We start from the raw sequence: 56,822 nt of genomic DNA, 5'->3' as shown, positions 1-56,822 counted from the left end.
GGCGAGCGCACGGTAACGATCCTTTCCCTCACCCGTTCGGACGGTTGCTGCTGGAGCACGCCGCTGGTTAGGATGCCGCTCCACATCTACTTTTTGGAGCTTCCCCATGTCCGCAGCCGATCTGCTCAAGAAACTGCCCGCCGCGTTCAATGCCGACGCCGCCTCGGGCACGACCGCGACGATCCAGTTCAACTGCTCGACGCCGATGTACACGACGATCAAGGACGGCGCCTGCACGGTGACCGACGGCCAGTCCGACAGCGCCGACGTGACCATCACGATGGAAGACGACGATCTGGTCGCGCTGATGAAGGGCGAACTCAACGGCATGACGGCGTTCATGACCGGCAAGCTGCAGATCGACGGCGACCTCATGCTGGCGCAGCGCATGGCGAGCTTCTTCGACGCCAGCAAGCTGTAAGACGTGCCCCAGCAGTACCCCGAAACCCCGGGCGGAGACGACGCCCGGGGTTTTCTGTTTGCGCCGGACGGCAGCGGTTCCGTTTTCGAGCTGGAGCGCGCCGAGCACGGACTGCAGTTGCACGCCCGTCACCGGCCGAAGTACGCGCCGCTGCACCTGGAGTGGCGCTCGCGCGAGCAGCAGCGCCGCGTGGCCGGCGGCAAGCGCCAGCTGCTCGGCCGTGCGGTCGGCCTCCACAAGCACGCCGGCCTGCACGTGCTCGACGCCACCGGCGGCCTGGGCCGCGATGCATGGACGCTGGCGGCCCTGGGCGCGCGCGTCGATCTGGTCGAGCGCCAGCCCCTGCTCGCCGCGCTGCTGCGCGACGCGCACGCACGCTCACTGGCCGACCCTGCCTATGCAGTGATCGCACAGCGGCTGAACCTGATCGAGAACGACGCGGCGGCGGTGCTCGGCGGCGGGCACTGGGATGTCGTGCACCTCGATCCGATGTACCCCGATCACGGCCGGCATGCGCTGCCGCAGCGCGAGATGCAGTTCCTGCGTGAATTGTCGGGTGACGATGGCGACGCCGACGCCCTGCTGGCGCCAGCGCGTGCAGCGTGCCGCTTGCGCACCGTGGTCAAGCGCCCGCTGCACGCGCCACACCTCGACGGGCGGATGCCGGACTTCCAGCTGACCGGGACCCAGGCGCGATACGACGTCTATCTGCCGAGCTGAGCACAAGGCATCAGTCGGGGCCCCACGGCGCCGTCACGCCCAGACGGTTCGCCACGTGCAGCGCCGACTGAGCGGCGCTTTCGAGCAGCGGGATTCCCGGCATCAGGTATGAGCCGCAGAACCAGAGACGACGCCCGTCGTCACGCTGCGCCGCCACCAGCTCGGCCATGGCAGCCTGGCTGTCGAGGCTCACCAGCGGTCGCTGGAAACGCGCCCGACCGATCACCGTGGGTGCATGCGGCTCCAGCAGCGGATTCCAGGTCTGGTACACCGACGCGCGCCCCGAAAGCTCGGGCACGATGCGGTTCAGATGGATATTGGCCATCGGCCCGGATGCCGCCGGATCGACATGGAAGTGCACCGGCGCCGCACGCGCGGACGCCGGCACCAGTGCGGCGTCGCCGTGGACGACCACCTCGCTGGACTCGTGCGGCACCCGGGCCAAGAGCGCTGCAGCGGCCGGATCGGTGGCCTGCCCCAGCACCGCGGCCTGATGCGCCTGCACGGCCAGCACCACATGATCGAAACGCGCCTCGCGGCCGTCACGCTCGACCACGCACATGCCGTCTCCCGCAGCCGTCACACCGACCACGTCGGCGCCACAGCGCAGGCCCTGGCAGGGCTGCAGCAGCCGGCGAATCGCGTCATCGGCGCCGTATCGCGCCCGCCAGGTGCCGCTGAACAGCGAGCCGCTGCTGAAAAAGCCGACGATGACCTCGGCAGGATAGCGGCGCACGGCATCGTAGGAGCAGGTGCAGATCGCCGCGAAGCTCGGCAGCAGCATGCCGTTGACGAAGTCGGCGCCGTAACCGCGCTGGCGCAGATAGTCGTCGAGACTCAGTCCGCGCAGCCCGCCGCTCGCCAGGTCACGCGGTGCGCAGAACATCAGGCGCAGGGCCTCGCCGGCGATCCGCCGCCAGCGTCGCCCGGTCACCGCCGGCACAGGCACCGAACGGCGACCGAGCTGCAGGTTGCGGTAGCGGAAGTAGGTCTCGCCCTGCGGCGTGGTGAACGCAGCCGCGTGATCGGTGGGCTGCATCTGCACGCCCGATGCGCGGTACAGCGCCATCAGCGTGTCGTAGTACCCGGACTTGAACACGCGCAGCGGCAGGTCGATGCGCACCGCCTGACCGCCATCGGCGTCGTCGACATTGAACGCCCCCATCCCCGGCCGCGGGTGGCGTTCGTACAGCGTGACGGCATGGCGCCGACCAAGCAGCCAGGCCGCAGCAAGGCCGGCGATGCCGCTGCCGACGATCGCGATGTTCAGTTTCGTCATGCCGCGAGTTTGACCCGATCCGGAAAGCTGCGCGCATGACATCCGCGTGTCGCCGTCGCGGCGATAGAATCGCGACCATGCTGCTGCTCACGCTCGTCCGCCACGCCAAGTCTTCCTGGGACAACCCCGCGCTCGCCGACTTCGACCGGCCGCTCAATGCGCGCGGCGAGCGCGACGCACCGCGCATGGCGCAGCACGTTCGCCGCGCACTCGGCATTCCCGACCGCATCGTCAGCAGCCCGGCGCTGCGCGCGCTGACCACGGCACGGGTGTTCGCCGAGACCCTCGCCCTCCCCGCGTCGCGCTTCGAGCAGGCACCCCGCATCTACGAGGCCAGCGCCGAGCGGCTGCTGACGCTGGTCCAGGGTCTGGACGACGACGAGCGCCACGTCATGCTGTTCGGTCACAATCCCGGCTTCACCGACCTCGCGCATCGCCTCGCGCGCTGCAGTTTCGACGACATGCCCACCTGCGCCGTCGTCCAGATCGGCTTCGACACCAAGACCTGGGCGGACGTCGCCGAGCGCAGCGGCGCACAGCGCTTCTACGCCTACCCCAAGCAATTCCGCGACAAGACTTGAGCGCGCGCCCGGGCTCAGGCCGCGGGCCGCAGTTGCTCGCGGTAGCGCCGGGCATTGGCGACATAGTGCTGGGCCATCATCTCCAGCATCTTGATCTCCGGCGGCTGCAGTTCGCGCACCACCTTCGCCGGCGTGCCCATGATCAGCACGCCGTCGGGGAACTGCTTGTTCTCCGTCACCAGCGCGCCGGCGCCGACGATGGAATTGCTGCCGATGCGCGCACCGTTGAGCACGATACTGCCGATGCCGATCAGGCTGTTGTCGCCGATCGTGCAGCCATGAAGCATCACCTTGTGACCGACGGTGCAACCGCGGCCGACGGTCAGGCGGATGCCGGCATCGGTGTGCAGCACCGAGCTGTCCTGGATGTTGCTATCGTCGCCGACGATGATCTGGTCGGTGTCGCCGCGCAGCACGCAGCCGAACCACACGCTGGCACGCGCCCCCAGCGTGACCGTGCCGATCACGCTGGCATCGGGGGCGACCCAGGCATCGTCCGCGATCTGCGGCGCACGGCCATCGAGGGAATAGAGCATGCGGGGACATCCTGGAAGAAGTGAGCGCCGCAGTCTGCCGACCGCCTTGCTGCTGTTGCAAGCGATGCTGTGGCTGTGCGCCTGCAACGAGCGCGTCCCGGGCCTGCCGCCGCTGGCCACCGACGGCGTCGTTCTCGCCTTCGGTGACAGCCTCACCTACGGCACCGGCGCCAGCGCCGAGCAGGCCTATCCGGCACAGCTGCAGGCACTGATCGGTCGTGAAGTCGTCAACGCCGGCGTGCCGGGCGAAACCAGCCGCGAGGGCCGCGAACGTCTGCCGGGTGTACTCGACGAGACCGCGCCCGACCTGGTCATCCTGTGCCTGGGCGGCAACGACATGTTGCGCAAGCAGGACCGGAACGCGATGAAGAACCACCTCGCCGCCATGATCGACGAGATCCGCGGTCGCGGCATCGCCGTGGTACTGCTGGGGGTTCCGGAGCCGGCGCTGATGGGCCTGGAAGCCGAACCGCGTTACGCCGAGCTGGCACGCGAATACGGGATTCCGATCGAGCGCGACATCATTGCCGAGACCCTGTCCGAACGCGCACTGCGCTCCGACCAGATTCACCCCAATGCGAGTGGCTACCGGCAGATCGCCGAAGCGATTGCCGGGCTGCTGCGCAAGGCGGGTGCGATCTGATCCGGAATCCTGCAAACCTCGCAGGGCGGTCTAGGCCGTAGGGCCGTCACGCGCCGTTGCTTCCGGCGCAACGGCGGGTTACGCGGTGATACCGCCAACCGACCCTACGACCCGGTGCGATCCGGGTGAGCTAGCGCAGGTAGCTGAACAGGCTCAGCCCCTGGATCTGCGCATGCGAGGCCTGGGCGGCCTGCAGCGCCAGCAGCTCGCGTTGCAGGCGGCTGGCGGCCTCGGCGATGTCGACGTCGCGCAGGTTCGACAGGGCCGACTCCGCCTCGATCGTCTGCGCCGACAGCGTGGCTTCCGCATCCTGCGCGGCGCCCAGGCGCAGCCCCGCCCCGGTGCGCACGGCCGACAGTTGCGACTGCGCCGCCTCCAGCTCCGCCAGCGCCTGCTGCATGGCCGTCTGCGCACCGGCGCGCGCGCCGGTCGTGTCCTGCGGCCCGTCGACGATCGCGGCCAGCTTGTCGAGCAGCGCGAACATGTCCTGCTGCGTGCTCGGTTCGACCCGGTAGCGATCCCCGTCCGCCGGCTCGCCGGCGAACCGCAGTTCCACGCCGTTGAACTGGACCGTGCTCCCGGGCGCGTAGACGCGCGTCTCGAGCAGGTTGTCCGCGGCGTCGCGGATCTCGACGGTGCCGCCGGTGAAGCGTAGCGAAAAGCTGCTGCCGTCATAGGCTGCCGCGTCGCGCACGACCGCCTGCTGCAAATGCATCGCGCCGGTGTTCGCTGCATCCGCGCCAACCTGCACGCGACCGTCGCCGGTCCGCAGGCCCATGAACACCGCACTGCCGGCGTCGCCGACGGCAATGCTGCGGGCGTTGCCGATCGGCAGCATCCTCGGCGCATCGTCGCCGCCGTAGCTGGCCGCGCTGCCGGTCCACGCGAACGGCGCCGCGTCGTCGCGGGCACCGGCGAACAGATAGCGTCCCTGCCCGTCGTCGCGGTTGGCGATCGCCAGCAACTGTTCGCGCAGGCCTGCGAGCTCCTGGGCAATCACCGCACGGGTCTCGGGGGACTGCGTGCTGCTGTTGCCCTGGATCGCCAGCTCGCGCGCATGCGCCAGCACGTCCATGCCCTCGGCGAGCGCCGTTTCCTCGAGCGACAGCCGGTGTTGCGCCGCCTGCGCATTGGACTGGTAGCGGCTCGCCTGCGCCAGAAGCTGGTCCATGCCCATCGCGGCGGCCCAGTCGCCCGGATTGTCCGCCGCCGACAGCAGTTTCTGCTGCGTCGCGAGCTGGGTCTGGGTCCGCAGCAGGCTCTGCTGCTGCATCTGCATCAGATCGAGGCTGCGCTGATGCAACAGGGAAGTCGATACGCGCATGTCCGGCTCCGTCAGCGTCCCGCTGCCTGGAGCAGCGTCTGGAAGATCGTGTCCGCCACCTGCACGACGCGCGCCGCGGCCTGGTAGGCCTGCTGGTAGCGGATCAGGTCGGCGGCCTCCTCGTCCAGATTCACGCCGGACACGGACTCGCGCTCGGCCAGCGTCTGGTTGCCGACCGCCGCCTGTGCATCGAGCTGCATGCCGGCCTGCTGGGCGCGCATGCCGGCGCCGGACACCAGGGCCGTATGGGCGGACAGCAGCGACTGCGTGCCGCCACCGAACACACCGATGTTGCCGAGTCCGGCCAGTGCCAGCGCATTGCCGTTGTCGCCGCTCGCGGTGCTCGCCGCTGCCGCGACCTGCGACGGATTGCTCAGCGCGACGTTCATGCCGCCCGCGGCGGAGACCGTCGGCCGGATCAGGAAACGGTCGCCGGCACTGGCGGCGCCCGACACCTGCAGTTCGAGACCGGCACCGACCAGCGGATCGCCCGGCGTGCCGGAGCCGGTGAGCGGAACGGTTCCGCCGCTGCGCAAGTCGGTCAGCGTCCATGCCGCGCCGTCGTAACGCAGTTCGTAGTCGCTGTCGCCGAAGGCTCCGGGATCGCCGAAGCCGACGTCGACCTGGGCGCTGCCGCCGTTCGTCGTCGCGGCGAAGGCTGCGCCGCGCAGCGGTGCGAACAGATCGGCGCCCAGCTGGCCGTTGGCGTCGAAGCCCTGCGCGTGCTGTGCGTTCACGGTCTCGACGATGCCGGCGGCGATCCGTCCGAGACGCGCGCGGGCCGGGTCGATCACCTCGCGGCGCGTGTCCAGCAGACCGCCCAGCGCCCCGCCCTCGACCTGCGCGGTGATTCTCGATCCGCCGGCGTGCACGATGTCCAGGCGTCCGCTGTTGTAGCGGTCGGCGGCGACGCCCAGCGCCGTCGCCTCGCTGCCGAGCACCAGTGCCTGCCCACCGCCGACGTAGACGTTGACGCTGCCGTCGGCCTGCGCCGAGGTGCTGATGCCCACGCGCGAATACAGCTCCTGCAGCAGCTGGTCGCGCCGGTCGAGCAGGTCGTTCGGCGGCTGTCCGCCGAAGTTGCCATAGCCCTGCACGATCTCGCGGTTGACGTCGGCCAGCGCCTGCGACAGCGTGTTGATCTCGTCGACGGTCGCGCGCATGCGCGTGTCGATCTCGCTGTCCATCGCGTCGAGCTGCGCCTGCGTATCGCGCATGCGCGCGGCCAGCGTGTCGGCGGCGCCGATCAGGGTCTGCCGCGCCGCCGTCGACGACGGGTCCTGCGACAGTGCGTTGGCGGCATCGAAGAAGCCCTGCAGCGGCCGCGACAGCCCGGCGTCGGCATCCGACAGCAGGCTGTCCACGCGCGAGGCATAGCCGTGATAGGTCTGCAACCGGCCGTAGGCGGACGCATCCGTCTGCATGCGGGCGCTGATCAGGTCGTCGCCGAGCCGGCGCACGGTCGCCACGTCGACGCCGGTACCCAGGTAGCCGTAGCCGGTCCCGGCGCCGGGACGCGACGCCAGCTCGACCCGCTGGCGGCTGTAGCCCGCCGTGTTGGCGTTGGCGATGTTGTGGCTGACGGTGTCCAGTGCGCGCCGGTAAGCGAGCAGGCCGGACATGCCGATGGAAAGAAGATCGGACATGACGCTACACCTCGATCAGACGCGCCGGGCGCGCGGCGTGGAGCGCGGCCTTCATCGTCTGGCCGTCGGCGATGCGGTGGATCTTCTGCGCGTACGCCGGATCGGTCGCGTAGCCGGCCTTCTGCAGTCCCGATGTGAACCGCTCCGCGTCGCCACCGTGGCGCAGCGCCTCGGCATAGCGCGGATTGGACTGCAGGAAGCGCACGTAGTCGTCGAAGGCGGCCGCCGGCGATGCGTAGGCGCGGAACTCGGCGCTCTGTCGCTGCATCGTGCCGTTCTCGAATTCGCTGGTCATGGTCTGCACTTTCTCGCCCTGCCAGCGTGTATCGGCCTTGATGCCGAAGAAGTTGAATGCCGGGCTGCCGTCGTCCCGCTGCATCGCGTGCCGACCCCAGCCGGTTTCCAGCGCGGCCTGCGCGACGAGCACGCGCGCGGGCACGCCGATCCGCGCCGCGGCCTTCTCGGCGTGCGGCAGGATGCTGCGGACGAAGTCTTCCGGCGAACGCTCGTGCGAAGCGTCCTGGACCCGCGATGCGCGCACCGCGTCGATCGCGGGCTCCGGTCCGGCACCGGCCTGCGCAGCCAGTGGCACCGGGCCACGCGTCGGCAGCGGCGCCACCGCGGACGTGCCGGACTGCGTTGCGCCCGCACCGCCCTGCATCTGCCGGATCATCAGGTCGGCCACGCCCAGGCCGCGTCCCGCGGCCAGGTGCTGCGCGATCTGCTGATCGAACATCTCCTGGTAGAACTGCGTCTGCTCGCCCCCGAGCACGTCGTCACCGAGACTGGCGGCGCGCATGCTCTTGAGCATCTGCTGCATCAGCAGCGCCTCGAACTGCTTGGCCGTCTCCCGCAAGGCCGCCGGATCGTCGCTGCGCGCCTGCGCGCGCAGCTGGGCGTACTGCGAGAAGTCGGTGACGGCCGCGGACTGCATCAGATCACGACCAGCTCGGCGCGCAGCGCGCCAGCCTGGCGCAGCGCCTCGAGAATCGCGACCAGGTCGCCCGGTGCGGCGCCGACCTGGTTGACCGCCCGCACGATGTCGTCGAGCGACACGCCTGCCTCGAACAGGAACATGCGTCCCTGCCCCTGCTGCGTGACCTCGATGGAGGTGTCCGGCACGACCACGGTCTGCCCGTCCGAGAAGGCCCCCGGCTGGCTCACCGCCGGGTTCTCAGAGATCGTCACGGCGAGCGAGCCGTGCGCGACGGCCGCCGGCAGCACGCGCACGTGGCTGCCGATCACGACCGTGCCGGTGCGCGAATTGATCACCACCTTCGCCGCGGCTTCACCGGGCGAGACCTCGATGGTTTCGAGCGCCGCGAGAAAGGCGACGCGCTGGCGCGTGTCGGCCGGTGCGACGACAGCGACCGTGACCGCGTCCACCGCCTGCGCGAACTCTCCGCCGAGCCGTGCGTTGACCGCCTGTGCCATGCGCGCGGCCGTCGTGAAGTCCGGCGTGTGCAGGTTCAGCCGCATCTCGCTGCTGGTCGCGAAGCTGTTCGGCACCGTGCGCTCGACGAGCGCGCCGTTGGGAATGCGCCCCGAGCTGGGCACGTTGATCGAGATGCGCGAGCCATCGTTGCCGGAGACACCGAGGCCACCGACGACGACATTGCCCTGGGCAATGGCATAGACCTGCCCGTCGGCGCCCTTGAGCGGCGTCATCAGCAGCGCGCCGCCGCGCAGCGAGCCGGCGTTGCCGATCGACGACACCGTGATGTCGATGCTCTGCCCCGGCTTGGCGAAAGCCGGCAGTTCGGCGTGGATCGCGACGGCGGCGACGTTCTTGAGCTGCGGATTGACGTTCGGCGGCACGACGACGCCGAGCTGGCTGAGCATCGCCTTGAGGCTCTGCGTCGTGAACGGCGCCTGCGTGGTCTGGTCGCCGGTGCCGTCGAGACCGACCACCAGGCCGTAGCCGACCAGCGGATTGCCGCGGACGCCCTCGATGCTGGCGAGATCCTTGATGCGCTCGGCCTGCACCGGCAGGGCGAGCGTCACGAGCATTGCGATGAGCAGATTGCGCATGGCGGGCCTCAGAACGGAAACCACGGCGAGTTGAAGAAGCGCGACAGCCAGCCCTGCGAGTTCGCATCGGCAAGCTCGCCGCGGCCGCCGTAGTGGATGCGCGCATTGGCGACGCGATCGGAGCGCACGCTGTTGTCGGCGGCGATGTCGGCCGGGCGCACGATGCCCTCGATCGCCACCGTCTCCGAGCCGCGGTTGATCGCGATCTGTTTCTCGCCGCGCACGACGAAGTTGCCGTTGGGCAGGACCTGCGCAATGAGCACGCTGACCGAGCCGGTCAGCGCATTGGACTGGGTGCTGCCGCCTGCGCCGTTGAAGGCGCGCTCGCCGCTGATGTCGAAGTCGAGGATCTCGGTGCCGCCGGCGGTCACCGGACGACCGAACATCGTCGGCCCGGGCATCGAGAAGCTGCCGTCCTTGCTGGTGTTGGTCGCCGCCGATTTCTTGGCGTCGGTCTTCTCGACCAGCAGCACGGTGAGCACATCGCCGACCTGGCGTGCCTTGCGATCCTCGAACAGCGCGATGTTCTGCGTGCTCGCATAGATACTGCCGTTGGCCACCGGCACCGGCGTCGCCACCGCTTCCGGCGGCAGGCTGTAGGTCTCGTGCGGGGGGGACGACGCGCAGGCGCCCAGTGCGAGCGCGGCGATGCCGATGACGATGCGCATGAGCCGGCTCACAGGTTGTTCGACACGTAGGCCAGCATCTGATCGGTGGTCGAGATCGCCTTGGAGTTCATCTCGTAGGCGCGCTGCGTCTCGATCATGTTGACCAGCTCCTCTACGACGTTGACGTTCGAGGATTCCAGCGAACCCTGCATCAGCAGGCCGAGGCCGGACTGCCCCGGCGCGCCGCTCTGCGGCGCGCCGCTGGAGGCGGTCTCGGCGAACAGGTTCTCGCCTTTGGGCTGCAGGCCGGCGGGGTTGATGAAGTCGGCGACGGTGACGCTGCCGACCTGCTGCGGCGCCGCCTCGCCAGCGAGCTGCACGCTGACCGTGCCGTCGCTGCCGATGGTCACGCTCTGCGCATTCGGCGGGATGTTGATGCCCGGCTGCAGCGGATAGCCGCTCGCCGTCACCATCTGGCCCTGGCTGTCGACCTGGAACGAACCGTCGCGCGTATACGCGGCCGAGCCGTCCGGCAACTGCACCTCGAAGAAGCCGCGGCCGTTGATCGCCAGGTCGAAGGGGTTGTTGGTCTGCAGCAGGTTGCCCTGCGTGAACAGCTTTTCCGTCGACACGACCTGGGTGCCGGTGCCGACCATCAGACCCGACGGCGACTGCGTCTGCTGCGAGGTCTGCGCGCCCGGCTGGCGCACGGTCTGGTACATCAGGTCCTGGAACGAGGCGCGACCGCGCTTGAATCCGGTCGTGTTGACGTTCGCGAGGTTGTTCGAGATCAGGCTCATGCGCGTCTGCTGCGCATCGAGTCCGGTCTTGGCCACCCACAGGGACTGGTTCATGACTGCCTCCGGCGACGGAAATCCGCCTTTGGCAGGGGGTCTACAAGTTCCGGACCAGCCCCCGGAACCCTGTTGCGGCGCCGGAAACCCGGCGCCTGCTCAGAACCGGTAGCGGACGCCGAGCTGCGCCGACAGCGGCTTGCCGGGCCGGGCGCCGAAGGGCCGCCGCGCCACGACGTACTCGCGGTCGAGCAGATTGTCGATACGCCCGACGAGGCGCAGCGTATCGCTCAGCGCCCAGCCGGCGGCCAGGTCGACAACGGTGAAGCCGTCGCTGCCCTCGCCTGCAGGAATCGGGCCGCTGCCGGCGGTGTCGCGCATCGCCGACACATAGGTCACCGACAGCTGCGTGTCCCAACGCGGATGCTCGAGACCGACGACGGCGTTGGCGCGGTGCTCCGGCACGTAGGGCAGCTCGTCGCCCCGCTCCACGACCTCGAACTGCGGGTTCGGCGATTCGAAGGATTCGCGGAACTCGCCGTCCGTCCACGTGTAGGTCACCGACAGCGGCAACGACAGCTGGCCGACGGCGAACGCATCGCGCCAGCCGGCCTCCACACCCTGCACGCGCACCTCGCCGGCATTCGTCTGCTGGTCGAGCTCGGCGTCGTCGCAGCCCGCGGAGAAGGTGCACTGCGCGGTGAGATTGCTGTAGTCACTGTAGAAGCCCGTCAGCTCGATGCGACCGGCGACGCCGTTCCAGACCAGCCCGGCCTCGTAGTTCACGGCCTCTTCGGGCTCGACTTCGCCGCTGCCCGGCGAGCCGGGCGAGAAGCCCTTGTGTACCCCGCCGAACCAGCTCAGGGTCGCGGTCTGGGCGAAGTTCACGCCGATGCCCGGCAGCACGACGCTGTAACGATCGTCGTTTCCGAGCCCGGCCAGGCGGTCGTCGAAGGAGGTGTCGATCGACTCGATGCGCAGTCCGGGCGCGATCGTCCAGCGACCGCGGACGATCTCGTCGCGCAGCCAGGCCGCCAGGGCGGTGGCACGCGCCGTGTTGTCGGCCGTGATCGCGCCGGCCGTGGCATTGCGGACCGGGCGGCCACCGAGCATGTCGTAGGCGAACTCGTCGTGCAGGCGCCGGATGCGGTCGTCGTGCAGGCGCGCACCGGCCTCGATGCCGTGGCTCCACGCGCCGGCGCCGAGATTCCAGCGCAGGCGTCCCTGCACACCGGACGAGCGGAAATCGCGATCGTTGGTGCCGATCAGCAGATCGTCGCTGCTCTCGTTCGGATTGCCGTCGCGCTGGCCGGTCAGCGTCTGGTAGTAGACCTGGTTACGCGGTGTCTCCGGCGCAGCCAGCACTTCGCGGATGTCCTCGCCACGCAGATTGTTGAACTTCATCCACGCGCGGCTGAAGTCGTGAGTGTAGGCCGTCGCCAGCAGCCGGCCGCCGAGCAACGGTTGCTCGAGGTCGAGGCGCACGCCATACCACTCCCAGTCCATACGGTCGAGCGCGCTGGCGGCGTAGCGACGCAGCGGCTCGGCGCGGAAGTCGGCCTCGGTCAGGCCCAGGTAGGTCTCGTCGGAGACCTCGTCGGCGTAGCCCAGGCGCAATTCGATGCGGCCTTCGCCGAGGTCGTGGCCGAGCTTGACCATGGCCTCGTTCTTCTCGAAACCGGTGTCGCCGCCGCCGTCGAGTGCCTTGAAGCCATCGCTGCGCACGTGCACGAACTCGCCCAGCGCGCCGAAGCTGCCGAGCGGACCGCTGCCACGCAGGTGCGCGCGACCGTAACCGTCGGTACCGCCGTCGACGGCCACCAGGCCGGACAGGACGCCGGGAACCGGTGCCGAGATCAGGTTCACCGCGCCGCCGATGGTCTGAGGCCCGTGCTGGATCGCCGCCGGCCCCTTGAACACTTCGACGCCGACCATGCGCGCCGTCAGCGGCGAGTAGTAGGCCGCCGGCGCCGAATACGGCGCCGGGCCGAACAGCACACCGTCCTCGAGCAGCGTGACCTTCTGGCTGCGGTCGGAGTTGGCGCCGCGCAAGCCGATGTTGGGCCGCAGACCGAAGCCGTCTTCCTCGCGCAGATAGACCCCGGGCACGAAGGCGAGCACGCGGTTGAGATCGTCGTAGGCAAAGGCCTCGAGCGTCTGCTGGTCGACCAGATGCGCCGAACCGACGATGCGCGCATCGGCCTCGGCCTGGCCGATGACGGTGATCGTCTCGAGCGCCGTGGCCGGCGCCTCGTCGGCCGCCGCGGCAGACGCCATGCACAGGACCGCCAGTCCGGCGAAAGCAACACGCATGTAAGGTTCCTTTTTTTCTGGTCTAGTCGCGCCGCACGATGCGCAGCGGTGGATGCGTTCGCGGGGGCTCGTCGGGTGGCGGCGTGATCCACGCCGCGCGCGCAATGCCGTCGGGCAGCCGCGCGAGATCGGCCTCGGGATCGATCATCCGTCGGGCCGCACGGCCGTTGAGCGAGACCCGCGAGTCGGCATAGACCTGCACCGGCCCGAGGCCACGCGCTTCGAAATCGTCGCGGATGTGATGGGCGAGCTGCAGGATCAGGTCCGGCTGCCCCGCCATCTCGCGGTACTGCAGTTCGGACAGGTAGTCGCGCGGCGTGACGATACGGGTCTGTCCGTGCGCATCGACGACACGGTAGGCCAGCGCCCCGGACTTCTCGCGCAGCATCACCCGCCACGAGAAACGCATGCCCTGCTCGTGCCAGAGCACCGTGCCCGGATACAGCCAGTGACGCAGCGGCAGCAGGAACTGGAACAGGCAGAAGCCGGCGACGAGTGTCGCAAACGCCGCGGATGCAGGGCGCCATCCCGCCGTCGCCGGGGCTTGGGGTGCTGCCGCATCGCGGCGCACGCCCAGGCGGCGCAGCCAGGCACGCGGCCAGTCCGGCTCGAAGAAGATCAGCACCGACAGGACCATGATGAACGGGAATAGGCCGATGTTGAAGAAGAGATGCGTGAGCACGTGGAAGACGACGATCACGCCGAAGGCCGCCAGCCGCGTCCGCTTCCACAGCATGAAGCCGATGATGGTCACGTCGAACACGAAGGCGAACCACGAGAACGCGTAGTGCACCCAGATCTCGTCGAGCAGCGGCCCGATCAGCGGCAGGCCGGCATGCGGCGGCAGCCAGATGTTCAGCGGCTGCGCATGCAGCAGCCAGTCGGGCTCGAACTTGGCCCAGCCGGCGTAGAAGTACAGCAGGCCGACCTGGAAGCGCAGCCAGCCGGTCTGCCACGCCGGCAGCGTGTCGGCCCGCAACGCCGGCCGGCGCCAGGCGTCGATCGACCATGCCCGGTGCGGTGACAGGAAGCACAGGATCAGCGCGAGCAGGCTGACGAAGTAGTAGTGGTTGAGATAGGTGGTGACATCCATCAGCTCCGCGTAGGTGAACAGGCACCAGAACGCGACGATGGCCACGCGGTAGAACGCGCCGAGCGCCACGAGCAGCGCCGACAGCGCGATGCCGCCATAGAGCAGATAGAGGCCGGTTTCGCCCGGCACCTGCACCCACGAGAAGCCCCAGTACTTGAAGTGGAAACGCGGCTCGACGTAGAACAGCTCGATCCAGTTGCACGACATGAAGCGCAGCGTGCCGACGAACATCAGGCCGCCGAACAGCATGCGGAACACCGCCAGAGCGGCGATGTCGAGCGGCCGGTTCAGCCGGCGATGCAGCGCATTGGCATCGAACCCCACCTCCTGGAACTCCGTCCCGCGATCAGTCGTTGTCGCCGGCAGCCCGGTCCGGCGTCGCCAGCGACAACGCTCCGACGACCTCGGTGCGGAAGATGTCCATCGCCCGCTTGATCTGGCCGTGCAACGCACAGGCCGCCGGCTCGCCCTCGGCCGCGCTGGACGCGTTGATGCACGCGGTGTTGTCGTCGATCGCCGCGACCGCCGTCTCGAAGTCCGGATCGAGCGCGTCGATCGCCTCGAGCGTCCCGTCGAGTTCAGCCTGCAGGCGCTGCGCGATATCCTCGCGCTCGATGCCCTCGAGCAGATCGTTGATGCCCATGCCGTCGTCGAGTCCGGTGAAGACGTCGCGGAAGACCTGCACGTTGGCCTGCAGCGCCGGTGTCGAGGCGCGCGCATAGGAGAACTCGACGCGATCCACGTCGTTGCCCTCGCAGCTCAGGCCGTTGGCGCCGATGCCGGTCGGACAGGCGATCTTGCGGTCCTTGGTTTCCTTCTCGGTGTAGAACAGCGCGACCGACAGGGCATCGAGCGCATCCTGCGGCCGTGCGTAGACGGTGCTGCCATCGCCGGCCGTGTTCCACTGTGCGATGAAGTTGCCGCCGGCCGTTTCCCAGCGGTTGCGCAAGTCGGCGGCGACCGTGGCGATGCGATTGGCGGCGCTCGCCGCATAGTTCGCGCGCTGCTGTGCCGTCGGCGGCGTCGCGAGTCCGCAGGGGTTCGCCTCGTCGACGAACAGCAGGAACTCCAGCGCCCCCAGCCCGGTGACCTCAATCGACGAGCCTGCGGTGACGACGGCATCCTGCGCCGCGAGCTGCTCGATCGTGCAGACGTTGCGGAACGGATACGAGTAGATCGCATCGCGCAGGTTGGCGCCGCCCGGCGTCGCGTCGAGGCCCGACGACAGCCCGGCCGGCCCCACCTGCAGGACCTCGCTGCGCTGCCAGCTGGCGGTCGCCGCGCGCCAGGCCTCCTGCGCCTCGGTGCGGTCGGCGACATCGCCCGGAACCTCCGACAAGGCCGACACGGCGGCCGCCAGCGTCTGCGCCTTGGCGTCGAAGTCGCGCAGCGCCGGCAGGATGACGCGCTCGCCGATGTCCTTGAGCACCGCGCGGCGTGCCGCGTCGCCGACCACCGGTCCCGGCGTCGGGCTTGCCGTGGGACTGGCAGTCGGGCTGGCGGTCGGCGTCGGTTGCGCATCGCCGCCGCCCCCACCGCCGCCGCAGGCTGAAACGGCCAGCGCCAGCAGGGCCGCGCCGAGGCGTACGCCGGCCCGCAGGCCGGGGCGGCGCGAGGAAGTCGGGACGTTCATCGACAAGTCTCCGTAGAAATGCGCAACCCGCCGGCCCGGGAATCGGAGCGGCGGGTGGCGTTGTGCGGCGGGATGTTACTGCGGCAGCGTATAGACCTGCAGATCCCAGGCGGTGTCGCTCGGCGGCGCCAGCGCGTCGTTGTTGGCGTTGGCGGTGCCGAAGACCACCTCGAGCTTCCCATCCGCGTCGCCCCAGCCGTCGGCCGACGTCTGCTGCGTGCCGTCGGCACCGAAGCGCACCAGGTAGACCGACTGGCCGCCATCGGCATCCGTGGCATTGACCGCGGCGACGACATCGCCGTTGTCCAGCGTCACGACCGCGAGCGACTGCTCATCGAGGCCGGGGGCAAGATCGACGGTGACGAAGCCGTCGTCGCCGAAGCTGTCATCGACCTCGCCGTCGGCGGTGAAGCGACCCACGGCGGTACGGCGCAGCGCCGCCTCGGTCCCCGCGTAGCCGGACACGACGATGTTGCCGTCATTGTCGAACGTCAGGCCGCGCAGATCGTTGGCACGCTGCGTGACCACGTCGGCGAGCACCGAGAAGTCGGCCACCGACAGCACGACGAGACGCGCGCCGGCGGTGTTGTCGTTGGTCGTCGCCGCGATGCGCGTGCCGTCCGGCGACAGCGCGACGTTGAAGAACTGCGAGTTCGACTGCTGGTTCGTCAGCAGGATGATGCCGTCGTCGCTGACGCTGGTATCGAGCTCGCCGTCGGCCTTGATCACGTACAGCGCCGGTTCGCCGGCGAAGCGACCCGCGTGCACGGTGCGATCGTCGCTCAGCGCGATGATCGCGCGGCCGCGTTCCTCTTCGCTGGACCCGGCGCCCTGGCCTTCGCTCTGGACCGCCTGCGCACCGTCATTGCCCCAGCTCGTGTCGAGTCCGTCGGCAGCGACGCGGAACGGCACCAGGTCGTTCTCGACGCTGGTGGCAAAGCCCAGCGTCGACGGCGTGTCCGCCGCGGTCGCACGGCCGTAGCCGGTGGTCACGTAGTCGCCGTTGCTCAGCCGTGCGGCGCCATAGGCTTCGGCGAAGCCGCCGTCGACCTTGAACGGGTTGTAGATCGCCACGCCGGGCCTGGCGCCGCCGGCGGCCTCGGTCGAGTCCTCCGGAAACACGAAGCCGCCGAAGCCGGTATCCAGCGAACCGTCGGCATTCAGGCGGATCAGGAACACGTGGTTGCCCAGTCCGTCGCCGAGGTTGGTATAGCCGGCGCTGACGATGCTGCCGTCGTCCTCGACGAGGCCGCGGCGGGCGTTGTCGCTGAGCGTGCCGCTGCTGTGGAAGCTCACCGGCGCGCCGCCGTTGAACTGCGTATCCGGCGTACCGTCCTGCGCGTTCAGGCGCACGACGTAGCGATCGTTGTCGGTACGGCCGCTGGCGGCCGGCGCGGTGCCGAGACCGAAGACCACCAGCCTTTCGCCGCCACCGATATCGATGACGCCGTCGTTGTCATCGTCGGAGCAGGCGCCGAGCGCCAGAACCGTGCCGATCAGCACGGCCGACAGCGGAATCCTTTTGTTCATCGTTCCCTTCCTCGTTGAGTCACGGGCCGGCGCGAGCGCGTCCACGGCCTAAACCGCCACGCGGCGGCGTTCGAGGATGCTAAGCGTAATGCGAATTAATCGCAAACAAATTTGAGGACTGATTGTTCATGCAGCGCCCTCAGGCGCCGTTCATGCGCAGCAGCGAACTCGCTGACTGTGCGTTGTCCTCGGCAGTACGCATCAGCTTGACCTGCAGCTCGAACTGCCGCGACAGGCTGATCATGTTGACCATCGCCTCCGGCAGCGAGACGTTGCTCGACTCCAGCGCCCCGGTGACCAGCACCGTTCCCGGCGCCGGTGCCGGTGGTTCGCCGGGCCGCGCCCGCATCAGGCCATCGCCGCCGCGTTCGAGCTGCTGTGGCACGGCGGAGACGGTGCGCAGGCGGCCGATCGCGGCCAGCGTTTCCGCGCCACTGCCCTGCGGCACGACCGATACCGTGCCGTCGCCGCCGATCCGCAGCTGCGCATGCGGCGGAATCGCCATCGGCCCGCCGTCGCCGAGCACGGCATGTCCGGCTCCGGTGCGGAGCTGTCCGGCGCTGTCGATCTGCAGGTCGCCGGCCTTGGTGTAGGCCTCGGTGCCATCGGGGGCGAGCACCGCCAGCCAGACATCCTCGGCGAAGGCGACGTCGAGATCGCGACCGGTCTGCTGCATGGCGCCGGTGCGTGCGTCCCAGCCGACGCCGACGCCGAGCGCATTGACGCGCGTCGGCAGCCCGGCGCCTTCGACCGCGCGCGACTGGTTGGCGATGAGTTCGGCGCGAAACCCGGTCGTCGAGGCGTTGGCCAGGTTGTGGCTGTTCGCCGCCTGCGCCTTCAGCGTCTGGATGGCGCCGGTCATCGCGACGTAGAGGGATCGGTCCATGCTCGCTCCGCGGCCGGCTGTCGCCGTTACCGGATGTTGATGACCGTCTGCGTGATCTGGTCGGTGGTCGAGATCATCTGCGCGTTGGCCTGGAAGTTCCGCTGCGCCGTGATCATGTTGACGAGCTGCTCGGTGAGATCGACGTTGGACCCTTCCAGCGCGCCGGCCTGGATCAGGCCGAAGTCGGTCTCACCCGGCGCGCCGCGCAGCACCTGGCCGGCGGCGAAGCTCTCGCCCCAGGCGTTGTTGCCGAGCTGCTGCAGCCCCTGCGGGTTCGGGAAGTTGGCCATCGCCAGCTGCCCCAGCGGCGTTGCCTGGCCGTTGGTGTAGCGCGCCTGCACCACGCCCTCCTGGGTGATCTCGATGCCGGTCAGGCGACCGGTCGCGTAACCGTCCTGGCTGAGTTCGGCGAGGCTGAAGTTATCGCCGAACTGCGTGGCGCTAGACAAGTCGAGCGTCAGCGCCAGGTCGGCGGCACCGGTGCCGGGCGTGAAGCCGGGCAGCGCGATCGTGCCGCCCGCCGGCGCCAGCAAGGTGCCGGTGTCGGAGAACGTCAGCGCGTTGGCGCCGCCAACGTCGGTGCCGTCGACCTGCGCGTGCACGTTCCACTCGTTGGCATTCGCGCCCTTGACGAAGAACAGGTTCGCCGTGTGCGCGGCGCCGAGCGAGTCGTAGACGGTCACCGAGCGCGTGAAGTTGTAGCTGGTCGGATCGGTCGCGTCGAAGGTGCCGGTAGCCGGCGCTTCGGCACTGGCCGGCAGGTTGACGCCCGCCGTGATGCGCGAGCTGGCGAGCGGCGGATTGTCGCCGGTCGAGAGCTGCAGGTCGGCCAGCCGCGCGGTGTCGAAACCGGTGGCGCCGTCGATCGGCGGGAAGACCTGCAGCCGCTGACCCGAGGCATTGACGACGTAGCCGTTGCGGTCGGTGCCGAAGGCCCCGGCACGCGAGTACACCGTCGCGCCGTTATCGGACAGCGTGAAGAAGCCTTCGCCGGAGATCGCCAGGTCCAGCGCATTGTTGGTGAAGCTCACCGAACCCTGCTCGAACTGCTGGGCCACGCGCGCTAGGCGCGTTCCGGCGCCGGTGGCGTTGGCGGCCACCCCGTACGAGGAAACCGGGAACAGCTCCGCGAACTCGGCGCGCGATTCCTTGAAGCCGGTGGTGTTGACGTTGGCGATGTTGTTGGCCGTGACGCCGAGTTCCGCAGAAGCGGCATTCAGACCCGACAGAGCGACGCGAAAGGACATGGGAGACTCCTGTTTGAGAGGGCCTAGAGGATTTGCAGAATGTCGGCGAGGGGCGCCGGATCGAGCCCGAGCAGTTCCAGCGTCAGTCCGTCGCGGCTCAGGCCGACGGACTGCACCTGGCCCACGGCCAGGGTTTCGACAGCGGTTTCGCTGCTGCCCTGGACCAGGCGCGCGCGCATCGTGTATCGGCCTTCGCCGGCCTGCGCGCCGGCGTTGTCCAGGCCGTCCCAGGCGAACGAGGCAATGCCGGCTGCCTGCGTGCCCAGATCGAGATTGCGGACGACGGTGCCATCGGCGGCGACGATGTCAACGACGAGCTGGCCGCTGGCCGGCATCGCCGCGGCCGCGCGCAGCTCGCCGCCTTCGGGCAGCCAGCCGGTCTCGCTGGGCACCAGCACGCCACGGCCGACGAGGCTCGCGGCCTGCAGCGTCTGGTTCGCCGACAGCGAGGAAGCCAGCGTCGCGATCGACGCCTGCATCTCCTGGATGCCGGACACCGTGCTGAACTGGGCGATCTGGCCGAGGAACTCGCCGTTCTCCATCGGCTTGAACGGGTCCTGGTTCTGCAGCTGCGTGGTCATCAGGCGCAGGAAGTCCTCCTGTCCCAGCGACTGCTGCGCGACTGGCTGCTGCAGGCTCAGGCCGAGGTCGTTGTACGTGGTGTCGATCGTGCTCATGGAAGATCCTCTCAGCGGCCGAGACGCAGCGTCGACAGCGCCAGCTCCTTGGCGGTGTTCATCATCTCGACGCTGGACTGATAGGAGCGTGCCGACGAGATCATGTTGACCATCTCCTCGACGACGTTGACGTTGGGGGCGTAGACGAACCCTTCGGCATCGGCGAGCGGATGCCCCGGTTCGTAGCGCTTCTCGGCAGCGGCCTGGGACTCGACGACGCCGAGCACCTGCACGCCGGCGCTGTCGTCGCGGCTGCCGCCGGACGGATCGACCAGCGCCGCCGCGAACACCGGCATGCGCGCCTTGTAGACACTGTCCGGATCGCTGCCGACGGCGTCGGCGTTGGCCAAGTTGCTGGCGACCGTGGACAGGCGCACCGACTGCGCGGAAAGCGCCGAGCCGGCGATGTCGAAGATGCGGAACGAGGACATGGAGCGTCTCCTGGCTGTCGGCCTACTGACCGGTGAATGCGGTCAGCAGTCCCTTGATGCGCGCATCGAGGAACTGCAGGCTGGCCTGGTAGCGCAGCGCCGCGTCCGCGAACTGCGCCTGCTCGATCTGCACGTCGACGGTGTTGCCGTCGGCCGCGGGCTGTACGGCGACGCGGTACGCCGGGTCGACCGCGGCCGTACCCGCGGCCTGCGTGGATGCCAGCACCTGACGGAAGTCGAGATCGCGCGCCTGGAAGCCGGGCGTGTCCGCATTCGCGATGTTCGCGGCGATCAGCTCCATGCGCCGCCGCTGCAGCTGCATCGCTGCCGGATGAACGCCGAACACCGGATCGTTGATGGTCATGGCCAAACCCGCCACGTGGATGTGGAGGGTCAGGGGCAAGTCCTGTGCCAGGGAGGCACGACGTCCTGTTCGGGAACGCGGCCGTCCATGGCCGCGGACCTCGATCGGGGCGGTGCTACGCCGCAACCGCCATGCGCAGGCGTTCGAGTACACCCTGCGCCAACTCGTCGGAGCTGAACTTGGCGCAGAAGCGATCGGCCCCGACGCGCTGCACCATCGCGTTGTTGAAGATGCCGGACAGCGAGGTGTGCAGCATGACGTGGAGATCCTTGAGCCGCGGGTCGCGTCGGATTTCCGTCGTCAGCGTGTAGCCGTCCATGTTCGGCATCTCCACGTCGGAGATCACCATCAGCAACTGCTCGGTCACCGGACCGCGCTCGGCCATGCGCTGCAACTGGCGCAGCGCCTCGCGGCCGTCGGCGACCTGAATGCTGTCGACGCCGAGCTGACCGAGCACGCGCTCGATCTGCCCGCGCGCGACGCGCGAGTCGTCGGCCACCAGCACCTTGAGCAGCGTGCCGCCGATCGCCTGTGCATCCTCGCGCAGACGGCCCGACAGCTCGGGACTGCCGCCGACCACCTCCGCCAGTACCTTCTCCACGTCGATGATCTCGACGAGCTGGTCGTTCAGGCGCGTGATCGCCGTCAGCCAGCCCTCGGTGCCGCCGCTCGGCGGCGTCTCCAGCGCAGTGACGTCGACGTGCACGATGCGGTCGACGCCGCCGACGAGAAACCCCTGCACCGAGCGGTTGAACTCGGCGATGACCACGTGTGCGCGGCGGCTCTCGCCCAGTGCCTCGGCGCCGATCGCGCGCTGCAGGTCGATCACCGGAACGATGCGGCCGCGGATGTCGGCGACACCGGCCACGTAGGGGTGCGATCCCGGCAGCGCCGACAGCGGCGGCGTGCGGATGACTTCCTGCACCTTGAACACGTTGATGCCAAAAATCTGACGCGGCCCGAGATGGAACAGCAGCAGCGCAAGGCGGTTGTGTCCCGCGAGCTGGGTGCTGCGGTCGATGCTTTCGAGCAGTCCGTAGGCCATGGCAGTCGGTTCGATGGGTCTGCGGCTGTATCGGCCGCGCATCGCCGAAGTTGACCCCGAGCTGCCGGCCACCTGCTGGCACGCGACTTGTAGCGGCTGCGGCATGAACCGTTCCGTCCCGATCCTGCTCGCCGCCGCGGTCCTGAGTCCGGCGGTATTCGCCGCCCCGGTGGAATCGCCGGCGCGGATCGACGCCGTCGCCGTTGCGGCGGTAGCCGCGCAGCTCCCGGCGAGCGCGCAGGTCAGCGGCGGCGCACTCGACCCGCGCCTGCGCCTGCCGGCCTGCGGCCAGGCGCCGACGGCCGACCCACCGGCGCTGCGCGGATCTCAGACCAGCGTGACCGTGCGCTGCGCGCAACCGGCCTGGACCGTCTACGTGCCGGTACGCATCAGCGACATGCGGCCGGTGGTGGTGGTGTCGCAGGCGGTGGCCCGCGGAGAGAGACTCGGCGCCGATCGCGTCGTCCTGCAGACCCGGGACGTGGCCACGCTGCCGTTCGGATACTTCGCCGGCCTCGACGAGGTGGCCGGCCTGGAAGCGCGCCGCAGCCTGCAGGCCGGCGCCGTGCTCACGCCCAACGACGCCCAACTCCCGCAGCTCGTGCGGCGCGGCCAGTCCGTGACCGTGGTCGGCCGCAGCGGCGGCATCGAAGTCCGTGCCGAGGGCACGGCGATGGGCAACGCCGCACAGGGCGAGCGCGTGCGCGTGCGCAACGCGGGTTCCAGGCGCGTCGTCGAGGGCGTGGTCACCGCCGACGGGGTCGTGGAGGTTTCGCTGTGAAGGGGTGCGGGCACCCGTGCAAGTTCCGGGCTCAAGTTCGGCGCCGGACGGCCGATAAGGCGTCTGAGACCAAGCCGACATGGAGTCGCGCGCATGAGCAACAAGATCGAATCCTATGGCCCGCAGGCGCCTGCCGCGCTGCGGCCGCGCGCACCCGCCCCGGCGGCCGGCTCGGCCACCAGCGGCCCGGTCGGTGCCGTCGTGCCGCCCGATTCGGTCAAGCTGACCGACGACGCGGTGATGCTGGCCGAACTGCGCGAACAGCTGGCGTCTGCGCCGGCGATGGACGGCAGGCGTGTGGCCGAGACGCGGCTGGCGCTGGCCGAAGGCCGCTACGACGCCGATGCACAGCGCATCGCCGACAAGCTGCTGCGATTTGAATGGGAGCTGAGCCGACCATGACCACCCGGGCCGAGATCGACGCCAACCTGGACGCGCAGCTCGCCTGCGCCGGAACCCTCAAGGCGCTGCTCGGCCGGGAACGCGACGCGCTGGTGGCCAGCGACGTCGCCTCGCTCGAAACCCTGACCCGGGAAAAGGATCACCACGCCGACCGGCTCCGGCAGCTCGGCGGCACGCTCGAGGCACTGCGCTCGGCCGCCGGCGATGCCAGCGTCGGCGCGCTGCTGGAACGCCTGGGCCTCGCGGCGGATCGCTGGCAGCGGCTGGGCGAGCTCGCCGCGCGCTGCCTGCAGGCCAATCGCGACAATGCCGCGCTGCTGACCGCCCGTCAGCGGCAGATCCGCAGTGCCTTGCAACTGCTGCAACCGGCCGGTGCCCGCCAGCAGGTCTACGGCCGCGCCGGCACATCGGCCTTCGATTTCGGCACCCGCTCCTTCGGCGCCGCGTGAACGAAGCTTCGACGCCCGCTGCCGACGCCGGACCGACACCGACGCTGCTGTCGCAGCGCGAGCGCATTCTCGACCTGCTGCATCGCCTGCGCCTGCATCACGAGCTGCTGAGCCTGCGCCCGCACGGCAGCCTCGGTGCGCATGCGAGCATCGTGCTGGCCGTCGACCCGGCCACCGGCATCGACTTCGACGATCCGCACCCGGCGCTGCACGCCGCCGTCGGCGACGTGCTGTCGGTACGCGGCCGCATCGACGGCAGCGACCTGCGTTTCGTCTGCCCGGTGGTCGGCCCGTCGCGCATCGGCGGACGCCCCGCGCTGCGAACCGAACTGCCCACGGAAATGGCGATGCTCGAACGACGCGCCGCCTACCGCGTGCGCCTGCCGGTGGACGCCGGCATCACCGCCGCAACGCTCGACGGCCGCCAGGGGCTGGAACTCACGGACCTGTCGCATCTGGGTGCGGGCGCACAGGCCGGACGCAGCAGTGCGATCGAGCCGGGCGACCTGCTGCAACTGCGCATCAACCTGCCGGAAACCCGGGTCGACACCGCTGCCGAAGTGCGCAGCAGCCGCCCCGCCGGCGGGGGCCTGCGCCTGGGGCTGCGCTTCGCCGGCCTCGGACGCGAAGCGCGACAGCGCCTCACGCAGGCGATTCACCGCATCGAACGGCAACTGATCCGTCACGCCCGCGGCCTGCGCTGAACGACAGGCCGTCAGCGCCGCGGTGGCGGCGCGCGTTCCCGCACGCTTGCATCGCCACCGTCGTCCGGTCTTAGGATCCGGCATGTCCGCCGCACTGCAGATCGACGCCCGCCACGCCGACATCACCCGGCTCGATGTCGACGCCATCGTCAACGCGGCCAACGAATCGCTGCTCGGCGGCGGCGGTGTCGACGGCGCGATCCATCGCGCCGCCGGCCCGCGACTGCTGGAGGCCTGCCGTGCGATCGGCGGTTGCCCCACCGGTGAGGCGCGCATCACGCCGGGCTTCGCGCTGCCGGCGCGCTGGGTGATCCACACCGTCGGCCCCGTCTGGCGCGGCGGCCACGATGGCGAGCCGGCACTGCTGGCCGGCTGCTACCGCAACAGTCTCGATCTCGCCGAGGCGCACGCCGTGCAGACCCTGGCCTTCCCGGCGATCTCCTGCGGCGTCTACGGCTACCCGCTCGACGCCGCCTGTGTCATCGCCGTTCGTGAGCTGCGCGCCCACCGGCCAACCTCGCTGCGGCAGGTCACCCTGGCCTGCTTCAACGACGAGGTCCTCGCCGCCTGCCGACGCGCGCTCGCCCAGGAGCCCGGGCGGTAGGAACCGCGCAGGCGAGGCAAAGCCATTTCGAAACTGGTTTCGCGTTGATTCGAGGCCAATAGCGGGACTATTGGCCGAGAGGCAGCGCGGAAGATGGCCGAAATGGCGAAGTCGCAGCCGCGCGTGTTTCTGCCGCCCAGGCTCCTGGCCTCGTCGCGGGCGGCGTGCGCGGTCGCCTGCGATAATGCCGCATGTCCGTCTTCCCCCTGTTCGTCAGCTGCCCGCGCGGCGTCGAACCCTTGCTCGCCGCCGAACTCGCGCCGCTGGGTCTCGACGCCCTCGAAACCCGCCGCGGCGGCGTCGCCGCCCGTGCCACGCTCGAGGCGGCTTACCGCGCCTGCCTGTGGTCGCGGCTGGCGAGTCGCGTGCTGCTGCCGCTGCAGCGCTTCGAGGCCGCGGATGCGGATGCCCTGTACACCGCCGCGCGGTCGATCGACTGGCCCGGGCTGTTCGCGGCCACGTCGAGTTTCGCGATCGAGGTCGCCGGCCGCTCGGCCGGGCTCACCCATACGCACTTCGCCGGACTCAAGGTCAAGGACGCGATCGCCGACCACTTCCGCGACAGTGGCCAGCCGCGACCGGACGTCGACACCGAGCACCCCGACATCCGCATCCATCTGCATCTCGAACGCGAGCACGCGACGCTGAGCCTGGACCTGGCGGGCGACAGCCTGCACCGGCGCGGATACCGGCGCGACGGCGTCGAGGCGCCGCTCAAGGAGAACCTCGCCGCGGCAATCCTGTTGCAGGCCGGCTGGCCCGAGGCCGCCGCGCGCGCGGCACCGCTGTTCGACCCCATGTGCGGGTCCGGCACCTTGCTGATCGAGGGCGCGTGGATGGCTGCCGACGTCGCGCCCGGCCTGCTGCGTCGTCGCTGGGGCTTCGAGCACTGGCTCGACCACAAGCCGGTGCTGTGGAAGCGCATCCGCGACGAGGCCGTTGCGCGACGCAGCGCCGGGGGGCTGCAGGCGCCGATCGCCGGGTGCGATCTCGATCCGCGCGCCGTCGCCGCGGCCCGCGACAACCTCGCGCGTGCGGGCCTTGCGGACCGTGTGCGGATCGAGAGCGGCGACGCCCTCGAGGCGACGCCCGCCGGCACCGTGCCCGGCCTGCTCGTCTGCAACCCGCCCTATGGTGAGCGCCTGGGCGCCGAGGCCGAGCTCGTCAAGCTCTACTCGCTGCTGGGCGTGCACCTGAAACGCCGCTTCGGCGGCTGGCGTGCCGCCGTGTTCACCTCGCGACCCGACCTGGGCCAGCGGCTCGGTCTTTCGGCCGACCGCATCGACGCCTTCTGGAACGGCGCGATCGCCTGCAAGCTGCTGCAGTTCGACATCCGCGCACCGGCCGCCGCCGCGGCACAGACGCCGGCATCCGGCGGCGCCGATTTCGCCAATCGCCTGCGCAAGAATCTCAAGCACCTGTCCAAGTGGGCGCGGCGCGGCGAAATCACCAACTACCGCGTCTACGATGCCGACCTGCCGGACTACGCACTGGCCATCGACCTGTACGCCACACCGGCGCTGCACGCTCACGTGCAGGAGTACGCCGCGCCCAAGACCATCGATCCCGCCCGCGCCGAGGCGCGGTTGCGCGAGGGGCTGGCGCAACTGCAGCAGGTGCTGGAGCTGCCGGCCGCGCACATCCACTACAAGCTGCGGCAGTCGCAGAAGGGCGACGCGCAGTACACGCGCCAGAGCCAGACCGGTCAGTTCCATACCATCGTCGAGCACGGCTGCCGGCTGCAGGTGAACTTCGACGACTACCTCGATACTGGCCTGTTCCTCGATCACCGGCCGATGCGCCTGCGCCTGCAGCGCGAGGCGCGCGAGAAGCGCGTGCTCAACCTGTTCTGCTACACCGGCGCCGCCAGCGTGCACGCCGCCGTCGGCGGCGCGCGGCAGACGCTGTCGATCGACCTGTCGAACACCTATCTCGAGTGGGCGCAGCGCAACCTGCTGCTCAACGACATCCACTCGCGGCTGTACGCACATCCGCCGGCCGCTGGCGAGCGCCTGGCGCCGCATGCCTTCGTGCGCAGCGACGTGCGCCAATGGCTGGCCGACGAGAACCGCCTGAGCCGGCGCGCGCAGTTCGACCTGATCTTCTGCGATCCGCCGACGTTCTCCAACTCCAAGAAGATGGACGGCACGCTCGACATCCAGCGCGACCATGGCGAGCTGCTGCGGCACTGTCTCGGCCTGCTCGCGCCCGGCGGCACGCTGTACTTCTCGACCAATCGCCGCGGCTTCAAGCTGGATCCGGATCTCGCCGCGGTCGCGCAGGTCGAAGACATCACCGCACAGACGCTCGACGAGGACTTCAAGCGCCCGCCGCCCGCCCATCGCTGCTGGGCACTGCGCCACGCCCCGGACGCGCCGTCACAGGACACGCCATGACCACTGAATCCACCACGTTCGCCACGCTCGGCCTGCCGGCCGCGCTGCTCGAAGCCCTGTCCGCGGTCGGTTACGAGACGCCCTCCCCGATCCAGGCGCAGACCATCCCGCCGCTGCTCGAAGGTCGCGACGTGCTCGGCCAAGCCCAGACCGGCACCGGCAAGACCGCGGCCTTCGCCCTGCCGCTGCTGGCGCGCATCGACCTGTCGACGCGTTTCCCGCAGGCGCTGGTGCTGACACCGACGCGCGAACTCGCCATCCAGGTCGCCGAGGCGCTGCAGAAGTACGCCGCGCGCCTGCCCGGTTTTCACGTGCTGCCGATCTACGGCGGCCAGAGCTACGGCCCGCAACTTTCGGCGCTGCGCCGCGGCGTGCACGCGATCGTCGGCACGCCGGGCCGCGTGATCGATCATCTCGAACGCGGCAGCCTCAAGCTCGACACGGTCAGAACGATGGTGCTCGACGAGGCCGACGAGATGCTGCGCATGGGCTTCATCGAGGACGTCGAGAAGATCCTGCAGAAGACGCCGGCGGAGAAGCAGGTGGCGCTGTTCAGCGCGACGATGCCGTCGCAGGTCCGGCGCATCGCCCAGACCTACCTGCGCGAACCGGCGGAAGTGACGATCGCCGCCAAGACGCGCACCGCCACCACCGTGCGCCAGCGCTGCCTGGTCGTGCCGCCGCCGGCCAAGCTCGACGCGCTGACGCGCATCCTCGAGATCGAGCCTTTCGACGCGATGATCGTGTTCGCACGCACCAAGGTCGCCACCGAGGAGTTGGCCGACAAGCTCGCCGCGCGCGGCTATGCCGTCGCCGCGCTCAACGGCGACGTGCCGCAGCAGCAGCGCGAACGCACCGTCAACAAGCTCAAGGACGGCGGCCTGGATATCGTCGTCGCCACCGATGTCGCCGCGCGCGGACTCGACGTCGAGCGCATCAGCCACGTGCTCAACTACGACGCACCGACCGACCCGGAGAGCTACGTCCATCGCATCGGCCGCACCGGCCGCGCCGGCCGCAGCGGCGAGGCAATCCTGTTCATCGCCCCGCGCGAGCGCAATCTGCTGGCGATGATCGAGCGCACCACGCGCAAGCACATCGAGGTGATGCGTCTGCCGACGGACGCCGATGTCGACGCGCAGCGCAGCGCGCGCTTCCGCCAGCAGGTGCTCGACATCCTGCAGCACGACGGCAAGCTCGCCGCGGTGCGCGCCCTGATCGCCGACCTGGAAGCGCAGGCCCCGTTGGCCGATGTCGCCGCCGCCCTCGCCGTGCTCGCCCAGTCCTCGAGCGCCGCCGCGCCCCCGGCGCGCGGCCGCTCGGCCAGCGCGGACACCACGTCGACGCAGGCACCCGCCGAAGGTGGCGGCCGTCCGCCGCGGCCGGCGTCGCTCAAGCCGGTGTTCCTGCGCGAGCAGGACACCTCGCCACCGCCGCAGACGCCGTTCGCCGACGCCGCACCACCACCGCGCGAAAAGCCGAAACGGCGCGAGCGCGAGAACAGCGAGCCGATGGAGCTGTTCCGCATCGAGGTCGGCCACGACCACGGCGCGCAGCCCAAGCACATCGTCGGCGCCATCGCCAACGAGGCCGGCCTCGACAGCCATCACATCGGTCGCGTCGACATCCGCGGCGATCACAGCCTGATCGAGCTGCCGGAAGGCATGCCGAAGAACATCTTCCAGCACCTGCGCAAGGTCTGGGTGGCCGGGCGCCGGCTGGAAATCAGCCGCGCGGACGGACGTGGCGCTGCCGCACCGTCGCGCCCGGCACCGCGCAAGCCTCAGAAGAAGCCGCGCAAGCCTCCGCGCCGATGAAGCGGCTCCTTGGCGGGTGCTACGCGGTCGTCGCGCCACTCATCCTCGTGCCGGTGACCTTCCTGGTCTGCCTCATCGTCATCGCCGGCCCCACGCTGGCCATCCGTCGCGAACTCGGCCGGTTCGGCGTGCGGCTGATGCTGACGGCCATCGGCGTGCCGCTGATCGTGCGCGGACGCGAGCACCTGCCGGCCGGCGCCAGCATCGTCGTCGCCAACCATGCCAGCTACCTCGACGGGCTGGTGCTCACCGCCGCGCTGCCGCGCCGTTTCAGCTTCGTCGTGCAGGACGGCGCGGCGAACTGGCCGCTCGTCGGCTTCACGCTCAAGCGCATGGGCGTGATCTTCGTCAACCGCGCTTCGGCACATCAGAGCGCACAGCTCACGCGCCAGCTCATGCGCCGCCTGCAGCACGGCGAGCCCATCGCGATCTTCCCGGAAGGCACGTTCAGGCCGGAACCGGGCGTCATGCGCTTCAAGGACGGTGCCTTCCTGATCGCCGCGCGCACCGGCGTGCCGGTCGTGCCGGCCGGGATCCGCGGCACGCGACGCCTGTACGGCGGCGGCCGGCGCCTGCCGCGCTGGAGCGTGGTGCACGTCGATATCGATGCCCACGCCACGGCCGCCAGCGGCGGTCGCGACGCTGCGCTGGCCCTGCGTGACCGCATGCGCGAACGCGTGATCGCGCTGTGCACCGAACCCGACCGCGCCGCTGTCGGCACGGACGTGCCCGCCTGATTCCGGTATTCTGCGCCGCCATCGCTCCCGCCGAATGCCTGCGCAATCCATGGCGCTCAGCTCTCCGCGTTCCCAACACTGGACCAACTGGTCGCGCACCGTGCGCTGCGAACCGGCGTACTGCGCACATCCGGTCACGATCGAACAGGTCCAGGCCGAGGTCGTGCGCGCGTCCGAGGATGGCGAACGCCTGCGCGTGATCGGCAGTGGTCACTCGTTCTCGCCGCTGTGCTGGACCGACGACAACCACATGGCGCTGGACCGCTTCACCGGCATCGAGTCAGTGGACTTCGAGCGTCGCCGCGTCTGGGTGCGTGCAGGCACGCGCTTGCGCCGGCTCACCGAGGCACTCGCGCGTCGCGGCCTCGCGCTCGAGAACGCACCGGACTATGACCGCCAGACGCTCGGCGGCGCCATCGCCACCGCGACCCACGGCACCGGCGCAGCTTTCGGCAACCTGTCGTCGCTGGTCACGGGCCTGCGCATGGTCTGCGCCGACGGCACCGTGCGCAGTGTCTCGCAGCAGGACGACCCCGACCTGCTCTGCGCCGGCGCGGTCTCGCTCGGCGCGCTGGGCGTGATCACCCACGTCGAACTCCAGTGCGTCGACGACTACCGTCTCGTGGTCAGCAGCACCGCCGCAACGCTGGGCGAGACCATCGAACGGCTCACCGAGCTGCGCCGCGATCACCGCAACAGCGAGTTCTTCTGGTTCCCGCACACCGATTCCGTCGTCGTGCGCCGTGCCGACGTCACCCGCGAGACGCCGACACGGCTCTCGCCGGTCCAGCGCACGCTGCGTCGCGGCGTGGACAAGGCCGTATTCACCGGCATGTCGCAGGCGGCGCGACGTGCACCGCGCGTCGCCGAGCAGTTCGGGCGCGTGGCATCGCGCCTGGTTTCCGGCCGGCGCGACGTGCTCGATGCGCGCAGCGCCTACGCCCTGCGACGCCGCAGCCGCTTCCAGCAGCTCGAGTTCGCGCTGCCGGTGGACTGGCTCGGCACGGTGCTGCGCTCGCTGGATCATCTGATCAAGGCGCTGGACTCGCGCATCCACTTTCCCATCGAGGTGCGCTTCGTCGCGCCGGACGGCAACTGGCTGTCGCCGCACTACGAGCGCGACAGCGCCTGCATCACCGTGCCGGCCTACGCGGACATCGGCTTTCGCGACTACTTCGCGCCGGTGTCGGAACTGATGGAGCGCTACGACGGCCGTCCGCACTGGGGCATGGTCCACGACCTGGGCGCGCCACAGTTGCGCAGCCTGTATCCGCGCTTCGACGACTTCCGCGCCCTGCGTCGGCAGCTCGACCCGCGCGGCCTGTTCCTCAATCCGCATCTCGCCGCCGTGCTCGGCGAGTCGCTGCGCTGAAGTCCGCATGAGCGGCTCGCCGCGAGAACGCTACGCCCAGGAGCTGCTGCGCGAGGGCTTCGTCAGCGACCCGGCGCAGGCGCAGGCCATCGAGGCACTGCAGCGCATCCACGACGACCTTGCGGCGCATCCGCCGCGTCGCCTGCTCGGCATCGGTCCGCGCCGCTGGAGTGCGGTGCGCGGCCTGTACATGTGGGGCGGCGTCGGTCGCGGCAAGACCTGGCTGATGGATACCTTCAGCGAAACGCTGGGCGACACGCCGCGCCTGCGCACGCATTTCCACCGCTTCATGCTCGACGTGCACGAGCGCCGCCGCCGCTATCCGGACGAGCAGGACCCGCTGCGTCTGGTCGCCGCCGAGTACGCCGCCGAGCTGCGCGTTCTGTGCTTCGACGAGTTCTTCGTCTCCGACATCGCCGACGCCATGATCCTCGGACGCCTGTTCGAGAACCTGTTCGCGCGCGGCGTGACACTGGTGGCGACCAGCAACATTCCGCCCGACCGACTCTACGAGAACGGTCTGCAGCGCGCGAACTTCCTGCCGTTCATCGACGTGCTGCAGCAGCACGTCGCCGTGCTCAACGTCGACGGCGGCACCGACTACCGGCTGCGCGCGCTGACGCGGGCCGAGATCTTCCACCACCCCAGCGACGCCGGCGCCGAACGCAATCTCGCCGGGTGGTTCGCCGACATCGCACCCGAGGCCGGCCGCGCCAACGAAGCGCTGAGCATCCATGGACGCAGCATCCGCAGCCGCCGGCTGGCCGATGGCGTCGCCTGGTTCGACTTCACCAACCTGTGCGACGGCCCGCGCAGCGCCGCCGACTACATCGAGATCGCCCGTACGCACCACACCGTGCTGCTGTCGCGCGTACCGCAGCTCACCGCCTTCCACGAAGATGCCGCGCGGCGCTTCATCAACCTGGTCGACGAGTTCTACGACCGTGGCGTCAAGCTGATCATCGCCGCCGACGTCCCGCAGGCCGACCTCTACACCGGCGAGCGCTCGCGCTTCGAGTTCCAGCGGACACAGTCGCGCCTGACGGAGATGCAGTCGGAGGAATACCTGGCGCGGCCGCATCTGCCGTAGAGCATCCGACGACTGCAACCGGTCGCATCCGTACGCTCGGGATTACCAGCGTTGGGCCCACCCTGGACGTGCTCGCGGCATCTGCAGGGGGGGGGTGCACCCATCACGAACGGTGCGGACTACCTCACAGCTCCGGTCCGGCGGCTTGCTCCCGAACACGATGTCGAGGCCGGCTCTGTGACAAGGTCGGCTGCGATTCTGCCGACTGATTGGCAAAGTGCGCGCATCGAAAGTCGAGCAGACTTTGCTCAGGCGGCGCGCTGCTTGCTGACGATAAGGTCACATAGGGCGGGCTTGGCAGGATCGACAAGTCGTTCGGACGCTCCAGGGATGGCGTGCCATGAAGGGAAACCAGCAAAGTGCCTCTCGGCCCCCGGGTTGGGGTGACACGACCGATCTGGCGTTGCAGCGCTGGGGCTTCCGGTTCGCCAACGGCGCGGTGGAACGCCGCTACCACGAGTGGATGCTCGACCGCCGGGTTCCCCTCATCCGCGTCGGCATGCTCGCGTCCGCGTCGGGGTATGTGGTCTACCTGCTCACGGTGGGCTTGCTGGAGCCGGCAAGCTTCGGCGCCATTCTTCCCGCCGTCGTGGCATTCCTGGGTCTGCTAACGATGATCTTCGCGGTGACCTATATCGTCAGTCTCCACCGGGTGCTGGTTCCGGTCACGGTTTTGGCGAACTGTCTGTCGGGGTCGCTGCTGCTCTGGCAGATCCACAACCTCATCCAGAGCCCGGACCGCTTTGCGCTGGCGCCGACCGCGATGCTGATCCCGGTGATGTTCGGCTTTTGCGTCTACCAGCTTTCACCGGCGCCGGCGTCGGTCGCCTCGCTGCCGTTCATCGGCCTGTCAATGGTGATCCTGTACCGGGACTTTCAGGCTGGCGACATCTCCGTCGCGATGGCTGGCAGTCTTGCGGCGATGCAGGCCATCGCCTGCAACACCGGCGTATTCGTTTCCTGGGTGATCGAACTCAACAACAGGCGCACCTTCCGTAAGGACCAGATCATCGAGCTGCAGCGCAACCAGCTGCGCATGAGCCGCGACGCGATCCGTCGCTACGTACCGCCGTCCGTGGCCGATCTCATCATCCGCGGGCAAGCCGAAAGCATCGACACACCGGTGCGCCGCCGCATCACCATCCTGTTCGCGGACATTGCCGGATTCACCGAGGTATCGGATCGCATCGAGCCCGAAGACCTGACCGCGCTGCTGGTCGAGTTCTTCTCGGGCATGGCCGAGAAGGTGGAAGAGTCGGGCGGAACCCTGAACGAGTTCACCGGAGACGGCTTGATGGCCCTTTTCGGTGCGCCGGAAACCATGGAGCCGGAACAGCAGGCGGTACAGGCCATCCGCGCCGCACGGGACATGCAGGCCTTGATGGAGACGCTCAACGCGCGTTGGCTGCGGCGCGGCATCGGCCTGCCGCTGCAGATGCGCATCGGCATCAACACCGGCACCGTCAGCGTGGGCAGCTACGGTTCGCAGGGACGCATGACCTATACCGCGCTCGGCCTGCAGACCAACATCGCATCACGGCTGGAAAAGGCCGCGGAACCGGGCAGCATCATCGTCAGCGATGCAACTTTCCGGCTGGCGTCCCATGCCTTCCGGCTGGAGCCTCGCGGCGAGGTACTTTGCAAGGGCGTGCACTATCCCGTGCCGACGTACTGCGTTGTTGCGGAAGCGGAGCCGGGCGCGTCCGAAGAAACTTCGACGGAGCCCGGGCTCGCGGCGTAACTCCGGCTGCACCCGGATCGCAGTACACCGATGGGCGCCGCCCACGTGCCGGCGATTGCCCTCAGGCCTGCGCGTGCTCCTGGGGTCGCCGCAGCGTCGCCAGCCCCTGCTCGCGCGAGACACGGCCAACGTAGCCCAGCTCCTGGCGCGCCTTGTCGTCGCGCACGGTAACGGGTTCGCCGATCAGACGGATGGCCATGCGCGTGGCCGGCGGCGGCTGCCGGAGCCCCAGCAGATCCCAGAGCTTTTCTCCCGCCGTCGCGGCGGCGAGCGCGAGGGCGTGCGGCAGGCAGCGCTCGCCGGCGTCGACGCCGCGTGTCCTGAGCATGGCGGTGACGAAGGCGCGCAGTTCCACCGGCTCGCCGTCGGTGACGAAGTAGGCTTCCCCGCCGCGACCGCGCTCGGCGGCCAGCAGCAGTGCCTCGCAGAGGTTGTCGACGTGGCAGGTGGACGTGAGATAGCGGCCGCCGTCGATCCACATGAAACGCCCGGCATTGACCGCGTGCTCGAGCTGGCTGAGCACCGAACTGTCGTCGTTGCCCCAGATCAGCCGCGGGCGCACGATCACGGTTCGCAGGCCGGTCCCGTTGGCGGCGCGGACGATGCGTTCGGCCTCGGCCTTGGTGGCCGGATAGCGCGGCAACGGACGATCGGGCACCGGGCGTGTCTCGTCCGCATCGAGGATCGGCGTGCCGTCCGCGAGCACGGCCTCGGTACTGACGTGCACGAGTACCGGCACGCCGGCCGCTCGGGCGGCATCGACGACGTGTTGCGTGCCGGCGACATTGACCCGCTCGAACTCGGCCTTCGGCGCCCACTCCACGACCAGCGCGCCGCAGTGGAACACCGCGTCACCTTCCTGCATGCCGCGCAGCAGGGCGTCGCGATCGTCAAGGTCGCCACGCACCGCCTCGGCGCCCAGGCCTTCGACGAGTTGCGCGGCGGACGCGCTACGCGCCAGCGCGCGCACGCGGTCGCCGCGCGCGAGCAGATGACGGATCAGGTTGCGGCCGACATAACCGGAACCCCCGGTGACGAAGACCGTCGCCATCACAGCGCCCGCAGCTTGCGGATCTCGCGGACGCCGACGGCGAGCGTCATGAAATCGTGGGTGCCGGCCGTCTGCAGTTCCTGCAGGCGCTGCATACCGAAGCGCACGGCATCGCCGTGCGTGCGGATCCAGTTGTCGATGCGCGCCTCCGGTGTCTCGCCCGGCTGACCGAGCACGCGGGCGGCGAGCTGACGGTGCAGGCGGTAGGTATCCTCGCGCAGGTTGGAACGCGCCAGGGCCTGCCACTTGCCGCCGACGGAGAAGCCGATGATCGACGACAGCAGCCAGAGGATGCGCAGCCGGTCGCCGATCTGGAAGTAGACGCCAGCCGCCTCGGCCAGCGTCACACCGGCCTGCTCGGCCAGCTCGATGATGTCCGGCGCACTGCCGAGCACCATCGTCGTCGCCAGTTGCTCGGCCAGCGCCTGTGGCACGCCGTCGGCGCTCATGGCGGCCGCGGCCTTGTCCCAATCGGCGCGGTAGCTGCCGGGCAGGATCTGCGGCATTGCCGCCGACAGCTCGTCGATGCCGCTGCGGAACTTGTCCACCGCCTCGCCGATGGGGCGCACGCTCCAGCGATAGTTCATCAGCCAGGTGGTGACATGCTTCATCAGGCCGATCGCACGCCCGAACAGGCGCAGCTGCGTCTCGGCGGGGATCTTCAGGTCCAGTGCCTGGATCGGCAGCCAGTAGCGGTCGCCGTCGTAGATCTCGTGCGCCATCGCGTAGGCCTTGACCACCTGCGCACGACCCAACCCGTGGTCCTCGGCGAAGCGGTGCACGAAGGCGAAGCCCATGCGGTTGACCACGGCGTTCGACAGGATCGTCGCGATGATCTCGCGCCGCAGACGATGCCTGAGGAGCACATCCCGGTAGGTCTCGACCATCTGCGGCGGGAAGTACGACAGCAGGTCGCGGTCGAAGAACGGATCGTCCGGAACATCGGACTGGACCGCGGCCTCGAACAGCGAGATCTTGGAATACGACAGCAGCACCGAGAGCTCGGGTCGCGTCAGGCCGCGGCCCGCTGCGCGCCGCTCCTTGAGGCCCTCGTCGTCCGGCAGGTACTCCACTGCCCGGGCCAGCAGGCCGTCGCGCTCGAGCAGGCGCATGAAGTTGGCATGCTCGTCGAGGCGTGCCGCGGCGTCGCGCTCGAGCAACGAGACGGCGAGACTCTGCACGTAGTTGTCGCGCAGGACCGCCTGCGCCAGGTCCTCGGTCATGCCGGCGAGGAAGGGATCGCGCACCTCGCGCGTCAGCCCGCCTTCGCGCAGCAGCTGGTTGAGCGGGATCTTGATGTTGACTTCGCGGTCCGAGCTGTGCACGCCGCCGGCGTTGTCGATGAAATCGCTGCTGAGCTTGACGCCGGACAGCGCGGCCTCGATACGCCCGAGCTGGGTCAGGCCGAGATTGCCGCCCTCGCCGACCACCCGGCAGCGCAGCTCGCGGCCGTTCACGCGGATCGCGTCGTTCGCGCGGTCGCCGCAGTCCTGGTGCGACTCGGTGTGGCTCTTGACGTAAGTACCGATCCCGCCGTTCCACAACAGGTCCACCGGCGCCTTGAGGATGGCCTTCATCAACTCCTGCGGCGTCAGTCCGGCCTTCTGCGCGCCCAGGGCACGCTGGGCCTCGGGCGACAGCTTGATCAGCTTGGCGCTGCGCGGCCATACCCCGCCACCGGCGGAGATCAGCGACTTGTCGTAGTCGTCCCAGCTCGAGCGCGGCAGCTTGAACAGGCGCTCGCGTTCGGCGTAGGAAACCGCCGGATCCGGATCGGGGTCGACGAAGATGTGGCGGTGGTCGAAGGCGGCAATCAGCCGGATCTGCCGCGACAGCAGCATGCCGTTGCCGAAGACGTCGCCGGACATGTCGCCCACGCCGACCACCGAGAACGGCTGGTTCCCGATGTCGATGCCCACCGCGTCGCCGTCACCGCGCGGAATCTCGCGGAAGTGGCGCTTGACGCTCTCCCACGCGCCGCGGGCGGTGATGCCCATCTTCTTGTGGTCGTAGCCGGCGGAGCCGCCGGACGCGAAGGCATCGCCGAGCCAGAAGCCGTATTCCTCCGACAGGCCGTTGGCGATGTCCGAGAACGTGGCGGTGCCCTTGTCGGCGGCGACGACGAGATAGGGATCATCCTCGTCGTAGCGCACGACGGATGCGGGGGCGACGATGTCGTCGCCGACGCGGTTGTCGGTGATATCGAGCAGGCCGCGCAGGAAGGTCTTGTAGCACTCGACGCCCTGCTTGAGCCAGGCCTCGCGGTTCGACGGGTCGCCCTGCTTGACGACGAAGCCGCCCTTGGCACCGACCGGCACGATGATCGCGTTCTTGACCATCTGCGCCTTCATCAGGCCGAGCACCTCGGTACGGAAATCCTGCCGCCGGTCCGACCAGCGCAGACCGCCGCGCGCCACCTTGCCGCCGCGCAGATGGATGCCCTCGACCCACGGCGCGTAGACGAAGATCTCGAACATCGGCAGCGGCGCCGGCAGCTCTGGGACCTTGCGCGGATCGAGCTTGATGCTGACGTAGGGTTTGGCGTCGCCGTCGTCCGCACGCTGGAAATAGTTGGTTCGCAGCGCCGCGTGTACCACCGCACTGAACGCGCGCAGCACGCGATCGCCGTCCAGCGTGGCCACCTCGTCGAGACGCTGGTCGAGTTCCTGCGCGACGCGCAACTCCGCGGCAGTGCGCGCATCGCCCGACGGGCCCTGCGGATCGAAGCGGGTCTCGAACAACCGCACGAGCAGGCGCGCGATCGACGCATGCTCGGCAAGCAGGCGCTCCATGTAATCCTGGCTGTACGGCAGCCCAGTCTGGATCAGGTACTTCGTCAGCGTGCGCAGACCGACGATCTGCCGTGCGTCGAGCCCGGCGAGCAGCACCAGGCGGTTGAGGCCGTCGTTCTCGGTCACGCCGGTCCAGGTGCTGAGGAACGCGGTCTCGAAGTAGCTGCGCTGCTCGGTCGGCGCGAGCTGGCAGTCGCCGGCGACCTGCACCTTGAATTCCTGGATCCAGCAGGTGTTACCGTCCTGGGCCCGTACCTCGGTCGGGTCCTGCCAGATCACGCGCAGACCGAAGTTCTCCAGCGCCGGCAGCACATCCGACAGCGGCAGCGGACGCTTCCAGCAGTACAGCTTGAGTGCCGTCGGGCAGACCTTGCCGGTGGCGGCGGCGTCGACCAGCAGGCGCGGCAGCATCGGCTGGCCCGCGCCCAGCTGCACGAGGTGCTGCAGATCGGCGGCGGCCTCGATCGGCGCCACCGTCTCCTGGTAGGACAGCGGGAATCCGTCGAGCAGGCTCAGCGCGCGTGCGCTCGCCTGTCCGTGGCGCTGCAGCACTTCGCGAAGCTGGTCGCGCCAGGAGCGCGTCGCCGTCAGCAGGCGTGCCTCCACCTCGGCCACCGACAGCGGAATCGTCGTACCCGGCGGCGTCCGCACGATGTAGTGGATGCGCGCGAGTCCGTGACGCAGGAACTCGGTGTTGCGGTCGATGCCGGTGGCGTTGCAGATCGCGCTCAGCTCGGCGGCGATGCGGTCGCGCAGCTCGCGTGAATAACGGTCGCGCGGCAGGTAGACCATGCACGAGTAGAAGCGCCCGTAGCGGTCCCGGCGCATGAACAGGCGCAGTTGGTGACGATCGCGCAGGGCGCGGATGCCGGTGCACACCTCGTACAGCTCGTCCTCGCCGGACTGGAACAGCTCGTCGCGGGGCAGCTGGTGCAGGATCTCGCGCAGGTTCTTGCCCGAGTGCGAACCTTCGCGCAGCCGCGAGCGCTGCATCACGTATTCCACCTTGCGCCGGATCAGCGGAATGCTGCGCGGCCGCTCGGTGTACGCCACCGACGAGAACAGCCCGATCAGCCGGCAGATGCCGCGCACGCTGCCGTCGGCGTTGAAGCGCCGCACCGAGATCACGTCGATGTATTCCGGGTGATGCACGGTCGACCGGTGATTGGCCTTGGTCACGACGATCAGCCGCGTCGACTCGCTGTACTTGTCGAGTTCCTCCGGCGGCGCGATGAGCTGGTCCGGATCGGCAAAGCGCGCACCGCTGCGTGCGAGGCCGAGCGACGCATCCTGCCGGAGCGCGAAACGGCTGCGCCCCTGCTCGGTGACGATCTCGGTTTCGGCGATCCCCAGGTAGGTGAAGTGCTGGTCGTCCAGCCACTGCAGGAATGCGCGCGCCTCGGCGAACTCCTGGGCATCCGCGTCGGGTGGGGGCGCGTCCAACGCCTGCACGAGTTCGGCCACGCGGGCGCGCATCGCCGGAAAGTCGGAGACCACCGCACGCAGGTCGCTGACGACCCGCCGCAGATCGGATTCCAGCGCGGCGTAGCCGGCCGGATCGCGCAGCGCCTCGAACTCCATGTGGATCAGCGACTCGACGTCGGACGCACCCTCACCTGCCGGTCGCGGCTGCAGCAGCAGGCCGTCGGCGTCGCGGCGCATGCCGAGCACGGGATGCACGGTCCAGTCGATCGAGCTGCCCGCAGCGCGTACCGCCATGTACAGCGAGTCGACCAGGAACGGCATGTCCTCGACGACCGAATCCAGGCGCGCGAGCGTGCCACCGTCGGCTGCAGGGGGCGCGATCTGCAGGATCAGTTCGCCACTGCGCCGCTGCCGGGCCAGCCGCCAGTGCGCATGGCAGATCGCGAACAGCTCTTCCGGCGTGCGCAGGCGCAGGGCATCGAGCGATGCCGACTCGTAGTACTGTCGCAGGAAGCTGCGAAAACCGGCCCGTTCCGTCGCCTCGACACCGGCATCGGCCAGTGCATCGAGCTGCGCCAGCAACAGTTCCTGCTCCTGCATCGAATGAGACCGCATCGCTTTCTCCTCTCGCCGACGAGGCGACCCGAAGCGCATTTTTTGGCCAGTATACGCGTGCCCTGTGACGTGCCATCACGGGGAAGTCCATCAGGCGGCTAAGATTCGCGGACCGATGAACGCAGCCCCCCTCGCCCTGCTGATGCTGTTCCTCGTCGCCTGCGCGCTGTGGTGGCGCGAGCGCAGCCTTGCACGCCGCCTGCAACGCGAGCACCGCGCGGCGGCGGCGGAGCTCGAAGCCAGCTTCGCCGAACGCGAGGCGCTGATGCGCGAGCGTGTCGCGGCCGAGGAACGCGAGCGCATCTACGCCGATCTTCACGACGACATCGGCGCCCGCCTGCTGGGCCTCATCTACGCCAGCCATTCCACCGCACAGGCGGACATTGCGCGCACCCTGCTGCAGGACCTGCGCGACGTCGTGTCGCGCTCGCGCGGTGCGCCGGGCACGCTGCTCGACGCGCTGCAGGAGATTCGCAACGAAGCCCGGCAGCGCCTCGAGCTGGCCGGCGGAACCCTCGACTGGCAGCAGCCGGACGAACTGCCGGACCCGCAGCTCGACCAGGGGCAGGCCCTGCACCTGTTCCGCATCGTGCGCGAGGCGCTGAGCAACGCCCTGCAGCATGGCGCGGCGCGGCGCATCCGCATCCGCATCGCGCGCAGCGCCGATCACCTGGTGCTCGATGTCACCGACGACGGTCCGGGCGTGAGCACCTCGCCGCCCGAGGGCCGCGGCAGCGACAACATGCGTCAGCGTGCCGCCGAGCTCCAGGGCACGATCGCCTGGGACGCCGGCACGCTCGGCGGCACCAAGGTGCTGCTGCGTTTTCCCCTGCCCGGCGGCAGCGACACGACCTGAGCACCATGCCGTCGATCACTGTCTGGATCGTGGACGATCTGCCGCAGACCCGCGCGTGGCTGCGCGGCGCGGTGACCGCGGCTTTCGACGATCCGCTGATCCTCGATGCCGGCAGTCTCGCCGCCGCCCGCCGGCTCCGGCAGGCGCATGGCTGGCCGGATCTCGCGTTGATCGACCTGCATCTGCCGGACGGCCGCGGCACCGAGCTCATCGCCGAGCTGCATCGCACCCGGCCGGACGTGGCGATTCTCGTGCCGACGATCTTCGACGACGACGCCCACCTGTACGACGCGATGCGCACGGGCGCCGGCGGACACCTGCTCAAGGATCAGCCCGTTGAGACGCTTGCGACGGCCCTGCGCGCGAACGCCGCCGGCGCACCGCCGCCGCTGTCGCCGTCGCTGGCCCGCCGCCTCCTTCGCGAGCTCGAGGCCATCGACGCACCGCCGCCCGACACCGTGCGTCGCTATCTGCAGCAACGTGCGCGCGGCCTCACTGCCGCGGAGGCGACCGAGCTGTCCGGCATCGACGGCGCCGCCCTGCACCGGGCACTCGCGCCGCTGCGCCAGAACTGAGCGACTAGGGCCTGTTAACACTACGGACGCTCGCTGCGTTGCTGCCCAAAATCGTGCTGGGCAAGGCGCGCGCCGCAGGGCTTGGTGGTTCCAAGCCCAAGGTGCGCAACGCAGGCCAGCGCGATTTTGGGCGCAACCCTTCGGGACGGAGCCGTTTTGGCGCAGTGCGGCGTTGCCAGCCGCTTGCTTGGAATGACCAAGCGTCGCGTCTGGCGCCTTGCCCTGCGCCAAAACGACCGCCGTCGCAGCGACCGCCGTAGTGTTAACAGGCCCTAGAAGTCCAGATCGAGCGCGCCGCAGAGCCAGTCGAGCATCGGCGCCATCGCGGCGTACCGCTTCGCCAGGCGTTTGGGCAGGTCGGCGCGCAGGAGCTCGTCCTCGTCGATCGAGGCACTGGCGACGAAGTCTTTGCGGCGCAAGTCGTCGATCAGCTCGTGCTCCGGATCGTAGCCGCGCGGCGGCCGGCTCAGCATCTCGCCGCCCAGTTCGAAGACCTTGCGGAACGCCGCGCTGCGCGTCGCCTGCTTCCAGCTCGACGGGTTGCTCACCATGTAGTCACGCACGCGCTTGAGCGTCGCCGGCTGCGGATGCCAGATGCCCCCGCCGAGGAAACACGCTCCGGGTTCCACATGCAGGTACAGACCCGGCGCGTCGAGCCGGCCCATCGCCGCATTGCCGGCGGTCTGCGCGCGCTGCATGTCCTTGGTTGCCGCGTGCGCAAAGTACATGCCGACATGCGTCTTGTACGGCCGCTTGTCCTTGGCGAATCGCGTGTCGCGATGGATGCGGAACAGGGAGCCGCCGACCGGCTTGGCGATCGCGGTGAGCTGCGGGCTGATCGCCTTCAGCGGGGTCGCCAGATCGCCGATCAGGCGCAGCGCCGGACCGCGCACGTGCTCCTCATAACGCGGCTTGTTGTCCGCGAACCACTCGCGCGAGTTGTTCTTCGCCAGCGCCTTGAGGAAGCGGAAGGTCTGTTCGGTGAAGTAAGGCTCTGCTGCCATCTGAACCTCGCTGCTGCTGTTGCTCCTGCAGGGGCGCTTCAGGTGCAACCGCGTACCCGCTTGCAGGAGGTCGCGCCCACAGGCGCTCCTGCACGAATGCGACAGGCTACGGCTCGGTATACGGCACCTCGATGCCGCCCATGCCTGCGCGCATCGCCGCCTGCGCCTGCGGGCTCAGCCGTTCGAAATCGGAGCGCCGGTAGCTGCGCTGCGCGCAGTTCGCGGCGTACTGCTGCTTGACGACATTGATCGCGCGAATCTCGTCCTTGATGCGCTCGATCTCGGCATTGAACGCCCGCGCCTCGTCGTTGAGCAGACGCCGGCGCTCGCTATAGTCGAGGCCGGCGTTCAGATCCTCGCTGCCGATCCCCTTCGCTTCCGCAGCCAGCGCGCGCTGGCGCTGCTGGATCGATTCGCGCTGCTCGTCGAGCTGGGCGTTGCGCGCCAGCAGACGCGGCGCCTCGCTGCGCAACTGCTGAACCTGTTGCGCACAGCGCGCCAGCGCGTCGGCGTCGAGCGGCTCGGACTGCGCCCAGGCGGAGCCGGCGACCAGCAACGATGCGATCGGAACCAGATTCCTGTTCATCACCCTGCTCCTTCCAGAACCACCAGCAAGTCGCGTGCGTTGACCGTCGTACCGCGGGACACCTTGACGTCCGCGATCGTCGCATCGGACTCGGCGCGGATCTGCGTTTCCATCTTCATGGCCTCGATCGACAGCAGCGGATCGCCCTTCTTGACCTTCTGCCCCGGCTTGACGGCCACGGCGACGACCATGCCGGGCATCGGCGCGCCGATGTGGCGCGGATTGCCGTCCTCGGCCTTCGGATGCTCGGCCTTCGCGGTCGCCCCGGCCTTGGGCACGCGCACGACGCGCGGCTGCCCGTTGAGTTCGAAGAACAGCTTGACGATGCCTTCCTCCGGCACCTCGGCGCTGCCCTGCAGCTTGATCAGCAGGGTCTTGCCGGGCTCCAGGTCGACCGAAATCTCCTCGCCCTCCTGCAGGCCGTAGAAGAACGCCGGCGTCGGCAGAACGGACACATCCCCGAAATGGCTGCGGTGCTCGGCGTAGTCGTGGAACACTTTCGGGTACATCAGGTAGGACGCGAGGTCGGCGTCGTTGAGCTTGCGCCCCGCGGCCTTCTCGCCCTCCGCACGCGCGATCTCCAGGTCCACGGCCTCCAGCGACGCTCCGGGGCGCCCTTCCAGCGGCGTCGCACCCTTGAGGACCTTGGCCTGCAACGCCGCGGGGAAGCCGTCCGGCGGGTAGCCCAGCTCGCCCTTGAACAGCGACACCACGGACTCCGGAAAGGCGATCTCGCGATCCGGATCGGTGATGTCGTCGGCGTCCAGGTCATTGGCCACCATGAACAGCGCCATGTCGCCCACGACCTTCGAGGTCGGCGTCACCTTGACGATGTCGCCGAACAGGCGGTTCACCGTGGCGTAGGCCTTCGATACCTCCGGCCAGCGCGCCTCCAGACCCAGCGCACGCGCCTGCTCGCGCAGGTTGGTGTACTGGCCACCCGGCATCTCGTGCCGGTAGACGTCGGCAGTCCCCGAACGGATATCCGCCTCGAACGGCGCGTAGTAGCGGCGCACGCCTTCCCAGTACATCGAGATCGCCTGCATGTGCTCCAGCGACAGACCCGGATCACGGTCGCTGCCCGCCAGCGATGCGGCGATCGAGCCGAGGTTCGGCTGCGAGGTGAGGCCGGACATGCTGTCGAGCGCGCCGTCGACGGCATCGCAGCCGGCCTCGACGGCAGCGAGCACCGACGCGGCGCTGATGCCGCTGGTGTCGTGCGTGTGGAAATGGATCGGCAGGCCGACCTCCTGCTTGAGCGCGGTGACCAGCGCATGCGCGGCACGCGGACGGCAGACACCGGCCATGTCCTTGATGCCGATGATGTGCGCGCCGGCCTTCTCCAGCGCCTTGGCCATGTCGACGTAGTACTTCAGGTTGTACTTGGGCCGCGACTCGTCGAACAGGTCGCCGGTGTAGCAGATCGTGCCTTCGCACAGGGCGCCGGTCTCGCGCACCGCGTCGATCGCCACACGCATGTTCTCGACCCAGTTGAGCGAGTCGAAGACGCGGAACAGGTCGATGCCGTTCCCGGCTGCCTGCTGCACGAACTGGCGCACGACGTTGTCCGGGTAGTTGGTGTAGCCGACGGCGTTGGAGGCGCGCAGCAGCATCTGCAGCAGCACGTTGGGCACGGCCTCGCGCAACTGGCCGAGACGGTCCCACGGGTCCTCCTTGAGGAAGCGCAGCGCGACGTCGAAGGTCGCCCCGCCCCAGCATTCGAGCGAGAACAGCTGCGGCAGCATGCGTGCGTAGTACGGCGCGATCTCGACCATGTCGCGCGTGCGCATGCGCGTCGCGAACAGCGACTGGTGCGCGTCGCGCATCGTCGTGTCGGTCAGCAGCACCTGCGGCTGCTTGAGCATCCACGCGGCGAAGCCGTCGGCGCCGAGTTGCCGGAAGCGGTCGCGCGAGCCGGGCGGAACCTTGCCGCTGATGTCCGGGATCAGGCTCGACGGCGGCAGCACCGGCTCGGCCATCGGCGTCGCCGGGCGCGTGCGTCCCTTCATCTCCGTGTTGCCGTTGACGACGACCTCGCCGATGAAGCGCAGCAGGCGCGTCGCGCGGTCGCGGCGCTTGGCGAACTTGAACAGGTCCGGCGTCTCGTCGATGAAGCGCGTCGTGTTCTCGCCGGACTGGAACGTCGGATGGTTGATGACGTTCTCGAGGAACTGCAGGTTGCTCGACAGTCCGCGGATGCGGAACTCGCGCAGCGCGCGGTCCATGCGCTGCACGGCCTCGTCAGACGTGGCGCCCCAGGTCGTGACCTTGACCAGCAGCGAATCGTAGTAAGGGGTGATCACCGCACCCGAGTACGCCGTGCCGCCGTCCAGGCGCACACCGAAACCGGCGGCGCTGCGGTAGGCGGTGAGCCGGCCGTAGTCGGGCTGGAAGGCGTTCTCCGGATCCTCGGTGGTCACGCGGCACTGCAGCGCATGCCCGGTGAGCGAGATCTGGTCCTGCTGCGGCACGCCGCACTGCGGCGTGCCGATGCGCATGCCCTCGGTGATGCGGATCTGCGCCTTGACGATGTCGATGCCGGTGACCTCCTCGGTCACGGTGTGCTCGACCTGGATACGCGGGTTGACCTCGATAAAGTAGAACTTGCCGCTGTCGGCATCCATCAGGAATTCGACTGTGCCGGCGTGCGTGTAGTCGACGGCACGCGCGAGCTTGAGCGCGGATTCGCACAGCGCGGAGCGGCTGCTGTCGTCGAGATACGGCGCCGGTGCGCGCTCGACGACCTTCTGGTTGCGACGCTGCACCGAACAGTCGCGCTCGAACAGGTGCACGAGATTGCCTTGCGTGTCGCCGAGCACCTGCACCTCGACGTGGCGCGCCCGCCGCACGAGCTTTTCCAGGTACACCTCGTCGTTGCCGAAGGCCGACGCGGCCTCGCGGCGCGCGACCTCGACCTGATGCTCCAGATCGGCTTCCGACTCGATTACGCGCATGCCGCGGCCACCGCCGCCCCAGCTCGCCTTGAGCATCAGCGGGTAGCCGACCTCGGCGGCGAGCTTGTGTACCTCGCCCATCTCGCGCGGCAGCGGGCCGGTGGCCGGCATCACCGGAACGCCGGCCTTGATCGCGACGTTGCGCGCCGCGACCTTGTTGCCGAGCGTGCGCATGACCTCCGGACGCGGACCGACGAACAGGATGCCGGCCTTGTCGCAGGCCTCGGCGAAGTCCGGGTTCTCCGACAGGAAGCCGTAGCCGGGGTGGATCGCATCGACGCCGGCCTGCTTGGCGACGCGGATGATGCCGGCGATGTCGAGGTATGCCGCGATCGGCTTGAGTCCGGCACCGACGCGATAGCTCTCGTCGGCTTTGAAACGGTGCAGCGCATAGCGGTCTTCGTTGGCATAGATCGCCACCGTGCGGATGCCGAGTTCGGCCGCGGCGCGCATGACGCGGATTGCGATCTCGGAACGGTTGGCGACAAGCAGCTTGCGGATGCGGCGCACGCGTTTCTCCTGTTGATTCGTGTCAGGCCCGCAGGCGGGCGTGATGCCAGTCCAGATGGTCGTCGATGAAACTGGCGATGAAGTAGTAGCCGTGGTCGTAGCCGTCGTGACGACGCAGCTTGAGCGGCTGCCCTGCAGCGGCGCAGGCCTGCTCGAAGCGTTCCGGCAAGAGCTGGCCCGCGTGCAGGAACTTGTCCGCGAGCCCCTGGTCGACGAGGATCTCGTCGGTCAGCGCACTGCCGCGCGCGAGCATCAGGCGGCTCGCATCGTGTGCGTTCCACTGCGCGCGGTCGTCGCCCAGATATTGCCCGAATGCCTTCTGGCCCCAGGGGCAGTCGGCCGGCGCGCAGATCGGCGCGAAGGCCGACACCGAGCGGTACAGGTCCGGATGGCGCAGCGCCAGCGTCAGCGCGCCGTGTCCGCCCATCGAGTGGCCGAAAATGCCGCGGCTGCCGTTGGTCGAGAAGCGCGATTCGACGGAGTCGCGCAGCTCTTCGCTCACGTAGTGGTTCATGCGGAAGTGCCGCGACCACGGCGCCTGGCTCGCATCCAGGTAGAAGCCGGCGCCCTCGCCGAACTCCCAGTCGCCGGTCGCACCATCAATCCCGGTGGCACGCGGGCTGGTGTCGCAGGTCACCAGCATCAGGCCCAGCTCTGCAGCACGACGCTGCGCGCCGGCCTTGATCATGAAGGTCTCTTCGGTGCACGTGAGACCCGCCAGCCAGTACAGCACCGGCACGGGCTCGCGCGCAGCCTGCGGCGGCTTGTAGACCGAAAACCGCATCGGCAGGCCGATCACTTCGGAGTCGTGCCGGTAGAAACCCTGCACGCCACCGAAGCAGGCGTGCTCGGAGATCGTCTCGACCGCCATCAATACACCACCACCGCGCGGATCGACTCGCCGCGCTCCATCAGCGCGAAGCCGTCATTGATCTGCTCCAGCGGCATCGTGTGGGTGATCAGGTCGTCGATGTTGATCCTGCCGTCCATGTACCAGTCGACGATCTTCGGCACGTCGGTGCGGCCGCGCGCGCCGCCGAAGGCCGAGCCGATCCAGCGCCGACCGGTGACGAGCTGGAACGGCCGCGTGCTGATCTCCGCGCCGGCGGGAGCGACGCCGATGATCGTCGACACTCCCCAGCCCTTGTGACAGCACTCCAGCGCCTGGCGCATGACCTGCACGTTGCCGATGCACTCGAAGCTGTAGTCGGCACCGCCACCCGTGAGCTCGACCAGATGGCCGACCAGGTCGCCCTTCACATCCTTCGGATTGACGAAGTGGGTCATGCCGAACTGCCGCGCGATGGCTTCGCGCCCGGGGTTCATGTCGACCCCGACGATCATGTTGGCGCCCACCATCCTCAAGCCCTGGATGACGTTGAGGCCGATGCCGCCGAGGCCGAACACGACGCAGTTGGCGCCGGCCTCGACCTTGGCGGTGAAGATCACCGCACCGATGCCGGTGGTCACGCCGCAGCCGATGTAGCAGATCTTGTCGAAGGGCGCGTCCTCGCGCACCTTGGCCAGCGCGATCTCCGGCAGCACCGTGTAGTTGGCGAAGGTGCTGCAGCCCATGTAGTGCAGGATCGGCTTGCCGCCCAGCGAGAAGCGCGAGCTGCCGTCCGGCATCAGGCCCCTGCCCTGCGTCACGCGGATCTTCTGGCACAGGTTGGTCTTCTGTGAGGTGCAGTACTCGCACTCGCGGCATTCCGGCGTGTACAGCGGAATCACGTGGTCGCCCTTCTTCAGCGACCTGACGCCGGGTCCGACGTCCACGACCACGCCCGCCCCTTCGTGGCCGAGGATGGCCGGGAACAGCCCCTCGGGATCGGCGCCGGACAGCGTGTACTTGTCGGTGTGGCAGATGCCGGTGGCCTTCATCTCGACCAGCACCTCGCCCTCGCGCGGGCCCTGCAACTGGACGGTTTCGATACTCAGCGGTTTACCGGCCTCGAAGGCCACGGCCGCGCGGACATCCATGTCGATCTCCGTTGATGGTCGGGTGGAAGGGCGCAAGAGGATACGTGCCGCAGCGCCACGCGGCAGCGGCCCAACATTAAGTCAGGCGGGCAACCGCGGTCCAATCACCCTGCGGCTCAGGCGCCGCGGGGCGCGCCGCCGATCCGTCGCAGGCTGTAGATGCGGTAGCTGCCGAAGCGTTTGGCCAGCGCAATCTCGCCGGCATACTCCACGTGGAACTCGCCCGGCGCGGACACCGCAAGTTCGGCGGCGAAGGCTTCGGTCACGTAGGTCGTGCCGGGCGGCGTCACCGGCTCGACGCGCGCGGTGAACGACAGCTGCGTCCCGTAGAAGGTGCGCACGCGCTCGATCGCATCGGTCCCGTGCCAGGCCGGGGCGAAGTGCGCCCCCACCCGGATCTCGAGTTGGGAGAGACGGCCGCTCAGCTGCGGACGCAGATCACGCACGGTGCGCAGCATGGCTTCCGTCGCCAGCGCGGCGCTGCGCGCATCGCCGGTGACCAGATGCAGGGCATCGCCCCAGGTCTGCTGCAGGAGGATCTGCCTGCGCAGCGGCGCGAGATGGCGTGCCAGCGCCGGCACCACGCGTGCCCAGTACTGCTGGATCTCCGCATCACCCAGTCCGGCGAATCCGACCATGTCGCTGAACACCAGTCCGACCATGCGTCGGCGGCCCAGCCCGCGCTGTCGCGGCGGCACCGGTGGAGCGTCGATCACCCAGCGTCGCGCCAGCGCCGAGCCGCCTGCGCGCAGGCGCCGCAGGTCGACGTCAAGCGCGCGCGCGTTGAGCATGGCCAGACCGTAGAGCTGGCGCTGCGCATGTCGCTGCAGCCAGCCACGCTCGCGGTCCAGAAAACCGCGACAGCGCACGACGCTCTCGACGCGACCGGCCAGGGGTTCCGGCAGCTCGGACTCACGGCGAAGATCGAGCAGGTGCAGGCGCACGCCGGCGTCGAGCAGCCGCGCCAGCACCGATACCGGCACTGCGGTCCGGTCGGCCGCCTCGCCGAGCAGGGCATAGACCGGGGAATCGCGCAGCTGCGCCGCCAGCTCCGGCGCCACGGCCTCCGGATAGGCCCGCGCCGGCGCGAGCAGATAGACCATCGGCATCGCCAGCGCATCGAGCACACCCGGGTCCTCACCGCGCGCTTCCAGCACCCGGCGCAGCTGCGCACGCGTGCGTCCGCGCGTCACCAGGTCGCCGCGCAGCAGCGGGTCGGCGGCAGCCAGTTCCGCCCGGCAACCGTCGAGATCGCCCAGCACCGCCTTGGCTTCGGCCGCGCTCACCCAGTGGTAGTAGCGCGCGCGCTCGTCGGCCGGCGCCGGTTGCTCGGTCAGGGCCCGCACCGCGCGCGCCAGGCGCTGCGCCCGGCGATGCTGCCCGCTGAGCAGGCTGGTGGTGGCCGCGTTGATACCGGAGAACGCGCCGCCGGAGCGGTTCCAGGCGTCGGTATAGTGCGCGGCGGCCAGCCGCAGGTTGGTCTGCACGTCGTCGCCGAGCAGGGCCAGATCCTTGTGCAGCCGTCCGCGCAGCGCGCGCCAGTCCTCGTTGCGCATGCCCTCGGGCGGTGCCAGCGCCTCGTAGCGCTGCAGGGCCCGGTGCGGACTGCCGCTGGCGGCCAGACTCTGCAGATAGAGATAGCGCAGTGTCGGGCTGGCGCCCCCCCGATCCAGCGCCCGCGCAGCCAGATCGTTGGCCGACAGCGCATTGCCGGCACGCATCCGCGCGCGGATCTCGTCGATGGTCTGTCGCGCACCGTCGAGTTGCTCGCCGACCTCGGTCGCTGCCTGCTCGCCGCGCGGATCGATCAGGACCAGACGGCGGCCGTGACGGTCTCCGGCATGCGCCCCGAGGCTCAGCTCCGGCGGGATGCGTCCCGGGTTCTGCCACCAAGCCACGACCTGCGCCGCGCCACCGACCTGCCCCGGGTGGTTCTCGCGCAACACCGCGAACAGGATCTGAGCCGACTCGGCGAGCAGTGCCGCGAGCTGCTGGAAGCCGCGTTCGGGCGCCTGCGCCGGCGCGACGAACTGCAGACGCTGATCGGCCCGCGCCAGCAGGCGCTCGAAACGATGTTCGACGCGCCGCTGGGCGGCCGGCTTGATCGTCACGCCGAGGGCGTGGGCACGCTTGCGCCAGTCCTCGAGCATCTGCGCCGGCGGGCCGACCAGGGCCGCCGTCAGGTGGCAGCTCAGACGACGTCGCTGACAGACCGCGAGGATCGCATCGGTCAGCACCAGGTCGGCGCCCGGCGCCAGCCCCGACAGCAGCCGCAGGCCCTCCAGTTCCGGTGAGGCATCGAGCAGGCGTTCCAGGCGCGTGCTCGCCTCGGCCTCGACCTGCTGCCGCTCGGTTTCCGGCAGGATCAGGTGGCCGGTGACGCCGAGAACCGGCCGGCCGCTCAGTTCACCCGGAGCGCTCGCTGCGTTCACGATCGCTCACTTCTTGCCGAAGCGCGCACGATGGAACTCGCCGCGACTGAACACGATCATCGGAATGTCATCGAAACCGCGCAGCTCGCCGAGCACGATCTCGGTCTCGGCCTTGCGCTCGTGATCGTGCATCCGTCCCCTGCGCAAGTACCATCGCCCCTCGTCCTCGGCCAGGTCCGCACGCAGACCGCTGAACTCGCGCAGCACCGTTCCCTTGCGTTCGACCTGCAGGCGCAGCGGCACGCAATGCGCCGCGTCGATCAGCAGCGTGCTGTCGTCATCCGCCGAGGCCTCTTCCGGTGGCAGCTTCAGGCGTACGGCGCGTGCCGGTGCGCCGTCGTACTGCGCGTCCGGAAGCATCTGCATCGTCGAGCCACCGACCATGCCGAAGGCCTGACGGATGTCCGAATAGCGCAGGGCGCTGCCGAAGAACTGCCCGTCCATCGCCGCGCCGTTGATCTGGCGCACGCGATTCATCGCCGAGAGGTAGACGAACATCTGCTCGCCCTGCTTGCGTTCGAGAAACAGGAAGGCGGACCCGTCCAGGTGCGAGGGCTGGTCGATCTGCAGTGTCAGCGCTCGACGCTCGTCGTTGCCGTGCATGTACAGCGTGCCGCCCAACGTCTCGCTGACGCCATCGGTCACGGTGGTCATCTCGAAACGGTTCACGCGCACCGCAGCCGGCACGTTGGCCTGCATGCAGGCACGTAGCGCCGCCTCGTCCTGCGAAGCCGCCCCCGCAGGGCCGGCAACGAACAGCCCCACCAGCAAACCCTTGATCCCGTCGCGCATCGGCTGTCTCCCCATGTTGGGCGCGCGCCCTCGACCCATCGCGCGGCGTTTGCGTCATCATGCCGCATCGCTCAGCATCGGACTGAGAAAAATCCGCCAGATCGGACCGTGCCGGCAGGCTTCGATCGACTGGATGACATCGCATCATGGGCCGTGGCAGCGCGGCAATACGCCGCTATCGTGCATCGGCCGCGCGGACTGCGTTCAAGAGCAGAGAAGCGGCTCGCAGGCTGCGCTGCGGGTCCGCTCGGATGTCGGCAGCAGATCTCTGAATCGATCCTGACTGCATACCCCGTCTTGAGCTTGGCGGCGATCAGCGCCCCGGGAACGCCCGCTCGGGTCGAGAGGCCTCGACCCGAGCGGGCGGACCTCAACGGAACGCGGAGAGGAGCCGACTCACCTCCATTCAGCTCACTGCGTCCCCCCGTCCTTCACGACGGGGTCATGGCAGCCCTTCTCACCGTTTCGGTTCTTGAAGTTCAAGGTGAGATTGACCTGCTGGCCGGTGTAGGTGCCCGAGGAATCATTCAGGACGAACGTCACGGAACCGCTGCCGGATCGGGTCATCGCCAGCCAAGGGGGGCAAACGCCCGTCGAAAACGTCACGCCGTGTTCGCCGACACCCTGATCGAACTGCCAATCCTCCGCCACGCCATCCCCCATGTAGAACTTGATCTTGTCGCCGTTCCTGAGGGTGTAGGTGCTGCTGTCCGAGTCCTTTCCAGACTTGACGTCCTTCTTGCCCAACTTCACGTCGGTTTCCTTCATCACACGCTCCTTGGTCGGGATGCTGGTCCTTCGGCCAGCGGCTGCGGTCCACCGTCGCAACGGCGGGCCAGGAAAAGAAAGTAGTTTTCGTCACCGACACCGGCCTGTTCCCATTCAGTTCTCGCCTTGCATCTCGCAGTCCGATCCAGCAACAGCGCCAACCAGCGCTCCCTCAGCTCGCGGCCGGCGTGCTCCAGGGGTGATCTGGCGTCGCTGGATTCGAGTGCTGCCACGACACGCTCGCGTCTTTCCGTGGAGGCCGACTGTTCGAACTGGAGCAAGCGCAAGTCGATTTCCAGGCGTCCCCGTTCCGCTCCGGCCAGCACCTCCAGGAGTTCCTTGGCAGCGCGAAGTGCTGCCTCCACGACTGGAGCGTCGCGCTGCACCAAGCCGACCCCAGCGACGACGAGAGCGTTGCGCATGCAGACGCCGGCGAGTTGTCCATCCTCGGGGGCTTGCCGGCGCAATCGATCGCATGATGCGAGTTGCTCGGTCGGCGTGCGCGTTGGCAACGAACGCCCTCCAAGCATCGCGGCGATCGCCTCGAACTGGAGGGCGACAAACTGATACTTCTGCCACTGATGGTTCGCTGGATCGGCCCGGTGGAGAAATTCAAACTGCCCGACCGCCGCTTCAGCGGCGTCCCGCATGACCGCAACCTCACCGGCGGCCAGCGCCGTCACGGCCTTCTGGTTGAAAAGCAGCGCCAGGTCATAGCGCGCAACAGGCTCTCCGTCAGACGTCGACACAATGTCGGTCTGCCGTTCGATGGCCTCGTCGATCACTCGACGCGACTCATCCAGGCGAAGCAGTTCGCGTAGACCTCTGCATCGCCACGATAAGGCGCCGACCAAAGAGCGTTCGAACCTGGACCCGTTGGGGTTTCGATCGATCAGGTGCAAGTAGGCTTTCGTAGCTTCATCCAGCGCGCGCAACATCTGCTCATGCTGGTCAGTGCGCTCGAAATAGGCGGCCATGTTGTTGTGGGCGTAGGCCAGTTCCAATTGCGATTCCACGTTGGTCGGGTCGAGCTGCACCAGCTTGCGCGCCGACGCGAGATAGCGTTCGAACCACGGCAGCGTGTATTCGAACTCGCCACGTTCGAAGTGGTCGTAGCCGATGTAGAACTCGCTCTGTGCGATGTTGAAGATCGCCTGCCGGTCGCCCGGATGCCGGAGCACGAGTTCCTCGTCCAGCCGCAGCGCTTCCTGGAAGGCCGGCGAGGCTTCGGCAAGCTTGCCCTGCTGCACGCGCACGTCGCCGATCTGGCGCAGGGCCTGCGCACGGGCCGCGAGTTCGGCGTCGCTCAGCTGTTCGGGCGACACCCGGCCGAAGTAGGCCATCGCCTGCTCGCCTACCGAGTCCAGGATGTCGAGCTTGCCGATGGGCTCGAGCTTCTTGCGCAGGTCGCCGAGCAGGAACTGGATCAGGCCCTCGGCCTGGGTCTGGCGCGCTTCGGCGAGCCGACGCTGGGCCTGTGCCTCGTTGCGCGACTGGATCGCGAGGAACGACAGGCCGGTGGTGAACACACTGGCCGCCACTGCGGCGGCGGCGATTGCCGTCAGCCGCCGCTGGCGGCGGTGCGCATCGCGCTGCTTGAGCACGTCCAGTCCGATGTCGAGTACTCCGGCGACGAGCTTGAGCAGGGCGTCGCGCCTGCCGTCCTTGCCGGGCCGGATGTCGGCGGCAATGGGCTCGGCGCGTTCGTCCGTGAGCTGACCGTCGGCACCCACCTGCCGGCGCAAGGCCGGTGCAAAGCATTCCTCGGCGGGCTCTCCCTTTTCGCTGGCGAAGGGCTCGCCATCGGCAATCACGCAGAACACACGCCGCCCCTTGCCCAGCGCCTTGAAGGTGCAGATCTCCTCATTGACCCAATGAGAAGCTGCCGACTGCCGGGAGGCAATCACGATCAGCGATTCGGCGCGCGTCAAGGCGTCGCTGATCTTCGCACCCAGAGAATCCGACGAAGGCAGTTCGTCGCGGTCACGGAACACCGGGAACAGCCGGGAGGGGACCTCCACTCCGCCCTGCGCGGTGCCGACGAGCTTCTTCGGCAGGCGGTAGGTTTCCAGCGCCTTGTGCAGCCACTTCGCCACCCTCTCATCGGCGTGGCTGTAGCTGATGAAGGCCCAGTAGCGTCCCTGCGTCATCCACCCGTCCCCCGACCTGGCCCGCAGCGTATCCCCGGCTGCGACTGCGGACTGTGAGAATTCCCGCGTCAGCGCATGCCGCTCTCTCCCGATGCCGCCGGCAGCTCCGGCACGATGATGCTGCGACCCTGCGTGCGGATGCGTCCGTCCTGCTCCAGCTCGGCCAGTGCCTTGCCCGCGGTTTCGCGCGTACAGCCGGTCAGCATGCCCAGCTCGTCACGCGTGATGCGCACGCAATGACCGCCGTCGACGCGCTGCGCATCGGGACGCGCGGCAAGCTCCGCCAGCACGTACCAGATGCGTTCGCTGAGCTTGAGCACGCGCACGCCGACGAGGCGCCGGTTGGTGCGCCGCAGGCGCGCGGCGAGCTGACCGGCGAGTTCGAGCCACAGCACGGGGTGCTCGCGGCTGAGTTCGACGAACCGCGCATAGTCGATTTCCAGCAGGGTGGAGTCGACCCGTGCCTGGACCTGCGCGCTGCGCACGCCGTCGCCGCTCGGGAACATGCCCATCTCACCGAAGAAATCGCCCGGACCGAGCAGCGACAGCACGGCTTCCTCGCCGTGCCAGTCCGACAGGGAGACCGTGGCCGCCCCGCGGTCGATGAGGTACAGGCTGCGCGGGACATCGCCCTCGTGGATCACGACCTGGCGGGCCGCCACCTGCCGGCGCACGGCGACCGCGTACAAGGCCTGCAACGCACGCAGGTGATCCGGTCCGTTCGCGGCCTCGAGCATGATCAGGCGCCCCTGTTCGCCAGAGTCTGCAGATTAGCGAGTGGCCGGGACGGCGTCGATCCTCGCCCGGCGCGGCCGGGATCTCAGGGAATCCAGCGCAGCGGCTCCAGCCCGCCGAGCGGCCTGGCCCATTTCTCGCGCGCGGCCTCGCTGATCAGCCAGTCGCGGAACGCGACCACCTCGTCCGACGCCTGCGGCGGGTGGACGACGTAGTACGCCGAACTCATCGTCAGGCTGATCGGGAACGGGATCGCCAGCCGGCCGCGGCTGAGTTCGCGCGCCGCCAGCAGCGGCACGCCGAGCACGACGCCCATGCGGTCGGCCGCTGCCTCGATCGCCAGTGCCACCTGGTTGAAGGCCGGCCCCCGACGGTAGTCCAGGTCCGGCACGTTGGCGGCCTTGAACCAGTCGCGCCATCCCGGCCAGCCGACGTCCATCTGCGCCACGTCGTTGCGGATGTGCAGCAGCGTGTGATGACGCAGGTCGCGCGGTTCGCGCAGCGGATGGCGGCCGTCGATCAACGCCGGGTGACACATCGGCGTGGAGTGCAGCGCGAACAGCTTGTGCACGACGTTACCGGCGTAGTGACCGTCGCCGAAACGCACGGCGATGTCGCAGTCCTCGAACAGGTCGTCCGGGTGGTCGGACTCGCGCAGCACGGCATCCGACATCGTCGTGCGGGCCGCGAGCTGCAGCTCGATCTCCGGGTTGCGCTCCTGGAACGCGGACAGGCGATGCAGCAGCCAGCTCGCGCCGAATCCCGGCGACGCGCCGATGGTCAGGCGCCCGCGATTGTCGGACTTGCGGATCTCGAGCTGCTCGACCGCTTCCTCGATCTGCCGGAAGGCGGCGCTCAGACGCGGCAGCAGCTCGGCCCCGTCGTCGGTCAGTTCCAGACGTCGCGGCAGCCGACGGAACAATGCGACTCCGAGGCGCTCCTCCAGGACCTTGACCTGCTGGCTGACTGCGGCCGGCGTGACGAACAGCTCCTGCGCCGCCTTCTGCACACTCAGGTGCCGGGCCGCGGCCTCGAAGGCGCGCAGCGCGTTCAAAGGGGGGAGACGCATTAGCTTAGTTTTACTTAACTGTCGGCAGAAAAATCTCGGTTGTCGGACTTTAACCGGAGTCCGAGAATGCATCCATCGCCACCGCATGACGCGCGCATCGACGCAGCGGCCCGGTCGGCAACGAGTCTCCTCCAGATCCCGGTCACGGGATCTCGCACCTTGGCCGCCCAGCTCCTCCGGGCGGCTTTCTTTTTTCCGGCGCCGGTCCGCGCAACGCGGACGTAATGTTCAAACCGGGGCGGAGACGGGGTAGAACAACAGCGCCAGTGCACCCAGTCCGGCATACATGCCGATCTCCAGCGTCTCGCTGATCGGCTGGATGCGCAGCACCGCACCCCAGATGTGCGCCACCATCATCAATGCCGCCACGGCGATCAGGACCTGATAGGTGAAGACCAGCCCGCTGCCGGTCAGCGCCGCGCGCAACATCAGCGCCTCCACGATCAGGATGAACGCCCCCAGGCAGCGACCGAAGTACACCGCGAGATCGGTGTGCTCCGGAATGCGCCAGCCGAACCAGCGCGCCCAGGTCAGCGGCACCAGAAAGATCGGCAACGCGAACACCAGCGTCGTCGCGACCATCACCATCAGCAGAAAGGTCTGCGCGTGCGCGCTCCAGAGTCCGAGCATGGT

50 protein-coding genes (1 of these 50 only partly in view) are annotated in these 56,822 nt (G+C 69.1%); 18 read left to right on the top strand and 32 right to left on the bottom strand.

Features of this window, described 5'->3' with window-relative positions; translation table 11 throughout:
• The 3 genes from C8D93_RS15740 to C8D93_RS15730 all read left to right on the top strand — a co-directional run.
• Nucleotides 1–16, top strand: the 3' portion of a protein-coding gene (locus C8D93_RS15740) for a hypothetical protein (RefSeq protein ID WP_110266170.1). Its footprint begins 260 nt before the window's first position; the window shows 16 of its 276 coding nt (coding positions 261–276); its start codon lies off the left edge, out of view; it ends in the stop codon at nt 14–16.
• Nucleotides 17–106: 90 nt separating this feature from the next.
• Complete coding sequence (locus C8D93_RS15735) at nt 107–421, top strand: SCP2 sterol-binding domain-containing protein (RefSeq protein ID WP_110266169.1); 315 nt, start codon at nt 107–109, stop codon at nt 419–421.
• 3 nt (nt 422–424) lie between these two features.
• Nucleotides 425–1,141, top strand: a complete 717-nt coding sequence (locus tag C8D93_RS15730) for a class I SAM-dependent methyltransferase (RefSeq protein ID WP_110266168.1) — start codon at nt 425–427, stop codon at nt 1,139–1,141.
• Nucleotides 1,142–1,151: 10 nt separating this feature from the next.
• Here C8D93_RS15730 and C8D93_RS15725 read toward each other — a convergent pair whose 3' ends face one another.
• A complete protein-coding gene (locus C8D93_RS15725; RefSeq protein WP_170124056.1) occupies nt 1,152–2,420 on the bottom strand; it encodes an FAD-dependent oxidoreductase in 1,269 nt (422 codons plus the stop codon).
• A gap of 77 nt (nt 2,421–2,497) precedes the next feature.
• Between C8D93_RS15725 and C8D93_RS15720 the strand changes: the two genes are divergently transcribed.
• Nucleotides 2,498–3,001 carry a SixA phosphatase family protein gene (locus C8D93_RS15720; RefSeq protein WP_110266166.1) on the top strand — a complete coding sequence of 168 codons (504 nt, stop codon included), beginning with the start codon at nt 2,498–2,500 and terminating at the stop codon, nt 2,999–3,001.
• 14 nt (nt 3,002–3,015) lie between these two features.
• On the opposite strand, the gene C8D93_RS15715 is transcribed toward C8D93_RS15720, so the two are convergent.
• Nucleotides 3,016–3,537 (bottom strand): gamma carbonic anhydrase family protein, encoded by a 522-nt coding sequence (locus C8D93_RS15715; RefSeq protein WP_110266165.1) that lies wholly within the window; start codon nt 3,535–3,537, stop codon nt 3,016–3,018.
• Nucleotides 3,538–3,583: 46 nt separating this feature from the next.
• Between C8D93_RS15715 and C8D93_RS15710 the strand changes: the two genes are divergently transcribed.
• Nucleotides 3,584–4,180 carry an arylesterase gene (locus tag C8D93_RS15710; RefSeq protein ID WP_211307381.1) on the top strand — a complete coding sequence of 199 codons (597 nt, stop codon included), beginning with the start codon at nt 3,584–3,586 and terminating at the stop codon, nt 4,178–4,180.
• Nucleotides 4,181–4,310: 130 nt separating this feature from the next.
• Here the strand turns inward: C8D93_RS15710 and flgL are convergent, their stop codons facing one another.
• From flgL to C8D93_RS15630, 16 genes are all read right to left on the bottom strand, one after another.
• A complete protein-coding gene (gene flgL / locus C8D93_RS15705; RefSeq protein WP_110266163.1) occupies nt 4,311–5,504 on the bottom strand; it encodes a flagellar hook-associated protein FlgL in 1,194 nt (397 codons plus the stop codon).
• 11 nt (nt 5,505–5,515) lie between these two features.
• On the bottom strand, nt 5,516–7,150 hold the full coding sequence (flgK, locus tag C8D93_RS15700) for a flagellar hook-associated protein FlgK (RefSeq protein WP_110266162.1): 1,635 nt from the start codon (nt 7,148–7,150) through the stop codon (nt 5,516–5,518).
• Nucleotides 7,151–7,154: 4 nt separating this feature from the next.
• Nucleotides 7,155–8,084, bottom strand: a complete 930-nt coding sequence (gene flgJ / locus C8D93_RS15695; RefSeq protein ID WP_110266161.1) for a flagellar assembly peptidoglycan hydrolase FlgJ — start codon at nt 8,082–8,084, stop codon at nt 7,155–7,157.
• Entirely contained in the window at nt 8,084–9,181 is a 1,098-nt protein-coding gene (locus tag C8D93_RS15690; RefSeq protein WP_110266160.1) for a flagellar basal body P-ring protein FlgI, read from the bottom strand. Before C8D93_RS15690 ends, flgJ begins: the two co-directional genes overlap by 1 nt.
• Before the next feature lie 8 nt (nt 9,182–9,189).
• On the bottom strand, nt 9,190–9,849 hold the full coding sequence (flgH, locus tag C8D93_RS15685) for a flagellar basal body L-ring protein FlgH (RefSeq protein WP_110266224.1): 660 nt from the start codon (nt 9,847–9,849) through the stop codon (nt 9,190–9,192).
• Between the two features lie 8 nt (nt 9,850–9,857).
• Nucleotides 9,858–10,643 carry a flagellar basal-body rod protein FlgG gene (gene flgG / locus C8D93_RS15680; protein ID WP_110266159.1) on the bottom strand — a complete coding sequence of 262 codons (786 nt, stop codon included), beginning with the start codon at nt 10,641–10,643 and terminating at the stop codon, nt 9,858–9,860.
• A 99-nt stretch (nt 10,644–10,742) separates the two neighbouring features.
• Nucleotides 10,743–12,896, bottom strand: a complete 2,154-nt coding sequence (locus C8D93_RS15675) for a TonB-dependent receptor family protein (RefSeq protein ID WP_110266158.1) — start codon at nt 12,894–12,896, stop codon at nt 10,743–10,745.
• A gap of 22 nt (nt 12,897–12,918) precedes the next feature.
• Nucleotides 12,919–14,313 (bottom strand): HTTM domain-containing protein, encoded by a 1,395-nt coding sequence (locus tag C8D93_RS15670; RefSeq protein WP_211307380.1) that lies wholly within the window; start codon nt 14,311–14,313, stop codon nt 12,919–12,921.
• Between the two features lie 22 nt (nt 14,314–14,335).
• The gene (locus tag C8D93_RS15665; protein WP_110266157.1) at nt 14,336–15,622 is read right to left on the bottom strand and encodes an imelysin family protein; all 1,287 of its coding nucleotides are present in this window, start codon (nt 15,620–15,622) and stop codon (nt 14,336–14,338) included.
• Between the two features lie 75 nt (nt 15,623–15,697).
• Entirely contained in the window at nt 15,698–17,152 is a 1,455-nt protein-coding gene (locus C8D93_RS15660; protein WP_110266156.1) for a delta-60 repeat-containing protein, read from the bottom strand.
• 139 nt (nt 17,153–17,291) lie between these two features.
• A complete protein-coding gene (locus C8D93_RS15655) occupies nt 17,292–18,038 on the bottom strand; it encodes a flagellar basal-body rod protein FlgF (RefSeq protein WP_110266155.1) in 747 nt (248 codons plus the stop codon).
• 26 nt (nt 18,039–18,064) lie between these two features.
• Nucleotides 18,065–19,285, bottom strand: a complete 1,221-nt coding sequence (gene flgE, locus C8D93_RS15650; protein ID WP_110266154.1) for a flagellar hook protein FlgE — start codon at nt 19,283–19,285, stop codon at nt 18,065–18,067.
• A 23-nt stretch (nt 19,286–19,308) separates the two neighbouring features.
• Entirely contained in the window at nt 19,309–19,962 is a 654-nt protein-coding gene (locus C8D93_RS15645) for a flagellar hook assembly protein FlgD (RefSeq protein WP_110266153.1), read from the bottom strand.
• 11 nt (nt 19,963–19,973) lie between these two features.
• A complete protein-coding gene (flgC, locus tag C8D93_RS15640; RefSeq protein ID WP_110266152.1) occupies nt 19,974–20,393 on the bottom strand; it encodes a flagellar basal body rod protein FlgC in 420 nt (139 codons plus the stop codon).
• Between the two features lie 22 nt (nt 20,394–20,415).
• Nucleotides 20,416–20,757 (bottom strand): flagellar basal body rod protein FlgB, encoded by a 342-nt coding sequence (locus C8D93_RS15635; RefSeq protein ID WP_110266151.1) that lies wholly within the window; start codon nt 20,755–20,757, stop codon nt 20,416–20,418.
• Between the two features lie 115 nt (nt 20,758–20,872).
• Nucleotides 20,873–21,802 (bottom strand): chemotaxis protein CheV, encoded by a 930-nt coding sequence (locus C8D93_RS15630; RefSeq protein WP_110266150.1) that lies wholly within the window; start codon nt 21,800–21,802, stop codon nt 20,873–20,875.
• Here C8D93_RS15630 and flgA point away from each other — a divergent pair.
• The 11 genes from flgA to C8D93_RS15575 all read left to right on the top strand — a co-directional run bounded on the left by flgA (nt 21,801) and on the right by C8D93_RS15575 (nt 33,895).
• Entirely contained in the window at nt 21,801–22,583 is a 783-nt protein-coding gene (gene flgA / locus C8D93_RS15625) for a flagellar basal body P-ring formation chaperone FlgA (protein WP_110266149.1), read from the top strand. The two genes, C8D93_RS15630 and flgA, sit on opposite strands and share 2 nt — an antisense overlap.
• 93 nt (nt 22,584–22,676) lie before the next feature.
• Nucleotides 22,677–22,985, top strand: a complete 309-nt coding sequence (flgM, locus tag C8D93_RS15620; RefSeq protein WP_110266148.1) for a flagellar biosynthesis anti-sigma factor FlgM — start codon at nt 22,677–22,679, stop codon at nt 22,983–22,985.
• Entirely contained in the window at nt 22,982–23,434 is a 453-nt protein-coding gene (locus C8D93_RS15615) for a flagellar protein FlgN (protein WP_170124055.1), read from the top strand. Before flgM ends, C8D93_RS15615 begins: the two co-directional genes overlap by 4 nt.
• Nucleotides 23,431–24,138, top strand: a complete 708-nt coding sequence (locus C8D93_RS15610) for a flagellar brake protein (protein ID WP_110266146.1) — start codon at nt 23,431–23,433, stop codon at nt 24,136–24,138. Before C8D93_RS15615 ends, C8D93_RS15610 begins: the two co-directional genes overlap by 4 nt.
• Before the next feature lie 82 nt (nt 24,139–24,220).
• Nucleotides 24,221–24,742, top strand: coding sequence for an O-acetyl-ADP-ribose deacetylase (locus C8D93_RS15605; RefSeq protein ID WP_110266145.1), 522 nt, complete (start codon nt 24,221–24,223; stop codon nt 24,740–24,742).
• A gap of 191 nt (nt 24,743–24,933) precedes the next feature.
• The gene (rlmKL, locus tag C8D93_RS15600) at nt 24,934–27,138 is read left to right on the top strand and encodes a bifunctional 23S rRNA (guanine(2069)-N(7))-methyltransferase RlmK/23S rRNA (guanine(2445)-N(2))-methyltransferase RlmL (RefSeq protein ID WP_110266144.1); all 2,205 of its coding nucleotides are present in this window, start codon (nt 24,934–24,936) and stop codon (nt 27,136–27,138) included.
• The gene (locus C8D93_RS15595) at nt 27,135–28,955 is read left to right on the top strand and encodes a DEAD/DEAH box helicase (RefSeq protein ID WP_110266143.1); all 1,821 of its coding nucleotides are present in this window, start codon (nt 27,135–27,137) and stop codon (nt 28,953–28,955) included. The genes rlmKL and C8D93_RS15595 overlap by 4 nt, the downstream gene beginning before the upstream one ends.
• On the top strand, nt 28,952–29,692 hold the full coding sequence (locus C8D93_RS15590; protein ID WP_110266142.1) for a lysophospholipid acyltransferase family protein: 741 nt from the start codon (nt 28,952–28,954) through the stop codon (nt 29,690–29,692). The genes C8D93_RS15595 and C8D93_RS15590 overlap by 4 nt, the downstream gene beginning before the upstream one ends.
• Nucleotides 29,693–29,741: 49 nt before the next feature.
• Nucleotides 29,742–31,064, top strand: a complete 1,323-nt coding sequence (locus tag C8D93_RS15585) for an FAD-linked oxidoreductase, L-gulonolactone oxidase family (RefSeq protein WP_170124054.1) — start codon at nt 29,742–29,744, stop codon at nt 31,062–31,064.
• 7 nt (nt 31,065–31,071) lie between these two features.
• A complete protein-coding gene (gene zapE / locus C8D93_RS15580) occupies nt 31,072–32,154 on the top strand; it encodes a cell division protein ZapE (RefSeq protein ID WP_110266140.1) in 1,083 nt (360 codons plus the stop codon).
• A 340-nt stretch (nt 32,155–32,494) separates the two neighbouring features.
• Nucleotides 32,495–33,895: an adenylate/guanylate cyclase domain-containing protein gene (locus tag C8D93_RS15575; protein WP_110266139.1), complete on the top strand. Its 1,401-nt coding sequence runs from the start codon at nt 32,495–32,497 to the stop codon at nt 33,893–33,895.
• 61 nt (nt 33,896–33,956) lie between these two features.
• On the opposite strand, the gene C8D93_RS15570 is transcribed toward C8D93_RS15575, so the two are convergent.
• Both C8D93_RS15570 and C8D93_RS15565 read right to left on the bottom strand, forming a co-directional pair.
• Nucleotides 33,957–34,946, bottom strand: a complete 990-nt coding sequence (locus tag C8D93_RS15570) for an NAD-dependent epimerase/dehydratase family protein (protein ID WP_110266138.1) — start codon at nt 34,944–34,946, stop codon at nt 33,957–33,959.
• Nucleotides 34,946–39,778: an NAD-glutamate dehydrogenase gene (locus C8D93_RS15565; protein WP_110266137.1), complete on the bottom strand. Its 4,833-nt coding sequence runs from the start codon at nt 39,776–39,778 to the stop codon at nt 34,946–34,948. Before C8D93_RS15565 ends, C8D93_RS15570 begins: the two co-directional genes overlap by 1 nt.
• A 115-nt stretch (nt 39,779–39,893) precedes the next feature.
• Here C8D93_RS15565 and C8D93_RS15560 point away from each other — a divergent pair, with 115 nt between their 5' ends.
• A complete protein-coding gene (locus tag C8D93_RS15560; protein WP_245903930.1) occupies nt 39,894–40,634 on the top strand; it encodes a sensor histidine kinase in 741 nt (246 codons plus the stop codon).
• A 5-nt stretch (nt 40,635–40,639) separates the two neighbouring features.
• Nucleotides 40,640–41,209: a response regulator gene (locus C8D93_RS15555; RefSeq protein ID WP_110266136.1), complete on the top strand. Its 570-nt coding sequence runs from the start codon at nt 40,640–40,642 to the stop codon at nt 41,207–41,209.
• 272 nt (nt 41,210–41,481) lie between these two features.
• Here C8D93_RS15555 and C8D93_RS15550 read toward each other — a convergent pair whose 3' ends face one another.
• The 12 genes from C8D93_RS15550 to C8D93_RS15495 all read right to left on the bottom strand — a co-directional run bounded on the left by C8D93_RS15550 (nt 41,482) and on the right by C8D93_RS15495 (nt 56,819).
• Entirely contained in the window at nt 41,482–42,213 is a 732-nt protein-coding gene (locus C8D93_RS15550) for a DUF2461 domain-containing protein (RefSeq protein WP_110266135.1), read from the bottom strand.
• A 106-nt stretch (nt 42,214–42,319) separates the two neighbouring features.
• Nucleotides 42,320–42,799, bottom strand: a complete 480-nt coding sequence (locus C8D93_RS15545) for a hypothetical protein (protein WP_110266134.1) — start codon at nt 42,797–42,799, stop codon at nt 42,320–42,322.
• Entirely contained in the window at nt 42,799–46,206 is a 3,408-nt protein-coding gene (locus C8D93_RS15540; RefSeq protein ID WP_380732961.1) for a pyruvate carboxylase, read from the bottom strand. Before C8D93_RS15540 ends, C8D93_RS15545 begins: the two co-directional genes overlap by 1 nt.
• Before the next feature lie 79 nt (nt 46,207–46,285).
• Nucleotides 46,286–47,134, bottom strand: a complete 849-nt coding sequence (gene fghA, locus C8D93_RS15535; protein WP_110266132.1) for an S-formylglutathione hydrolase — start codon at nt 47,132–47,134, stop codon at nt 46,286–46,288.
• On the bottom strand, nt 47,134–48,243 hold the full coding sequence (locus C8D93_RS15530; RefSeq protein WP_110266131.1) for an S-(hydroxymethyl)glutathione dehydrogenase/class III alcohol dehydrogenase: 1,110 nt from the start codon (nt 48,241–48,243) through the stop codon (nt 47,134–47,136). Before C8D93_RS15530 ends, fghA begins: the two co-directional genes overlap by 1 nt.
• Nucleotides 48,244–48,359: 116 nt before the next feature.
• Nucleotides 48,360–50,675 (bottom strand): adenylate/guanylate cyclase domain-containing protein, encoded by a 2,316-nt coding sequence (locus tag C8D93_RS15525; RefSeq protein WP_110266130.1) that lies wholly within the window; start codon nt 50,673–50,675, stop codon nt 48,360–48,362.
• A gap of 6 nt (nt 50,676–50,681) precedes the next feature.
• A complete protein-coding gene (locus C8D93_RS15520) occupies nt 50,682–51,467 on the bottom strand; it encodes an outer membrane lipoprotein-sorting protein (RefSeq protein WP_170124053.1) in 786 nt (261 codons plus the stop codon).
• 411 nt (nt 51,468–51,878) lie between these two features.
• Nucleotides 51,879–52,235: a hypothetical protein gene (locus C8D93_RS15515; RefSeq protein WP_110266128.1), complete on the bottom strand. Its 357-nt coding sequence runs from the start codon at nt 52,233–52,235 to the stop codon at nt 51,879–51,881.
• Complete coding sequence (locus C8D93_RS15510) at nt 52,235–54,385, bottom strand: toll/interleukin-1 receptor domain-containing protein (protein ID WP_110266127.1); 2,151 nt, start codon at nt 54,383–54,385, stop codon at nt 52,235–52,237. Before C8D93_RS15510 ends, C8D93_RS15515 begins: the two co-directional genes overlap by 1 nt.
• Before the next feature lie 68 nt (nt 54,386–54,453).
• Nucleotides 54,454–55,122, bottom strand: coding sequence for a cyclic nucleotide-binding domain-containing protein (locus C8D93_RS15505; RefSeq protein ID WP_110266126.1), 669 nt, complete (start codon nt 55,120–55,122; stop codon nt 54,454–54,456).
• An 83-nt stretch (nt 55,123–55,205) separates the two neighbouring features.
• On the bottom strand, nt 55,206–56,189 hold the full coding sequence (gene gcvA / locus C8D93_RS15500; protein ID WP_170124052.1) for a transcriptional regulator GcvA: 984 nt from the start codon (nt 56,187–56,189) through the stop codon (nt 55,206–55,208).
• A gap of 228 nt (nt 56,190–56,417) precedes the next feature.
• The gene (locus C8D93_RS15495) at nt 56,418–56,819 is read right to left on the bottom strand and encodes a hypothetical protein (RefSeq protein WP_110266124.1); all 402 of its coding nucleotides are present in this window, start codon (nt 56,817–56,819) and stop codon (nt 56,418–56,420) included.
• Nucleotides 56,820–56,822 lie beyond the last annotated feature (3 nt).

Origin of the sequence: Sinimarinibacterium flocculans, from assembly GCF_003201205.1 — a bacterium.
In the GTDB taxonomy this organism is placed as follows: domain Bacteria; phylum Pseudomonadota; class Gammaproteobacteria; order Nevskiales; family Nevskiaceae; genus Solimonas; species Solimonas flocculans.
This window is presented reverse-complemented; position numbering and strand designations above follow the sequence as displayed.

Excerpts from the sequence above, each read along its gene's own strand:
- C8D93_RS15555 (WP_110266136.1), top strand. The coding sequence starts at position 40,640 with ATGCCGTCGATCACTGTCTGGATCGTGGACGATCTGCCGCAGACCCGC.
- C8D93_RS15545 (WP_110266134.1), bottom strand. The coding sequence starts at position 42,799 with ATGAACAGGAATCTGGTTCCGATCGCATCGTTGCTGGTCGCCGGCTCC.
- C8D93_RS15690 (WP_110266160.1), bottom strand. The coding sequence starts at position 9,181 with ATGCGCAATCTGCTCATCGCAATGCTCGTGACGCTCGCCCTGCCGGTG.
- flgL (WP_110266163.1), bottom strand. The coding sequence starts at position 5,504 with ATGCGCGTATCGACTTCCCTGTTGCATCAGCGCAGCCTCGATCTGATG.
- C8D93_RS15505 (WP_110266126.1), bottom strand. The coding sequence starts at position 55,122 with ATGCTCGAGGCCGCGAACGGACCGGATCACCTGCGTGCGTTGCAGGCC.
- C8D93_RS15585 (WP_170124054.1), top strand. The coding sequence starts at position 29,742 with ATGGCGCTCAGCTCTCCGCGTTCCCAACACTGGACCAACTGGTCGCGC.
- flgK (WP_110266162.1), bottom strand. The coding sequence starts at position 7,150 with ATGTCCGATCTTCTTTCCATCGGCATGTCCGGCCTGCTCGCTTACCGG.
- C8D93_RS15615 (WP_170124055.1), top strand. The coding sequence starts at position 22,982 with ATGACCACCCGGGCCGAGATCGACGCCAACCTGGACGCGCAGCTCGCC.
- C8D93_RS15645 (WP_110266153.1), bottom strand. The coding sequence starts at position 19,962 with ATGAGCACGATCGACACCACGTACAACGACCTCGGCCTGAGCCTGCAG.
- C8D93_RS15635 (WP_110266151.1), bottom strand. The coding sequence starts at position 20,757 with ATGACCATCAACGATCCGGTGTTCGGCGTTCATCCGGCAGCGATGCAG.
- C8D93_RS15660 (WP_110266156.1), bottom strand. The coding sequence starts at position 17,152 with ATGAACAAAAGGATTCCGCTGTCGGCCGTGCTGATCGGCACGGTTCTG.
- flgC (WP_110266152.1), bottom strand. The coding sequence starts at position 20,393 with ATGTCCTCGTTCCGCATCTTCGACATCGCCGGCTCGGCGCTTTCCGCG.
- C8D93_RS15575 (WP_110266139.1), top strand. The coding sequence starts at position 32,495 with ATGAAGGGAAACCAGCAAAGTGCCTCTCGGCCCCCGGGTTGGGGTGAC.
- C8D93_RS15655 (WP_110266155.1), bottom strand. The coding sequence starts at position 18,038 with ATGGACCGATCCCTCTACGTCGCGATGACCGGCGCCATCCAGACGCTG.
- C8D93_RS15735 (WP_110266169.1), top strand. The coding sequence starts at position 107 with ATGTCCGCAGCCGATCTGCTCAAGAAACTGCCCGCCGCGTTCAATGCC.
- flgM (WP_110266148.1), top strand. The coding sequence starts at position 22,677 with ATGAGCAACAAGATCGAATCCTATGGCCCGCAGGCGCCTGCCGCGCTG.
- C8D93_RS15595 (WP_110266143.1), top strand. The coding sequence starts at position 27,135 with ATGACCACTGAATCCACCACGTTCGCCACGCTCGGCCTGCCGGCCGCG.
- C8D93_RS15530 (WP_110266131.1), bottom strand. The coding sequence starts at position 48,243 with ATGGATGTCCGCGCGGCCGTGGCCTTCGAGGCCGGTAAACCGCTGAGT.
- C8D93_RS15540 (WP_380732961.1), bottom strand. The coding sequence starts at position 46,206 with ATGCGCGCCGCGGCCGAACTCGGCATCCGCACGGTGGCGATCTATGCC.
- C8D93_RS15515 (WP_110266128.1), bottom strand. The coding sequence starts at position 52,235 with ATGAAGGAAACCGACGTGAAGTTGGGCAAGAAGGACGTCAAGTCTGGA.
- C8D93_RS15675 (WP_110266158.1), bottom strand. The coding sequence starts at position 12,896 with ATGCGTGTTGCTTTCGCCGGACTGGCGGTCCTGTGCATGGCGTCTGCC.
- C8D93_RS15715 (WP_110266165.1), bottom strand. The coding sequence starts at position 3,537 with ATGCTCTATTCCCTCGATGGCCGTGCGCCGCAGATCGCGGACGATGCC.
- C8D93_RS15560 (WP_245903930.1), top strand. The coding sequence starts at position 39,894 with ATGAACGCAGCCCCCCTCGCCCTGCTGATGCTGTTCCTCGTCGCCTGC.
- C8D93_RS15665 (WP_110266157.1), bottom strand. The coding sequence starts at position 15,622 with ATGAACGTCCCGACTTCCTCGCGCCGCCCCGGCCTGCGGGCCGGCGTA.
- C8D93_RS15605 (WP_110266145.1), top strand. The coding sequence starts at position 24,221 with ATGTCCGCCGCACTGCAGATCGACGCCCGCCACGCCGACATCACCCGG.
- C8D93_RS15510 (WP_110266127.1), bottom strand. The coding sequence starts at position 54,385 with ATGACGCAGGGACGCTACTGGGCCTTCATCAGCTACAGCCACGCCGAT.
- C8D93_RS15495 (WP_110266124.1), bottom strand. The coding sequence starts at position 56,819 with ATGCTCGGACTCTGGAGCGCGCACGCGCAGACCTTTCTGCTGATGGTG.
- C8D93_RS15565 (WP_110266137.1), bottom strand. The coding sequence starts at position 39,778 with ATGCGGTCTCATTCGATGCAGGAGCAGGAACTGTTGCTGGCGCAGCTC.
- C8D93_RS15570 (WP_110266138.1), bottom strand. The coding sequence starts at position 34,946 with ATGGCGACGGTCTTCGTCACCGGGGGTTCCGGTTATGTCGGCCGCAAC.
- flgH (WP_110266224.1), bottom strand. The coding sequence starts at position 9,849 with ATGCGCATCGTCATCGGCATCGCCGCGCTCGCACTGGGCGCCTGCGCG.
- fghA (WP_110266132.1), bottom strand. The coding sequence starts at position 47,134 with ATGGCGGTCGAGACGATCTCCGAGCACGCCTGCTTCGGTGGCGTGCAG.
- rlmKL (WP_110266144.1), top strand. The coding sequence starts at position 24,934 with ATGTCCGTCTTCCCCCTGTTCGTCAGCTGCCCGCGCGGCGTCGAACCC.
- C8D93_RS15520 (WP_170124053.1), bottom strand. The coding sequence starts at position 51,467 with ATGCGCGACGGGATCAAGGGTTTGCTGGTGGGGCTGTTCGTTGCCGGC.
- zapE (WP_110266140.1), top strand. The coding sequence starts at position 31,072 with ATGAGCGGCTCGCCGCGAGAACGCTACGCCCAGGAGCTGCTGCGCGAG.
- C8D93_RS15630 (WP_110266150.1), bottom strand. The coding sequence starts at position 21,802 with ATGGCCTACGGACTGCTCGAAAGCATCGACCGCAGCACCCAGCTCGCG.
- flgE (WP_110266154.1), bottom strand. The coding sequence starts at position 19,285 with ATGTCCTTTCGCGTCGCTCTGTCGGGTCTGAATGCCGCTTCTGCGGAA.
- gcvA (WP_170124052.1), bottom strand. The coding sequence starts at position 56,189 with ATGCGTCTCCCCCCTTTGAACGCGCTGCGCGCCTTCGAGGCCGCGGCC.
- C8D93_RS15725 (WP_170124056.1), bottom strand. The coding sequence starts at position 2,420 with ATGACGAAACTGAACATCGCGATCGTCGGCAGCGGCATCGCCGGCCTT.
- C8D93_RS15720 (WP_110266166.1), top strand. The coding sequence starts at position 2,498 with ATGCTGCTGCTCACGCTCGTCCGCCACGCCAAGTCTTCCTGGGACAAC.
- C8D93_RS15590 (WP_110266142.1), top strand. The coding sequence starts at position 28,952 with ATGAAGCGGCTCCTTGGCGGGTGCTACGCGGTCGTCGCGCCACTCATC.
- flgG (WP_110266159.1), bottom strand. The coding sequence starts at position 10,643 with ATGAACCAGTCCCTGTGGGTGGCCAAGACCGGACTCGATGCGCAGCAG.
- C8D93_RS15550 (WP_110266135.1), bottom strand. The coding sequence starts at position 42,213 with ATGGCAGCAGAGCCTTACTTCACCGAACAGACCTTCCGCTTCCTCAAG.
- flgA (WP_110266149.1), top strand. The coding sequence starts at position 21,801 with ATGGCAGTCGGTTCGATGGGTCTGCGGCTGTATCGGCCGCGCATCGCC.
- flgJ (WP_110266161.1), bottom strand. The coding sequence starts at position 8,084 with ATGCAGTCCGCGGCCGTCACCGACTTCTCGCAGTACGCCCAGCTGCGC.